Below are 41,993 nucleotides of genomic sequence, written 5' to 3' on the forward strand. Positions count from 1 at the left end.
GATAAGCGCCGCATTCCTGAACAATACATGGCCATCAAGCAGATCGCCGAACAGTCGATGGTAGATGCAGGCGGTACCGTTACGCACCATCACGCGCTCGGACGAGATCATCGCCCCTGGTACGACAAGGAGCGTCCAGAGTTATTCTGCTCAGCGCTGCGCGCGGCAAAGCAAACCCTCGATCCTCGTGCAATCTTGAACCCCGGAATTCTCTTCGATCCGTCGTAAAGGGCCACAACAACGATGCGTCAAAACTGGAGATATCAATGAAAGGAGTGCTTTCCGGTATCCGGGTGCTTGATCTCAGCCGAATTCTTGCCGGACCGTGGTGTACCCAGCTCCTCGCTGATCTCGGCGCCGACGTCGTCAAAGTCGAGCGCCCGGGCAGTGGCGACGATACCCGCGCGTGGGGGCCCCCGTTCGCGCCTGGCCCCGACGGGGCGCCGAGCCGTGAGTCTGCTTATTTCCTTGCAGCGAATCGCGGCAAGCGCTCGATAGCGATCGACTTTAGCGTAGCGGCCGGGCAAGATGTAGTGCGAAAACTCGCAGCCAATGTCGACGTCGTAATAGAGAACTTCAAATTCGGTGACATGCGCCGTTATGGACTGGACTATTCGACGTTGCACGCGGTGAATCCGAAGCTTGTCTATTGCTCGATCACGGGGTTCGGACAGAGCGGCCCGTATCGGGAACGTGCCGGCTATGATTTCGTGATCCAGGCGATGGGCGGCTTAATGAGCGTCACTGGCGAGCGCGACGATCTGCCCGGGGGCGGCCCCCAGAAGTGCGGCGTGCCAATTTCCGATTTGATGACCGGCATGTATGCGACTGTGGCGATCCTTGGAGCGCTTAACGAACGCCACGTGAGCGGGCTCGGCCAGCATATCGACATGAGCCTGCTGGACACGCAGATTGGCTGGCTTGCCAATCACGGGCTCAACTATCTCGTCTCGGGCGACAACCCTAGACGTTGGGGTAACGCTCATCCAAATCTCTGTCCTTATCAGTCGTTCGATGCAAGCAATGGTGCCATGATCGTCGCCGTCGGTAATGACCGGCAATTTCAGTCTCTTTGCCGGGTGCTTGGACTGGACCAGATTGCGTCGTTGCCCGAATTCGCATCGAACAGCGGCCGTCTGGCTAATCGTGAACTTTTGGTCCAGCAGATCCAGCGCGCGCTGGCCAGCGGTACGCGTGAACGATGGCTCGCCGAACTAGAAGCAGCGGGAGTGCCGGCGGGTCCGATCAATTCTGTTGCACAGGCGCTCGCGGATCCACATGTTCTCGAACGGGGCATGACGTTTTCCCTACCGCATGCAATGGGTTCGGAGGTGCCGCAGATTGCCAATCCGATCAAGTTCTCTCGCTCGCCGGTCCAATATGACCGTCCGCCGCCCGCTCTGGGCGAACACACCGACGAGGTGCTGACAGCGGCGGGTCTTTCTGACGCAGCAATCGCGGGCCTCAGAGAATCCGGCGTAATCGGGGCAAGTAATCTGCGGACACCTGTTCCCAGCTGACTTGGGGCCTTGCAAAGCGACGACGAAGGATAGGTTTCAAATCGGCGCAGCACTGACAATGCTTCACCGACGACGCGGCTGCGGAGAATCGGCTCCGGGTCGCGCCAGTAGCAAGTTTGGCCTCGCGCCTTATCCACACGACAACAACTATTTGGATATCGGCTCTGAACAAATTTTGTAGTACTGAGAATGGTGGAGACGAGACATGCATCAGATCGACCCGACTGTAACCTACATTATCATCGGAGCACTCATCGCTTACATTGCGGCAACCGCGTTGCTAACCGTCAAATTGCGAAGCAGGGATTCAAGCGACTTCATGGTCGCCGCGCGTTCCATGCCGGCGATTGTCGTTGGCATTTTGATGATGTCAGAATTTGTGGGCGCGAAATCGACCATCGGTACGGCACAGGCCGCGTTCGAGTCCGGCTCCGCTGCGATGTGGGCAGTACTTAGCGCGGCGATCGGCTTCCCCTTATTTGGCATCTTTTTGGCGAAAAAACTCTATACGTCTGGGGAGTTCACGATTTCGGGCGCCGTCGCGAAGCGCTATGGCAGATCGACGCAGATCACAGTGTCACTCATCATGATATATGCGCTGCTCCTGGTCAACGTCGGCTACTACGTGAGCGGCGCTGCCGCTCTATCGACGATTCTTAACATCCCGCTCGGGCCTGCGGCGATCGTCACCGCGGTGGTCAGTACCTTCTATTGCGCGATTGGCGGGATGAAGAGCGTCGCATACGTATCCGTGGTTCACACGGTCGTGAAGTGTGTGGGCGTTGCCGTTGTGCTGGGCGTCGCGCTGACTTTGTCCGGCGGCATTCGACCAATGCTGGAACACATGCCGCAATTCAACTTCAGCGCCACAGGTAAAATTGGCTTTCCGACCATCTTTGCTTGGTCTATCGCGAACATCGGCGCGATCTTTTCGACGCAGTACATCATTCAGGCTGTGTCGTCGTTGAGAAGTGCGAACAGCGCGCGTACTTCGACATATATCGCGGGTGCATTGTGCATACCCGTCAGTATTGCTCTCGGGCTAATTGGTGTGGCCGCGAAGTATCTGTTTCCCGGAATGAAGAGCCTTTACGCCTTTCCGGTCTTCATGACATATATGTCGCCGTTACTCGCCGCAATAGTTGCAATATCACTGGCCGCATCCGTTTTCGTCGGTGTTTGCAGCGTATGTCTTGCCATCTCGTCATTGATCGTAAAAGATTTTTATAGCCCGATGCGTCACCCTTCGCCTGACCAGGAATTTCGGATGTCTCGATTGCTGGCGATTCCAATTGGTTTCGTACCGCTCGCGTTTGTGTTCTTCTTTCCCGAGGTGCTGCACCTGTCCTTCTTCACGCGCGCGATTCGCTTGTCAATAGCGGTGGTGGCAGTGCTCGGTTTCTACCTGCCGTTATTCAGCAGTAGCCGGGGCGCAACATTGGGGCTGCTGTGCGCAGTCCTTGCGACCACAGCGTGGTACGCGATGGGCGATCCATATGGCATCGACAATATCTACATTGCGTTGGCAGCGCCGCCGATCGTGATGGCGCTTGATCGACTTTTTCCAAAAGCGGCAGACAAACGTCAGGTGGCACCCATTACAAACAACGTCGAATAGGACCCTTTCATATGACTCTCTTTTCTCTCGCCGATGAGCGACCCCGAGTTTCGTCCGATGCTTACATTGCGCCCAATACCGTCCTGATCGGTGACGTGCGCATCGGTAGCGGCAGCAGCGTCTGGCCGCAAGCCGTGCTACGCGGTGATAACGATGCAATCTCGATTGGCGACGGCAGTAATATCCAAGACGGAGCGGTCGTGCATGCCGACCCCGGCCATCCCGTCGACATCGGCAACAATGTAAGCGTGGGCCATGCGTGCGTGTTGCACGGGTGTCGAGTGGGGAGCGGCACCCTGATTGGCATCCACGCGACGATTCTGAACGATGCATATATTCCAGAAGGCTGTATCGTTGGCGCCAACGCGTTGATTACTGAGGGCAAGGTGTTTCCGCCTCGTTCGCTAATCATCGGTTCGCCCGCGAAAGCTGTACGCCAACTTACGGGCGCGGAGATTCAGGCGGTTCTTACCAACGCGAAGGACTACGAGTCCAAGGCTGTGCGTTATAAGGAGGCACTCCAGGAAATTTGAAACGGCCACATTCGAAGATGGGTTGTGGTTAGAAGACTCTTCCCCGACGCTTATGCAGCCGCTTGCCGCCACGGAATGAGCGGGCGGCGAGGTCGATTTTTCTAACGCTAAGCTGGAGGTTCATATCAGGCGACGAAATGTCGCCTGATTAGGAACCTTTTTACGCAGATTGGTCGTGTATCACCGGAGGGGCTCTGATACCGCCCGGCGCGGGGGTGGACTCGCGACTGGCAGAATAATAATGGCACTTCGGACACGCACAGACCGGTGACCGACGGACAACCTGTTTGCACACCGCCATCGGTAACCGTTGCTTCGCATGCGTTTGCCCAATCGTGTCAAGTTCGACATCGTTCGCGTTACCATCGCGAGGGTAACCGCCGGGTCCGGATGCGCAAAAGGATGCCGCATTTGCGCTAGGAGACAATCCAATAGTCTACTCGCGCCGCAATCCTGCCGATTTGAATTACTACCTTAACGGCCTGCCGATGCTTGTCGAGCCGTTGATGCGCTTCATTCGATGCGCACATCGCTTTGAATCCTCGGCAACTGCTGGTGCAGCGATCGAATCGAGGTTATCGACTGCGTTCGGCTGTGGTTTAAGCTACCTGTTGTGACGAGGGAGGCGGCCAATCGATTGCTTGGCAACAAAATGGCATCGCGCAAGGTCGACCTGTTGGCCAGCGTGCTGTATGCGTTCTGCAAAGTCCATATTCGCTTCCTGTAGCCATGTGGTTCCGAGCACAGCATTCCATAACGGACGATCGCAACGCTATGCACCCGCCGGCCGCGACAGTTTCACGCTCTGCAGCAGCGCCTGCAAGTCGTCGATATTGAACGGCTTGGAAAGAATCGTCACGCCGACATGTTTCGCGCGTTCAAGTTCATCGGCATAGCCCGTCATGAGCGCGATGGTCTGTTGTGGCCACTTCCGGCGAACTTTCTCCGCGACGTCGATCCCGCTATTCAAGCCCGGCATCTGCACATCGGAAAGAATCAGGTCGAAGGTCGCGCCATCCTCGAGTAGACTGAGCGCTGCATCGCCGGTCAGTTCGTGCCGCGAGTGCCAGCCGAACACTTCCAGAACCGCCGACAGTCCGGCTGCGACCTCTTCGTTATCCTCGACGAGCAGAATCGAGCCTTTTACCGGCGCTGTCGTGGGCGCGGGTGCAAGAGGCGATGCGACGGGATTTGTGCCGACGCTTTCTGTCGAACGCGGAAGGATGAGCGATACGGTGGTGCCTTCCCCAACGATGCTCTCGATACGCGCCGTCCCGCCTGCCTGCTCGCACATCGCGATGACCTGCGCGAGACCGAGTCCGGTGCCCGCATTCGCGGCTTTCGTCGTGTAGAGCGGCTCGAATGCGCGCTGCACGACCGTGGGCGCCATGCCGACGCCCGTATCGGAACAGGAGACCAGTACATACTCGCCGGGCTTGAGATTGCCGCTGCCCGTTTCGACGATGCTGTTCTCGCAGCGCACGACGAATTTTCCGCCGTGAGGCATCGCATCCTTGGCGTTGACCGCGAGGTTGATCAATGCCGACTGCAGTTCGGACGGATCGACGTAAATCGACCAAGTGCTCTCCGGAGCGTCGATATGCAAGCTGATACGGTCGCTGAGCGACATGCGAATCAGCGATGCGTCCTGTTCGAGCCATGCGCCGACATCGACGACTTCCTGACGCAGGGGCTGCTTGCGCGCCACGCTGAGCAGCCGCCTCGCCAGGCCCTCGGCCGTCACCGAGGCGCGTTCGACCGCTATGACTTCCTTCTCGAGCCCATTGAAGCCCTTGCGCCGCGCCAGTTCCATATTGGCTTTCACGACCATCAACAGATTGTTGAAGTCGTGCGCGACGTTCGCCACGAGATTGCCCAGCGCGCCCATGCGCTTCATCTGACGCGTCGTCTCCTCCGCCGAAAGACGCATGCCAAATTCCGCTTTCCATCTTTCCCATGCCGTTCGCTCGCGTCTGAGGCGTGTCAGGCTGAACGCGACCAGCAGCCAGATGCCGACACAAGGCACCAGCGTTGCGATGGCGATGAGACCGTCGTGCTTCAGCCACCTCGACATCACGACGGAAACGGGAATCCCGCTCGTCACATAGAGCGGATAGTCTCCCACTTGCCGATAGACGAGCAATTTCTGCACGCCATCGAGCGTCGAAAAAATTCTGAGGCGTCCGCTCTTGCCGTTAACGTGCACGGCTTCCATCAGAGGCTGATTGTTCGTGGGCGGTCTTCGTGCGCGCGGAGCGGGAAATCGCACGAGCGTCGTACCGTCGCCCCGAAACAGGCCGACGGTCAGCGCGCTGTCATGGATGGTCAGCCGCTGATAGAAAGACAGGAAATAGTCCCGCCGAAGCGAAATGACCAAAGCGCCGAGATAATGACCTGCGGCGTCGTAACGGGGAAACGTAAGGTTGAAGACGTCGATGACCGGGGCCGGAGTCCGTTCGGGTTGCGAAACGGCCATCTTTGCGCCGCCCACGGGCCTGTCGAAGAAACTGATGAGGCGTTCGTCGATGGATTGCAGTCCGACCGGGTAGGCGCTGCTGCTTGCTAAAAGATTGCGGTTGCGCCCGAATAACGTGATCGCGGCGACCGACGGCAGCCGCTGTGCGGTATCCGCAAGAAAGTCGTGAAGCGACTTTTGTCGCGCGCGTATTTCCGCATCGCCGTCGCCGCCCACCATGGTCAGCACGCGAAGCGACACCTCCTGACTGACATCGAAGACCTTCACCGCCTGTTCTTCGGCCACCCGCGAAAGTCGGTCGATGCCTTCCGACGAGTCGGAAAACCGACTTTGAAAGCCGAAATAGCCATACACAGCCAGAAAAAGCAGGGGCGTGACGATCGAAGCGACCAATGTCGCGATAAGCATGCGGCGCGTCGTGCCGAAGTCGCGTGGCGGCACAGGTATGTCCAGCGCTGAGCCGTCCGGATTGGATGTTTCCGGATGAATGATCATAAATATTGCGTCGGTATCGAGAACGGGAAGTCTATGGACATGTCCCGGCAGCGTCAAATGAGTATCGGCGCTGCATGCGCGGCGGCGAGGACGTGGCCTGAGTTTCCGAGCGATGGCGGGGAGGGCAGCGGCGGCGGACCGTGAGTTTCGTGGATTTGCATCGGCGAGGGGTCTTCGCCGCGCATCACGACTCGCTTTACTTTATAGTACTGACTATTGCCATCGCGCGCGCAACGGAAACCAGGGCTGATAATTGGGCTGTCGTTCGTTTAATGATGCCATCATGGAACAAATCGTTGTCGAAAGACTGACGGGGCTGATTGCTTTCGCGCGTGCCGCATCGCTTGGCAGCTATACGGCTGCCGCGCGTTCGCTGTCCGTTTCGCCATCGGCTATCAGCAAGAGCATCCAGCGGCTGGAGCAGCATTTCGGACTCAGCCTGTTCAGCCGGACCGCTCGCTCACTGACGCTGACGCCGAAGGGACGCGATCTTCTGGAGCGCACGCAACGCTTATTGCACGAGTCGGAAGGTAGAGCAAGGCGTCGCCGCCGCGCGCGCGGAGCGGCCGGAACGTCGCTCAGGCTAACGACGAAATCGCTGATCGAACTGCGGTTCTGCCTCCCCTCGGAGATGCCGCCAACGGCGGTATTTCGTCGGTCTGCGGGCTCAAACTTCGCCTGCTTCAGTTTTACGAACATGCGAGGCGCAGCAATCGAGGAAGTGGACCTCGCTGAGCACGTGGTGCGCGACGCGTCTACCGGGCTCTCCGGTGTGCTGCGTATCAGCGCCGCCGTGACCTTCGCGCGCATGCACGTCATACCCAAGCTGAAGACGTTCCTCGACCGGCACCCGAGCCTGTTGTCGTTCTGGCTTGCCGCGAAACTGACTAGCACATGCACGTTATCTAGGGAGGTGTGCTCAAGCGCCAATGAGGCAACATTGTTGTCTCGGGCTCTTTGTCCGGTGCTGGAACAATCGGCACTCCGAGCGAAAGCGACTGCGGAATAGGGCGTCGTGTTGCGTGTATAAAATTACCCGCCGATGACAATTCGGCGGAGTTGCATTTCCATTACGACCACCTGAAATTCACGGACCGTGAGTGGGGCATTGAATGCGATCATAGCGCTTTCTCAATCCTTTCTGCCACACGAAGCAAGACCGTTAGGAAACGGCCGGTCAATTCATTTGCGCTTACGCGCGCTGACGACACGCTCACACTCAAAGCTGCCTCGATGGTCCCTTCTCGATTCCGAACCGGCACGGCGATCGCTCGCATCCCCAGTTCGAGTTCCTCGTCGCTGATGGCGTAGCCGTCTGAATTAACGCGGCGGATAGAATCGAGCACCTGCTCAGGCTCATTGATCGTCCGGGAAGTGAGCTTTGTCATAGGCAACGCCAAGATGGCGCGCTCAATCTCTTCGTTCGTCTTCTGGGAGAGCAATACTCGACCTGTCGCAGAACAATAAGCAGGGAGGCGGCCGCCAAGCTTCGCCCCGGTCGATACGATGCGGATTGCCTCGGCGCGTCCGACAAACACTGATTGACCGTCATCGAGTACGGCGAGAGATACCGACTCCTGGAGCTCGTCGCGCGCAGCCGCGAGCAGCGGCTGCGCGATCTGCGCAACCGACGACGTACTGAGATATGCGCCGCCCAGCCGCAGCATCCGAGGCAGCGGTGAAAAAAACTTACCGTCGTGGGACAAGTACCCCAGGTCCACAAGTGTGGTTCGGCCTTCAGGGTCGGGAAGTCGGTGTATCCCGCTTCGGGACCCTCGGGCTGGTGTCCGAAATAGACGCTGTGGTCGGCCGTGTTAAGCGGCGCGTTCGCGACGACGCGTTCGATAAAGTCCGGATTGGCGAGCACGTGCGCGCCATAGGATTCAAGGTCGGCAAGGCCCGATGCGATGTCCTTGCCGATATCCGCGCGGGGACGCGCTGGGCGGTTGAGGATGATCGCTCGATGCCAGATCCTGCGGAAGTCGTGCAGGATGTCATCTTCGCCATAATGGACGATGTGAATATAGGCGAGGCTAAGCTTGTCCAGTTTGCCGACAAGGTAACGGAACAAATCAGGCCCCTCGGAACCATGGCTGAGACCCATACCCGTGAACCCGGGCGATAGCCGGATGCCTGTACGCTCGGCGCCGATCGCGGCGACGACGGCCTCGGAAACTTCAATCGCGAAGCGCGCGCGGTTTTCGAGCGACCCGCCATAGCGATCGGTGCGCAGATTGGCACTGACGGCGAGGAACTGATGGATCAGATAGGCGACGCCATGAATTTCAACTCCATCCGCGCCCGACTCAATCGCGCGCTTCGCCGCGTGAGCGTAATCTTCAACAGTGGCCTGAATCTCCCCGATGCTCAAAGCCCGCGGCACGGGAATGTCTTTCATGCCGTGCAGCGTGTAGATCTGCTCGCCAGGGGCGATAGCTGATGGCGCTACGCCTTGCCGGTGATGCGGTGTGTTGTCGGGGTGGGACATTCGCCCGGCATGCATGAGCTGGTAAAAGACATGACCGCCGCGGGCATGGATTGCGTCATTGACTGCGCGCCAGCCTGCAACATGAGCATCGGTGTAGATGCCGGGGGTCATGGGGTAGCCCTGCGCGTCTTCGGACGGCTGCGTGCCTTCCGTAACGGTAAGGCCCACACCGGCACGCTGGCCATAATACGTGGCCGCGAGTGGTCCTGGTGTCCCGTCCGCGTTGGCTCGGGCACGGGTCATCGGAGCCATAACGAAGCGATTTTGCAGGCGGATTCGGCCAAGCGTGAATGGTGAGTGGATGTCGATGGTTTTGGACATGAACAGGCCTCACCCGAATTTCACAAAGTCATGGGCGATCAAGGGTCCGCCGGGCGACTGAAATAGGCGACTGCCGTGTTCAACATCGCCAAGATCCAGCCCGAAAAAACCAAGCTGATCAATCAACTGCGAGACTTCCCGCTTCGCCGCTTCGTCGTCGCCGGCATAAAACAGAACCCGCCTCCCGCCCTCGGCGTCGGGCGCCTTCTCCAAGTTGACGAAATAATGGTGATTGAACGCTTTCACTACGCGCGCGCCCGGCGCCCACTCCTCAACGATCGAAGTGGATGCGCGGCCGCCCACGTCGATGGGAGGCAGGGGCGGCCGCTGCATCGGATTATTTGTGTCTATGAGAATGCGGCCATTCCAATCAGGCAAACCGGCCAGCGCACCTTGAACCTTCGGCCAGTTCACTGACAGGAAAACGATGTCTTTCGAGGCGGCTTCTTCGCGCGTGCCCGCAGTGATAGATAGACCGGCTTTGGCAACGAGGTCGGCAAGAGTGTCGGGCCCGCGGCTGTTTGCAACCGTCGCGGGAATGCCCTTCGCGCCGAGGCGCATGGCGATAGCCCCGCCGATATGGCCGGCTCCGATGATTCCGATTGAAGTCATGTTTTTATCTCCAAACTGTTGATTGATGTGCGCAGAAATAACGCAGTCCTAATTGCAAAGCCCTCGAATTGTCACCCACGGTAAATGGGCGTGGACCCGGACTTCCGCTGGCGGTCGCCAAGCGAGAAAAGTTTTTCCCGCAGCTTCTGAATATTTTGCTCGCCCTTCACCAGGCCCTCGGCCGTTGCGTGCACAGAGTAATAGCCAAGGTGCAGGTCATGCGGATGTGGGATTGCCGAGCCAAGAACGAATGTCGCCCCGTCCGGACCGCCTTCCAGGGAGATAACGCCGTCATCTTCCGAAAAGATGAGCAATTCGCCGTTCGATGCATAGGCCGGCCCGGACAGGCTGCCCTTGGACAAAGCGAGCCAACCAACGGTGTGTCCGACGGGCGGCTCATAATTCCAGTGCTGGCCGGGCGCGAGCGTCACAAGCAGGTAGTTCACACCGGGCGGGGCATTGACAGGACTGGTAACGCCGTCATATGTGCCGACGATGACGTAAGCGGGACCGGCTTGGCGCATTTCCGCAGCCTCGAAATACTGGCTTTGAACCTCCGACAACTCCAAATCCGCCGGAAGGGCCAACCAAAGCTGGAAGCCGTGAATACGTTCCGACCGGCCTGAGGAGAGCTCCTTGCCGTGCCATACGCCGCTGCCAGCTCGCATCCATTCGACCCCGCCGTAGCCGATATAGCCTTGGCCTGCCTCGGGATCGTCGAACTGCACGTCACCGCGGGTGAAGACAGTCACGGTGCCGATGCCCGAATGAGGATGCATCCCACCGGCGGCCGCAAACTCACTCATGACCCCTCCAAAGCTATCGAGGAACACGAAGGGTTTGAGATGCTCCCCGAGGTCGCTCGGGCTTATGAGACGGACCACTTCGCCATGGCCGCGCCCGCGCGTGCGGTGGATGACAGCGCGGCCAGCGAACGACTGGCTTACTGGATTGGTGTTTTGGCTGGACTGAGTGACGTTAGGAATTGACACGATTCTTCTCCATCGAGGTGACATCGTGGCCAACCCCGTCAAAAGTGTGGTTTGGGAATGAAATAGAGCGCTTTTAGGCCGCTTCAGCGCGGGCGGCCATCGTCGCCTTGGCCCACCATACGAGCTCGTCGAGCGATGTTTTGACCGAAGGAAGAAGGTTTTTTTCGATCGTCTCCATCGGCTGATTTCCGACCGCCGGGAAAATTGTGAAAAAATCGCTACCGCCGATGTGTACCGCAGCATGCGTCGAGACCATTTGCAGCTCGATGCCGATCAGGCGCAACTGCTCGATGGCGCGGGCTGCGCCGACGCCTCCATAACCGATGGCGGTGAATGGCTTACGGCCCCACTCCTTATAAGCATGGTCGAGTGCGTTTTTGAGCGCACCGGTCAGTGAGTGGTTGTATTCAGCGACCACGAAGATGAAACCGTCGAAGCGGGCAAGCGTCTGCTGCCAGCGCACAGCTTCGGGACTCTCGCTCGGTACAAAGGCGTTCGATGCGACTTCATCAAAAAACGGAAGGTTGAAATCGCGCAGATCGAGCAGTTCGACTTCCATGTCTTCGCGCGCTTTAGCCTGTTTAAGCATCCACTGGGCAGGAACATCGGCGAAACGCGCAGCGCGTGTCGAACCGATAACGAGTGCGATTTTGGGTTTGGCGGTGATCGTCGGCATATGTTTTTCCTCGCGTTGGTTTGGAGAGAGTCCGGGAGCACTTCCTGGCTTAATTACGAAGTTAGTGGAGTTCCGGCGGTGGCACTAGCCATCCAGATCGTTCCGCGGGGTTGCAAAATGTGGAACACTTAAGCCATTATTGGCGCGAACAAAGAAGCCGGGCGCAGTTGAGCATCCGGCCTACAAAGCAGGTGTATCGGAATGGGTTACTGCGCTGTGGCGAGACCGTCCGATGATCGCTCGCGGCGGCTGTTCACGTACGAATCCAGGCTTAAGGCACCAGCGCCGAAAGCTGCGATTTGAAGGAGACCTCCGGTCATCATCACGTTCTTGAAGAAGTGGACGAACGTGTTTTGGTCCGCCAAATTCCTGTGGAAGTAGACGGCGGTGACCATGCAAAAGATCGCAAGAACGAGGGCAATCGGACGAACTTTATAGCCTGCGACCAGCAGGGTACCGCCGACGATTTCCAAGGTCACCGCGCCGATAAAGGCGAGCGGAGGCAGGGGAAGGCCCACAGCTGCAATCATGGCGACGGTTGCATCATAAGTCGTAGCTTTTCCTAGACCAAAAAGGATGAACGGCAGACCAATCAATAGTCGGCCAATCAATGGGACGTAGCGGGTGCTTGTCATAAGTAATCTCCTGTGCGTCGGGGGGGGGTTATGGGTTGGTTCATTGCCGACAAAGAGTAAGACAAGGGATCGCTCGTCACTAGACAGCGAATGAGCTACCTTGTGTCGCCGATATCGGAACAGTTGGGGCACAGAGGCTTACGTCTGGAGCAGGAGAATAGGTTGGAAATCGAAGATCTGAAGATGTTTGTCGAAGTGGCCGATGCCGGCGGAATCAACTCTGCCGCACGACGGCTTGGGCTCGCAAAGTCGGTCGTCAGCCGTCGGCTGCTTCGGCTGGAACAGGAACTTGGGGCGGAGCTTTTCGCACGCACGACGCGCGGCGCAATTCTGACCGAGGCGGGGATATCGTTCCGCGATCAGGCGGCGGACATTTGCGCCAAGATCGATGCGGTCCGGGAGGAAATGTCTCCCAACGGTGATATCACAGGATTATTGAGGATCGCCGGACCCGCATCGGTCGGAACGCTCTTCGCACCAGCGCTTGCAGACTTTGCCAGGAGGCACCCGGCACTGCAGGTGCATACGCGATTCTCGGATCAGTATGTCGATCTCGCTGCTGAAGGTTTCGATTGTGCGATTCGCGTGGGCTACATGCCCGATTCAAGCTTGATCGCGCGCAAAATCGGCTCTCTGCCGATGCAGCTATACGCCAGCCCGGGCTACATCAAGGAGAACGGGGCGCCGGAGTATCCAGGCGATATCCTCAAGCACTCGGCGATCACGGCCGGAACCAACAGCTGGGTGTTCAGCGACGGGGATCAGAACTTCACGGTGCATCCGCAAGGCCGGTTCAAGGCGGACAACGCCTATGTCCTCGCGGAGGCGGCAGCGGCCGATCTGGGAGTCGTTGCGATGGGCGAGATGATCGCGGGACCTTATGTCGAGGCAGGCAAGCTCGTGCCCATCATGACGCGCTTCAGATTGCCGGACGTCGGTATCTTTGTCGTGCGCCCGCCAAGCCAGCACATCCCCCGAAAGGTCAGACTACTGATCGATCTTCTTGTCGAGAAGTTTGCGACGGTGAGCGGCGACTCATAAAGGCGAATGCGCAAGCTTGGCTTAGCGCGCAGTTGTCTTTTCCGCTCTTACCGATCGGCGCTGCGGGCCGACCGTCTCCTTGAGCTAATCAGCGGAAATAGGTTTCGAAATGGCGCATGACGCGGTAGGCTCACGAGCCCTTCGGGCCAGCAAGGTGCTCTACCGCTGATTCAGGAGCTTTTCGATCTGTTTCGTCTCCTGTTGAAGTTGCAGCCTGAGAAACTTGAGGAACTCCTTTCCGTTCTCGGAGAGGTCAGCGGCGCAAACGATTAGGATAACGAATGATTTGACAATAGGTAACATGATCGTTCGCATTCCAAAACGTAACATGCGGACGCGATCGGATTGGCAGGCTAGTGGTGTTCCGAGAAACCGACAAGCAAACTGGAATGAGAAGAGAGGGGCGTCCTAGATGTTTCCTCTAGCAACAGCCAATTGGTGCATCTTCGGGTTCGGCGACCACAGAGGAGCCTCACGGACGGTCACGATCGTTTGATGACCCAAACTGCGTCGCGCATAGGCCGTTCGGTTGCATGGGATAGTTCAATCAGCGAGCATGCGGACTGTACTCGCGCGGCGAGCGCCGCGCGACCCCTTTGACTCAATCAATGGGTGAGCGAGGGCCCTCACCGAAATAATTGTTTCGACGCGCCTGCACTGCCGATCAACAGACCTAGCAAAAAGCTCGAGACCGCAACGATGCCCAGCACGGCCAGCGGATTTTCGCCGGTCTGATCTCGAACCATGTCCACCGTGCGGCCCGCGAACTCTTGAGTGGTCCCGGCGACTTGCCCGACCCTACCTTTGATTTGACTCATCGCGTCGCCGGCACCGCTGCCGAAGGCCTCCTGTACCTTGCCTGTCGCCTCCTTCAACATTCCTTTCGCCTCGGTCGTGTCCATTTCCAGTCTCCCAAAAGTTGTCGGCTCAGCGAGGGCTGCCACGCAACCGCCATACCTACGGATTGCACGCGGCCTCGGTCAACTCGTTCTGAGCGGCGAAAGTACGCCAGCGGCCGGCGCTGCCAATTTGGTGTAATATAGATGCCAAATGGCAGGAGGTGCTATGACCGTCATCGACAAAATTTCGGCGGATTCGTTGTTGGGCGGACGCTCGGTCTTGCGCCGCGCACCGCGGTCGGCCCTCGAATGGGTGGATATCGTTCGTCACGGCATCTCCTCCCAGGCGCTCGACTCAATGCTCAAATCCATCGCGATTTCGCAGTCAGAACTGGCGCAGGCGCTCGATATTCCTGAGCGCACCTTGGCGCGGCGCAAGCGAGAAGGCGTTTTCAGCCGCGAGGAGTCTGCCAAGTTGCTACGACTCGCGCGTGTCGCGGCGCGCGCGGCGGAAGTATTTGAAGATCTCGATCTCGCGGTCGGGTGGCTCAAGGCACCGGCAGCGGCACTAGGCGATGCTACTCCGCTCAGTCTTCTCGATACGGACATTGGTGCCGATAGCGTGATGGATACGCTCGGGCGCATCGAGCATGGTGTTTTTGCATGACCTTGATGGCATGGCGGGTAGTGACAGAGCGGTATGCCGATAGCGCCTTTTCCGGCGAAGGTGCGCGCCTCTATGGCGGGCGGTGGAACCCGAAAGGGGTCGCGCTCGTATATACAGCGCAGACACAGTCGCTTGCGCTCCTCGAGATGCTCGTACAGGACTCACCGCTGCGGGCTCGGTATGTGATGATCCCGGCGCGAATTCCTGAGACCCTGATCGAGCGCGTCGACGCTGCGAATTTGCCGCCCGACTGGAGAGAGCTCAGTGCACGGACCGAGCTGCAACAGATTGGTGCTACGTGGGCGCAGAAGCGAACGAGCGCGGTGCTTGCGGTGCCGAGCGCGGTCGTCCCTGCCGAAACTAACTATCTGCTCAACCCCAGTCACCCAGACTTCGCGCAAATCGCGCTTGGGGCGCGCGATGAATGGGAAACTGACCCGCGGTTGTTGCGACGCGCCGCTCGAAGCGACGCGTGACAACGTGTCGTCGCCGCGCGACCGGCATTCATTTTGTTTTTCGCAAACGGGCTTGAGCTAGAGTTGCGGCCGCGTTCGGCACTGCCGCCTTGGAGAATCGTCACGGGCGCTGAACGGCGACGTTTGAAGGCGACTGGTAAAATGTGGCGACTGATTGCAGGCATGCACCATGGGATTCGAACAGCTCGTTGCGCTTAAGGCGCAGCTGAACCAGGACGCGAAGGGCAAAAAGGCCGCATCGCGCCGGACGTCGGCGCCAGTAGGCGTCGAAAGGGAAATTAAGCAGCCACCGAAGCGTCCGCGAACATCTGCTGACGCGGCCACGCGCGCAGTCACTACGCTGCAACGACATTTTCCGCACGCCTTTCCGCACAGTCCCGCACCAAAGGTTCCTCTCAAGGTTGGGATTCTCAAGGATGTGCTTGCCCGAGCGGCGTGGCTTGGGCTTAGCGAGCGAGACGCTCGTAATGGCGTCAAGCTCTGGTGTCGCGGCCAACGCTATTGGACCTGTCTCGTCGAAGGCAATATACGCGTGGATCTTACCGGCGCAATCACTGGCGTTGTCTCCGCTGCCGAAGCGGAGTACGGCGCAAGTCAGGAGAAGGCTCGGCTCGCGCGCAGGCGAGAACAGATTGCGAACAATCGACATGGTCAACTGCGTTGACCGGCGAAAACACGCTTTAACTGCAGACTATATTGACATAAATAGTATTATCGGTTTTTTAGTAAATGACTAACTCGTACCTTGCTTCGCTAGCCTTTCCCATTCTAAAGTGTCGGCGTGACGGTGGCGCCCATCTCGGCCAGCAACTCGACGATCAGATGCTCGTAGTGCTCGATGTGCCGGGTCCGCTTCAAATCGACGATCGGCGCTGACACCCGGTCGCCGAATAGCATCACAGCCATTGACTGGTTGTCCTGCTTTGACATCCACATCAGCCCTTGCGCATCGGGCATGTTCTGCCATACCCATAGCGCCCATTCACGCGTGCGTGGATAGTCGGTCTTGTCGCCATCGAACAGATCCGATGGCGCCAGGCCCGGTCCACGCAATCCCGTCGCGGTCAGATTGGCCAGTTTCAGGTCGGCTAACCCGATCTGGCTTAGATGCAAAGACGAAGCAAGATCCCGCTCGAGGTCGTGCTGATAGCCGGCAGACGGCGTTGGCACGTCATGCAGAACCACTTCCATGATCGCCCCTCGCTCAGATGCGGCGGCGTAGATTGTCGGGATGACTTGCCCGTTGTCCGGTCGATGTAGAGGACTGAAACGAGCGTTGCCCAGACCGGAATCGTTGAAAGCGTCCGGCGCGTAGTTGCCTGTCGCAGAGTCGAGCGGATGAACACGGAACCACGTACCAGAAGAAACCTTGCCGAGCGTGAGCGCAGACGCAGGCGGCGGAAACACCAGACTACCCATGCACCGCCCCCACAACGTGGTCCTTCGCCGCTTCGATCACCGCTTGCGGATTCGTTGCGAGCACCTCACGCGGGCGCTTGCCGCGCAGCATACTGTTCGTCGACTCGAACCAAGAAGCGATTCGAAACGGCCGGTAGCCCGCGAAAATTCTGAGGATCTCCGCAACTTCGGGGATCGGGTTGCCGAGCTCGTCAAAGGCATACTTGGGATAAAGCGTCTGGCCTGCGCGTTCAATCGAAAAAATCTTGCCCTCCCGCTTCCACCTGCTCGTCACTGCATGCTGATTCGTCGCGTCAGGATTTTGCCGCTCGCCGACCCTTTGTGCAGTCAACCACGTCGTCCCGTTGAGTACCGCTTTCACCGACTTCGCTTCCAATTCTGCCCGCGAGTCAGTCAACAGCGTGACCGGAGACGCGTCGATAAGCCCCTGCAACACAAGCCCTTCCTGCTCACTGACGCTTAGGCGGACCTGGCGTGTCATCTCAACCTTCGCTGCCGGCGTGAAATCCGCTGTCTGGATCTTGTCGATTAGCATTGTCGCAGCCGCTCGAGTGGCGTCGAGCGCCATCACGTAGCGACCGACATCGCTGGCGACCGCCTGGGTGGTATTCCCCAGCGGCGATACTGACGCAATGTGCGCGGCGGCCGCACCCTTCCGATCCGCCGATTGCGCTTTGGCCATGTTCGTCCTCAAATTAGGATTGTGATGATTTCTATATGTATCACACTTCTCACATTGCAAGTGATCGCGGCATGAAGCGCTGGAATCTTTCCGATCGTTCGTCGCCGAAGCAAACGTTTCCCGTGAAACTAATGACGTTTCGACCCTAAATCGCGAATGGCGGCGTAACGCGGGGCATGGGTAAGAGACCGGCTCGGGCATTCTTCAATTGTAACTACAAGCATTTACGTCCACTGCCTTGACATGCTCGGCCAGCAGTACCTTAACGAATATCAGCAGCACATCGACCGACTTATTGCGAACGAGGAATCGTGACTGTGGGCAAGGACTACCGCATGGCCGTGGCGGTATCGCAGACGGCCCTACCTACGCCGGCTAACAAGAACTCGTGGACCGTATCTGTCGACGGCACGACCTTGGACTGCCCGGATAAGATCGCCAGCGTTTGAAGTTGTAATTCATACAAAACGCGATCGCCTCCTGAGATCGATGGCAGCCTCGCTGCGCCAGCTAACATTCACCCTCGCCCCGAACACCATCGTTTGGATATTTCGCACTCTGCAGAATTGGTTTTCCTACCTGGATACGAGCGCGCCAGCGCCGATTCCGATTAACCGACTAGAAGATATCAGTCAGGAAATCCTCGAAGGTTACGTCTCATGGCTGCTGACGCGGACTGCGAAAACGAAAACGGGAAAGGCGAAATACTCAACTGCGCGGACTGCCTTTAGCGCTTTGCGTACTGTGCTGATGCAGTCTGCCGTCGAGGGTAAGATCAGCGTCGGCGTCTTCCCAAAGAAGCCGTTCCCTACGACAGCCGCTCTACCTCCGAGCGCCCGGGCATCGTCGGGGCAATGATCGTTAACGGAGGGTCGCATTCTTTGGCGCCGGCTGGCATGATCATCGCCGAAATGGGCGTCGAATAAGTAGGTGTACCAACTGTGGCGCATCGAAATACGCATGGCGGCTAGTCCGATACCGAGATTGTGCGGACCCCAGAGCTACCAAACAATATCGTCATCGTCGACGATGGGCGTTGTGTCCTGACCAACAAGCAACGAAGTATGAAATCCCGCCAAAGGGGAATCCAGTCTCTCAGGGGCTCTCCAGAGCCTTTTCGCCGACGCGAAAGTGTCGCCTTTTTTTTGGGGGCTCACCGTGCTGGACGAAGGAACTTGGATTTCAGCGCGACGAATTTGCCGTCGGCGGCATTGAGCGAGGTGCGCAAGCATACTCGACGGACGTGGACACCGTCTCGCGATGCCCAACGTACCATCTGCATCATCACCTGTGTACCGGCCACGAAGGACTCGAGTCGGTCCCGATAGAGCCGCACCCATCAAGTTCTGGTCGGCCTCGCTCAGACGCTCCAATTAGAAATTCTCAAAAACTGTCCGAACTACCGAGGCCACCTCGGTCGGGCCGGCTCATGCATTTTTTTCTGATGGAAAAATGGTCCGCATGAACTAGACCGATTGTTTGATACTCCAAAGATCGAGTAAAAGATCTTGCAGCATGGGTACGACCTGGTTCAACAACGGTCCACGGGGCCGTTGAGCCGACGTGGCGATCCATAGCATTGTTTCCAAAGTCGGCGACCGAATTGGACGAACTGTGAAGTCGTCTATCCGCCCGCTCAAGTGAACCGCTTTCAACGAAAGGATCGCATGCAGTTCCTCGCTACATACAAGCGTTAGGATCGCGGGAATGCTCTCAATCTCAAGTTCGATTTGTGGTTTAAGCGATGCTTGGGCCATTGTTCCTTCGACTAGCATGCGAATGGAATGCGGTCTGCTTGGCATCACAAGAGTCTTTCTGGCCACTTCCGCCAGGCTAATGTCGTTGGAAACAGAGCGCTCTGGACAGTCTCGGTCACTCCGCCGAGATACCAAATGCAGCTGCTCATTGAGTACAGGCACAAGGTCCACGCCCACTGATGTAGGGACCGTGTAGACCACCGCGCAGTCAACGCGTCCGATAGTCAGCCACTCCAGGATGTTCGTAGACAAACCCTCTAGCACACAAACCGTCGCGCCTGGAAAGCGAGAGCGGAAAGCCCGAACCAACGGCGCCGTGAGCGCATGACTGACGCTTGGCGGAAGCGCCACCACAAGCCGGCCGGTGAATGCCCCGCGGCCTTCCTCCATGTCTAGACGCGCTCGTTCGATCTGGGCGAGGACGCTGCGGCCGTGCTCCAAAAACCGCTTGCCGGCCTCGGTCAAGGTCACTCCCCGCCCATTGCGCTCAAGCAGCACCTGCCTGAATTCCACCTCTAGCGCCCGTACGTTCCGGCTGAGTACTGGCTGCGCAACCGACAGGAAGTTCGAAGCACGAGTGAAACTGCCCAACTCTGCTACATGGACAAAAAATTCAAGCTGTCGCAGTTCCATATCTTCCCCGCCTAGAATTGCGTTTCGTGCATATCTGATATGCCGGCGTTGTCATTGAAGAATGGCAGATAATGCCAAAGAATACAAGCCAGATGACATGACGAGGCGACAATGAGCGACCATTTCACGAAGACTCCTGGGTGGCTAGACTGGCATGCCAACCCGTCCCGGCCCCAATTTCGGTTGCCCGAGGGCGCGGTCGATGCCCACTGTCATGTATTCGGTCCGCCAGATCGCTTCCCATACGCTCCGCAGCGCAAATACACCCCTTGCGAGGCGACTGCGGATCAACTCTTCGCTTTGCGTGATCACTTGGGCTTTGCGCGCAATGTGATTGTCCAAGCGACCTGTCATGGGTCAGATAATCGTGCGCTCGTTGACGCCTGCGTCGCTGCGGAAGGCAAGGCACGCGGAGTCGCAACGGTCGAACGGCACATCAGCGACGAAGAACTCGCAAAGCTACACGCCGCAGGGATACGCGGCGTCCGATTCAACTTCGTCAAGCGCCTGGTTGACTTCACGCCTAGAGACGACTTGATGGCAATCGCGGAGCGCGTTGCCAAGCTGAACTGGCACATCGTTGTCTACTTCGAGGCGGTGGATCTACCTGAGTTATGGGATTTCTTCACCGGGTTACCAACCGATGTGGTGGTCGACCACATGGGGCGTCCGAACGTTTCAAAAGCCGTCGATGGGGAAGAGTTCGAGTTATTCGTAAAGTTTATGCACGAACGTCCCAATGTGTGGACGAAGGTCAGCTGCCCGGAAAGGCTTTCTGTGTCTGGAAAGCCGGCATTGGGCCGGGAACGGCATCCCTATTCGGATGTGGTTCCATTTGCTAAGCGTCTCGTCGAGACGTTCCCTGACCGCGTTCTCTGGGGCACCGACTGGCCCCACCCAAATCTCAAAGATCACATGCCTGATGATGGCCTGCTTGTGGACTACATCCCACAGATTGCTACCACAGCAGAGCTACAGCGTAAGTTGCTCGTCGACAATCCCACCCGTCTTTACTGGGGCAACGAATGAACCCAGACACCGCTCGCGATTACCAGTTAATCCCCGGCACCTACGTGTTTGACGGGGCGCGTTGCCGCGCAGGATACGCACTGAACATGTTCTGCAAGTCGCTCGACCAAGAATCAAATCGAGCAGCGTTCCGCGCCGACGAGTCGGGGTATCTCGACACCTATAAATTGACCGACGACCAACGCCGCGCTGTGCTTGATAGAAATTGGCTAGAAATGTTGCGCTTAGGCGGGAACATTTATTACACGTTTAAGCTCGCGATTTTTGATGGGCTGACTATGCAGCATGTAGGGGCCGCCATGTCAGCCGATGGAATGTCGGTGGAAGATTTCCGCGCAATGATGACTGCCGGTGGCCGTCAGATCCAGGGCAATCGCAGTGTGGAGGAATGGAAGCATGGCTAAATTCGTCGGCGGTATCGCGACTTCACACGTGCCCTCGATCGGCGCCGCAATTGATCATCGAAAAACACAGGAACCGTACTGGAAGCCGTTATTCGATGGTGTGGAGCCGGCACGCGAATGGATCCGTACTGTCCAACCTGATGTCGTTATTGTGGTCTATAACGATCACGCGTCGCGATTCGGGCTCGACCTGACTCCTACGTTTGCCATTGGTGTAGCAGAACAGTTCCCGCCGCATGACGAAGGGTACGGGCCGCGGCCAGTACCTTCCTGCGACGGGGATCCCGACCTCGCATGGCACATAACCGAGTCCCTCGTACTGAACGATGAGTTCGATGTGGCGATGGTTGGCGACATGACAGTGGATCACGGTCTTACTGTGCCGCTATCGCTGATGTTCGGCCAAACCGAGCGATGGCCCTGCAAAGTAATTCCGTTATGTGTAAATGTAATTCAGTATCCTCAACCCACGGCACTACGTTGTCTGAAGCTTGGACAGGCGCTGCGGCGGGCGATCGATTCCTACGGGCCGGATCTTAAGGTTGCCATTTTTGGAACGGGCGGAATGTCCCATCAGCTTCAAGGCGAACGCGCCGGCCTGATCAATCGCGCCTACGACGAAAAGTGGCTCGATGGGATGTACAACGACCCTTCAACCCTCGCGAAGATTGGGCATACCGAACTGTTACGCGAAGCCGGATCGGAAGGCCTAGAGATTATCATGTGGCTTGTCATGCGCGGTGCACTCAGTGAGCAGGTCCGTCAAGTCTATCGCTTCTATCATGTGCCGGCGTCAAATACCGCTTTTGGCCTGCTAGTGTTCGAGGACGCCTGATGAAACCGCTAAAGGTCGCAGTGGTGGGCGCGGGTGCTATCGGAATTCAGCACCTCGATTCGCTTTCAAAATCCACAGATGTCGAAATAATATCATTGGTGGACAGCGAGAGTGAAAAGACGCGCGCTATTGCCAGCCGTTATCCAATCAAACAAATTGACCGGGAGTTAGATGACGTTTTAAAACTTCCGGAGTTGGAAGCGGTGATACTGTGTACACCAACGCCGCGACATGCAGAGCAAGCGGTCGCATGCTTGCAAGCGGGAAAACATGTCCTGGTCGAAATTCCCTTGGCACAATCTCTAGCCGACGCTGAAACAGTGGCGTTATGGCAGCAGCGCACTGGACTGATCGCCATGTGTGCACATACCAGGCGGTTCAATGCGGGCCACAACTGGTTGCATGACCGCATCGTTGCCGGGCAATTCTCGCTCCGTCAGTTGGACGTGCAAACGCATTTCCTGCGTCGCTCGAATACGAATATATTCGGGGAGCCGCGAAGCTGGACAGATCATCTACTCTGGCATCACGCCGCTCACACCGTTGACCTGTTTCAATACCAGACAGGTGAGGACGTGATTGAAGCGAACCTGCTGCAAGGACCGATCGATCCAGCGCTAAAGATCGCGCTCGATATGTCGATTCAGCTGAAAAGCACGAGTGGGGCGTTGTGTACTTTGTCCCTGAGTTTTAACAACGCTGGGCCGCAAGGGTCCGTGTTTCGTTATATTGGCGATGGCGTTACATTCATCGCGCGCAATGACGCTTTGACCGACGGAGACGGGAACAACATCGAGCTCGGTCATGAGGATTCGGATCTAAGTGGGATTGCGCGGCAAGATCGTGAGTTTTTCAGTGCGATTCGAGAATCTCGAATGCCAAACGCAAGCGCTGCGGGCGTGCTGCCATGTTATCGAGTGCTACAGAGGCTCGAAAAGACGCTTACATGAGGCCGGCAAATCGAGATGGCAGTATAACTAAAATATTTATCTCGTTGACAACGCAGTGCGTCCAAAATTTAGACTTTCGTTCCCCGGAGTCAGTAAGCGACGTGAATCTGACAAATTAAAATTATGGAGACAACATTGTGCAACGTTCTATTACCCGCACCCGCCACTTCGCTATCGACGCCCCACGGCCCACTGCCTCTGCGAGTGAAAATGGCAGAAAACGGCGTGCGTCAGTGCAATTGAGGTCTGACATGCGCGTAGTCTTTTCAAAGGCCCACGGCTGAATCAGGTTCGGCCGGTCTACGCGGTCGCCTGCGCGCCACGTTCAGATAAGTTTGCTTGGGTCATACGCAGAATGATGACCCGGAAAGACGGCTCCTCTCTAAAGGATTCAGGAAATGAACAGTACTGTAAGAGCGACGCTAGCTGTCGCCATGCTACTAGTGTCGCTCTGCGCCCGCGCGGAAGGCTCGGTGACCCTCTATGGCGTTTTTGACGTTGGCGTGGACTGGGAAAATAAAGCCGCGACTTCGCCTGGGCAAACTGCGGCGTCTGGTTCTGCCGTTCGGATGACATCAATCTCGGCTGCATTGCCGTCACGTTGGGGATTGCGCGGCAAAGAAGAGCTTGGCGGAGGATTTAACGCGATTTTCGAATTGGAAAATGGCTTCTCGCCAAATACCGGTGGCCTCCAACAAGGAAATCGCCTGTTTGGACGATCCGCATGGGTGGGACTCGAAACGCCCTATGGGACCCTTCGTGCGGGTCGGCAAATTAACATGACGTACATTGCCTTGTTAAGGTCGACAGTTATCGGGCCGGCTCTATATTCTTTGGCGTCGCTAGACCCGTATCTCCCGAGCGCGCGTTCAGATAACGCTCTGAGTTATCTGGCTGAATTCCGCCATTTCGTGTTAGGGGGCACGTATAGTTCGGGGCGTGATGCGGCGGTAGCCGCAGGAAGTGCGGCGGTCAACGGAGGCGCGGCGTATAACCCCGGAGCAACGAATTGTCCGGGTAACATTGCAGGTAGTCCGACGTCCTGCAGGCAAATAACGGCGCTCGCTGGTTACTGGGGCCCGCAGTTTGGTTTGCAGTTCGTATATGACGACCTGCGCGGTGGACCTGGTTTGTTGCCCGGAAGCGTTTCATTCGACCCATCAATGCCGCTACTCCTCGCTAATTCGCATCAGAAGACAACTCGTTACATGGTCAGTGGGTACGTGCAACTCGCGGCTGTCGCGTTGCGTGGAGGCATGATTCACCGGATGACTACGACTGCGACCGACTATCAGACAAACATTTTCTACGGAGGCGCATCGTATATGCCGGCACCTGACATTGAGTTGGCCGGTGAAGTGTCCAGAATCACAACGACGGATCAAAAGAACGCTAACTTCTACGTCATGCGCGCGACTTACCTCTTATCAAAACGAACGTCGGTCTATACCATGCTCGGCTTTATGCAGAACAACAGCCGCGCGTCTTATTCCGTTGGTGCGGGCTACTTCACGGTCGCCGGAGCCAAACAAACCGGCGTGCTTTTGGGCCTACAAGAGAAATTTTAGGTTCAAGCAAACCCGAGGGCGCAAGAGATATGAAGCAATTTTTCTGTCCATTCGCCTACAGGTGCTTATTTGGCGGCTCTCGACGCCTCCTTTTTTTGCGCGCGCGCCCTTGGAGTTCGGCGGCCTGGGGGAGATGAAGACCCTCGGAACATACACGTGCCGCTTGGAGGAACAGCATGAATAATGCAGCCACCGTGACGACAGGGGCGCAACGCCAGAAGAAGCCATTTTATCGCGCACTCTATTTTCATGTGCTCGTGGCCATTGTGCTAGGCATCTTACTCGGTCATTTTGCGCCGTCGATCGCGGTAAAAATGAAGCCGCTCGGCGATGCCTTCATTAAGCTGGTCAAGATGGTGATCGGACCTATCATCTTCTGTACGGTCGTGGTCGGCATAGCCGGCATGGGCGATATGAAGAAAGTTGGGCGCGTCGGCGGCAAGGCATTGCTGTATTTCGAGATCGTATCGACGTTCTCGCTTGTTGTCGGACTTGTCGCAGGTCATCTGTTTAAGCCGGGCAGCGGCTTCAACCTGAAGCCGGCGATGATCGATAGCAAGGAGTTGAGCGCTTATACGACAGCCGCGCAAGCGCAGAGCACGGTTGACTTCCTGCTACATCTGGTTCCCGACACTTTCATCAGCGCGTTTGTAACCGGCAACGTGCTGCAGATCCTGCTGATCTCCGTGCTATTCGGGGCATCGCTGGCAGCGCTCGGGGAACGAGGTAAGCCGTTGATTGAGCTAATCGACAAGACTGCGCATACCTTCTTCGGCGTCGTGCACATCATTATGAAGGTGGCCGCGATTGGGGCGTTCGGCTCGATCGCCTTTACCATCGGCACGTTCGGGGTCGACGCCGTGATCCCCTTGCTCAAGCTTATCGGTGCGTTCTATATGACGCTCGCCGCGTTCGTGCTTGTCGTGCTGGGCGCGATCTCGCGCATGCTCGGTGTCAATATCTTGCGGTTTATGGGCTATATCCGCGAGGAAATTCTCATCGTGCTCGGCACGAGTTCGTCTGAAGCGGCGCTGCCACAAATGCTGAATAAACTGGAACGCATCGGCTGCTCGAAGTCAGTCGTCGGTCTCGTGATTCCGGCAGGTTACTCGTTCAACCTTGACGGTACCAATATCTACCTCTCGATGGCCGTGCTGTTCATCGCGCAGGCGTTCAACGTACAACTAACTCTGGCGCAGCAACTCACGCTCGTCGGCGTCGCGATGCTCACGTCGAAGGGTGCGAGCGGCATCGCGGGCGCGGCGTTCGTCATGTTGACCTCTACCCTGCTCGTGTTTCCGGTGATTCCCGTGTCGGGAATGGTGCTGATCCTCGGCATTCATCGCTTCATGGGTACGGGCTTGGCAATTGTGAACACGATTGGCAACGGCGTGGCCACGCTCGTGATCGCTGCCTGGGAGAAAGAACTCGACCGCTCGATGTTGGAAGCGGTGATGTCGCGGCAGCGCGCCGTGTAGTTCCCACTTTCTTGTCTAGGTTCGTGCTTCTCTCCCACCGCGCTGCCCGGCGGACCGGTTTGCCGCTTGGACTTCGGGACTGCAAATACGGTCAATGATCTACGGATGAGTGGCAGGAAGGGGCATAGGCGACGCGACCAAGTCGGCATGCCACCCAGGCGGAACGGCAAACCCGTAACTCCGCCCGCCTCAGAGCAGCGTGCACAGCCCCGGTCATATGTCGATCAAATCCGGAGAAACGGAGCATCTCGGCCGCGGCCTACAACGCCACTCTCAAGATCCGTGGCGCCAACGAAAACAGCCAACAAGCACGGCGAGAACAGGATCGCATAAAGATGCGCTACGGTTATCGACCGCTTTAGGTCAAGCATCGATGCTTCTTTCAACGTTAGCGTGGAACACAGCAAGCTGCTGACGGACAACCTCGCTTATAAGCGAGGTGCCTTGTTCGATAAGCGCGTCGTCGAGCGTACGAACGGGTCTTACGACTGAGAGGCTGCACCGCAGGGATGAGGGTTTGCCTATGCGATGCAGTGTCAGTTCGGGATTTCCAATGCACGAGTGAACTCCGCTTAAAGGAATTACTGAGCTTCCGTAGCCTCTTTGAACTAGATCGAGAATTGCGGAGAGATTTTCGATCTCGTGCGCGACTTGCGGCTCCAGGCCAACTGCTGCCATTGCAGTCGCTAGCGCCACGTGTATAACATTCGTGTTTCCTGCAGTTACGAGCGGCAAGCCGGCAATGTCCGCAAGGGCAAGCGTGCGGGGCGGCGCCTTTCCGTTATCGCCCGCCGCCGGTCCCGACACGAGGTAGAGATCCTCCTCGCAAATCAGACGCATTTCGACCAGATCGCTGGGAGGCTGATTGTATACGACCGAGCAGTCGAGTTTTCCAGTTTCCACCATCTCAACCAGATTGGCCGACAGGCCGTCAACAGTACGCAGGGTTACCGCGGGGAGCCGCTCTCGGAAGGCGTCGATAAGTGGAACAACCGACGTGCGCGCCAAGCTCGGCGGCAGTCCAAGCACCAGCGTCCCCTGAACCGGACCTTCGTCCCCCCTAACGGCGCGAGTTGCTGCAGCAATTTGCCGAAGAATGATCGGCACATGCGCCAAGAGCCGCTGGCCAGCATCAGTCAGCACAAGGCCGCGGCCGTTGCGTTTGAATAGCACAGTCCCGAGCTCGGCCTCGAGTTGCGCAACCTGACGGCTCAACGCTGCCTGGGTGAGCCCTAGGAGCGAGGCCGCCCGCGTCAAATTTCCGACTTCTGCGATGCGCGAGAAGTTGTGGAGTTGCCTGATTTCCATGCCCATGTACCCCCGCTATATGCATAACAGCTATGCCGAATTCCCGGTTTTAAACCGTCTGGTATCGATATATCTTAACACTCATGAACTTAGGGCGGTAACGACATGCGACGTTTAGTTGAGGTGTGGCAGGACAGCGACGCTGTCATCGGGAGAGGTCTTCTTGGTTCGTTTTTAACCTGCCTAGTCGGCACTTTTTTAAACGCGATCTTTGATACCGACGTGAACGCCCTTGAGGCCGCCACGTTTGTAAAGCGACTTTCACTCGGTTACCTCGGCGCAGCAGCTGTCGTTGTCGTTGCCTTCCCCTTCTTGGCAAACCGTCGACGGCTAGTTTCCGACGACAGCCAATACTGACGCATTCGTCCGCCTATACGGACTGAAGTGCAAACCCACATAGGAGACACTGCATGGAAACCCCGACGCAGCCGATCGTAGTAAAACCGCGCCCCCGAGGCGCTGATCGTTATCAGTATCTGACACAGACCAATGCCGGGACTCCCGCAGGTGAACTGCTTAGGCGTTATTGGCAGCCGGTGGCGACCAGCGACTCATTGCCTAAAGACGGAGCGCCACAACCGATCCGCATCATGGGCGAAGATCTCGTACTGTTCCGTGACGACAAAGGGAAAGTTGGTCTGATTGACCGAAAGTGTGCTCACCGTTGCACAGATCTCGCGTTAGGGCGCATTGAAGACGGCGGGATCCGCTGCCCCTATCATGGCTGGCTGTTCGATGTCAACGGGCGGTGCCTCGATCAACCGGCCGAAGCGTCGCCGACAGCCAAAGACCGCATCCGAATGAAGTCGTATCCGATTCATGAGGCCGGAGGAGCGTTCTGGGCATATATGGGTCCCGGCGAGGCGCCGCTTTTCCCAAACTATCCGGCGCTCGCAGGTGGCGACGAATTTCGCTACACGACGCGCTGGTTTGGCGACTGCAACTGGATGCAAGCCAGCGAGGGCAACATCGACCCGGTCCACACATCCTATTTGCACCAGTTGGAGTTAACTAGCTCCGACATGCAAGCGCGTTGGGGCGTATTCGCCAACCAGGCTCGGCCCGAACTTGCCGTCGAAGATACACGCTTCGGAGTGAGGCTCTACACGCTCCGCAAGATTGATGGAACCGATCGCTCATCAATTCGCATTACAAACTTTGTAATGCCTAATGCTTGCGCTGTGGGCGGCTTTGAGGGCTACCTCGGCGAGGGCGGACTCACGATGCTCTGGGATGTGCCAATCGACGACGAACATCACTGGCGCTGGGAATTTATCTTTCATCGAAGCGGCCAACTTGACAAGGCAGCGCTTGCTAAACAATACGCATCCGAGAAAGCTGAAGGCGACCGCATGCGGAGGGACAAACGCGATTTGTATTCGCAAGATCGTGATTCGATGAAGAAGGAGGCCTATCTGGGCCTGGGTGAGTGCTTTTCTGTCCACGATATTGCGATCACTCAATCGCAAGGAACGATTCACGATCAGACGGGGGAGCACCTTTCTTCCTCTGATATCGCCATCATGCGAGCCCGACGCATGCTCGACGAAGGTGCAAAAGATGTGGCGGAGGGTCGGGATCCGAGAGGCGTCGTGCGCGCTGAATCCGAGAATCAGTTCTCCGACCTGGTCGTGGTCACAGGCGAGATTGAGTCGACTGAAACAAAAGAGATGTTCTGCGCACGTTATGCAAGTGATGCAACGCTCTTTGCTTTGAACAACAAGGGTGTCACCGAATAGCGCGCCATAGGTGCCCGCTCGCTCACTGACCTCTCGTGATTGCGCGGGCCATCCGCGCAGCTTCGCGCCAGGGATCGATATCCCGAATGTAAATAGCAGATAGCATCGTTTCTAACGGACCCTAATGCGATGGCCAATACAATCCTCGTGCGTGTGACTTCCGTGTCGCCGATCGCGCAAGACATCCGTCTAGTCACGCTGAGCGCGGTTGATGGATCTCAGCTTCCCACGTACCAACCCGGCTCGCATATCGATCTGCATATTGGGCCGGGCTTGATTCGCCAATATTCGCTTTGTGGACCGCATGACGATCCTGCCAGCTATTCGGTTGCTGTAAAGCGGGAGCCGGAATCGCGTGGCGGCTCCAAGTGGGTGCACGAAGACCTAGATGTCGGCACCGAACTAGAGATTTCTCTACCGCGCAACAATTTTCCGATGGCTGAGCACGCGAGACACAGCATTCTTGTGGCCGGCGGCATAGGCATAACCCCTTTGATAAGTATGGCGCGTGTGCTAAACGCACAGGGGCAGTCTTTCGAACTGCTTTATTTCTGCCGTTCGTCGGAGCACGTAGCGTTTCGCGATGAACTCGAGAGTGGCGCGCTGTCTACGTCATGCCGCATGTTTCTTGGACTAAACCGGGAGGCGGTAGCCGAAGCGCTGCGGGACGCGCTTACCGTCCGGTCCGGGGACACGCACCTCTATCTTTGTGGACCGCGCCCGTTCATGGATACCGTCCAAGAGGTTGCCGCGCAATCAGGCTGGCCAGTCGACGCAGTGCACCTTGAGTACTTTGGCGCGTCTGAGCAGGCGATAGCGATGGTCGGAAATCGCAGCTTTCAAGTGACGCTGGCACAAAGCGGTATGACGGTCGACGTCGGGGCCGATGAAACGATCATCGACGCACTCCGCGCGCGAGGAATTGAAGTGGAAACCTCGTGCGAACAGGGTGTATGCGGTACTTGCGTCACGACGGTACTGGACGGCGTGCCTGACCACCGCGATTGCTTTTTGACGTCTGCCGAGAAAGCGCAAGGCGACTGCATGGCAATCTGCATCTCACGTTCGAAATCGCCTGGCATAACTCTCGACATTTAAGGCAACGCAATCGACGATGTTGTCTTTTGCTTCGATGCCTGTTGCCCGAGCACGAGGGTTCGAAACTTAATAAGTTAGTGGGATTGGCCAAGGCAAGCCGCTTCGTCGACGAAGCGGCACCGTCGCCCATGCCGTCGCCCTACTGGGGAGTCGAACGGGCACCTTATGTATGGGTCGATCCACTTCAAGCGGAGTAGCGATGATTATCGACATTCACGGGCACTACACGACCGCGCCCAAAGCGTTAGAGTTGTGGCGCACTCGGCAAATTGCCGGCATCAAAAACCCGGCAGAAATGCCAAAAGTATCTGAGTTGAGAATCAGCGACGACGAACTGCGTGAGTCAATCGAGACCAACCAGCTACGGTTGATGAAAGAGCGCGGCCTCGATATGATCGTTTTTAGTCCTCGAGCAAGCTTCATGGCACATCACATTGGAGACTTCGACGTCTCCAGTACGTGGGCTGCGATTTGCAATGAGCTCTGCTATCGCGTCTGTCAACTGTTTCCGGAAAACTTTACGCCGGCGGCAATGCTTCCCCAGAGTCCGGGCGTCGACGTCGACACAAGCATCCCCGAACTGGTGAAGTGTGTCGAGCAATACGGGAACGTCGCTGTTAATTTGAACCCGGACCCGTCTGGAGGTCACTGGACAAGCCCTCCGTTATCCGATCGTTATTGGTATCCGATCTACGAGAAGATGGTTGAATATGACATACCGGCGATGATCCATGTAAGTACTAGTTGCAATGCATGCTTTCATACGACCGGCGCTCATTATTTGAACGCAGATACGACTGCATTCATGCAGTGTCTGACATCGGTACTTTTTAAGGATTTCCCGACACTTCGCTTTGTCATTCCACACGGAGGCGGTGCAGTACCTTATCACTGGGGCCGATTCCGCGGACTTACGCAAGAATTGAAAAAACCTTTGCTGAAGGATTATTTGCTCAATAACGTTTTCTTTGACACTTGCGTTTATCACCAGCCCGGCATCGATCTGCTGACACGCGTGATCCCGGTCGACAACATTCTATTCGCGAGCGAGATGATCGGCGCGGTGCGGGGCATCGATCCTGAAACGGGACATTATTTCGACGATACGAAGCGGTATATCGAGGCGGCAAGCATCGAGCCGCAAGCGCGCTACAAGATCTACGAAGGCAACGCCCGTCGTGTCTATCCGCGTCTGGATGCCGCGCTTAAAGCAAAGGGGCGTTGATATGTACGAGCTTGGAGTGGTGTATCGCAACATCGATCGCGCGGATGCACATGCCGCGCAGAGGCTCGGGGCGCTCGGATCGGCGACTGTGCATGAAGCAATGGGCCGCGTGGGCCTGATGAAGACGTATATGCGGCCGATCTTTAGCGGGGCGCAGGCGGCGGCACCGCCGTCACGGTGCTGCTGCAACCGGGCGACAACTGGATGCTGCATGTTGCGGCCGAACAGATTCGCCCGGGCGATATCGTCGTGGCCGCCTGCACGACCGAGAACACCGATGGCTTCTTCGGCGACCTCCTCGCGACGAGCTTCAAGGCGCGCGGCGCGCGGGCGCTCGTCATCGATGGCGGCGTGCGCGACGTGCGGGTTCTGACGGAGATGAACTTTCCCGTTTGGAGCCGTGCCGTCTCCGCGAAGGGAACGGTGAAAGCCACGCTCGGCTCGGTGAACATTCCGGTGGTGTGCGCGGGCGCGATGATCACGCCGGGCGATGTGATCGTCGCCGATGACGATGGCGTCGTCGTGGTGCCGTCGGCGATGGCGAAGCAAGTACTCGACAACGCGATCGCGCGCGAGGCGCTCGAAGAAGAGAAGCGGGCGAAGCTATTGAGCGGCGTGCTTGGCCTCGATATGTACAAGATGCGGGAGCCGCTGCAAAAGGCTGGCTTGCGTTATATCGACTGATGGCGGAAAGATAATGACACTCACCTGCATCTCATCGATGGCGACGCGCAATCTACTTAATGCTCTCGCCGCCGAATATCGGGCAAGTTCTGCATCGCGCGTCGAGATCGAATCGGTGGGCGGGATAGAAGCGGCGAAGCGCGTGCTGAACGGCGAACCATTCGACATCGTCATTCTGGCATCGGACGCTATGTCGCCTCTCGCAGATGCCGGGCGAATCGACCACGCTAGCCTTGTTGAAGTGGTCCGCTCGTCGTTGGCGGTTGCCGTGAAGGCCGGTGCTTCCGCACCTGACGTAAGCAGCGAAGCCGGGCTTCGCGATGCGGTGCGGTGCGCTAATTCCGTTGGGTATTCAACCGGGCCCAGCGGTGCACATGTGCTGCGATTACTCCACCGCTGGGGCGTGGCCGACGGGGCAGCCGAAGTGCGCCGGCCACGGCTCGTGCAGGCGAAGCCAGGAACGCCGGTCGGCTCATTGGTCGGAAGCGGTGAGGTTGATATCGGGTTTCAGCAGTTCAGTGAATTGAAGGACATTGAGGGTATCGATCTTCTTTGGCCGCTGCCGTCACCGGTCGGTTTGACCACCGTTTTTAGTGCCGCCATCACATCCGGCTGCACAACACCGGAAGCAGCAAAAGCATTTCTCACGTACATTGCGTCGCCTAAAAGTGCGAGCACGAAGCGGATCCACGGGATGGAACCAGCTTAGCGATCTAGCTATGTCGGCTTCTTCATCGCCGCCACACCCAAGCTCCCTTTCAACTATATGCCCAGCTCCAACGGTGGCGCTCTCTTGCTTGAGCAGCCACTACGCCACGGCTGACTTCGTGACGCCGACGTTGGTCGGCGCAGGGAAGTGACCATGCCTCGATTTCATGTACAGCAGAAATTTGCTAATTTCTGTTTGTACGGAGGTTCTAATGTCAGAGAAGCTAGTGCCAAAGCGGCAGTACACGGACGAGTTCAAGGTCGAGGCCATTAGGCTCGCCGAATCAGTCGGGCAGCACGAAGCCGCGCGTCGGCTTGGAGTGCCCGTGGCAACCTTGGGCAATTGGAGTCGACGCAGTCGCAATGCTAAAAGTGTCGGCGAACTCGACGGTCACGAAGTGAAGAGCACGCGATCGACGCGCCCGCTCAACGAACTGGAGGCGGAGAACAGCCGACTTCGGAAAGAACTCGCCAGTGCGAGACTCGATATCTAGATCCTTCGAAACCGCCCACGGGCATCTTGCCCGACCCTCATGGGCAGAAACACGGAGTGAGTCTAAACTGCCAGAGCGCTGGTCAGCGGCCGCTCGCTTTTTGGAGGCACCGTCCCCGATTTGAAACCTGGCTCAGGGGAAGTGCGGACTCCGCTGTGGTGGCACGTATTTTGTGACCCCGTTTAGGAAATTGATCTCATCCGTATCCCTGGCCAGCGCCCATTGACTCATGGAGGTGGCAATGTCAGGGAAGCTCATCAAAGCAGCGGGCCTGCCGGTAATTCATGACCGGGCCGCAGGCATTGACATCGGATCACGCTTCCATGTGGTCAGCGTGCCTTCGTCTTTGAGTGACGATCCAGTGCAGACATTCCAGGCGTTCACCGGCGATATTCAACGGATGGCATGCTGGCTCGTCTCGGTTGGCATAGATACCGTTGCAATGGAATCGACGTAAGCGGTAATTCCCCCGCATCTGGCAAGCCTCGCTGAGGAGGGTCAAGCTTGTGTCCGCAATCACAACTTGCGGACGCAAACATGACCCCAGACGAACTTGATTTCCTCCCTCTTAAAGTCACGCATATCGATGAAGGCGGCCGGCGCTGCTTTGATCCAGAGGACAAGCGCCGGCTGATCGAGGCATGCCGAAGACCAGGGGCGTCGGTGTCCGGGCTGGCCCTCAAGGCTGGCGTGAACGCCAACCAGTTGCGCAAATGGGTCCAGCGCGAGCGCGGACCAGAGTGCCACCGCACGGAGAAGCCTCTTGACGTCCACGTGCCGCCGTTCGTGCCGGTCGTAGAGCTCGCACCTTCCGGGGCAGCGACGTCCGAAGCCTTGCCAGCGTCAACGCGACGTGAAGCAATGCGGCCCTCGCACCGCCCGCCGTTGCCCTCACGCCTGGTGGCGCAGTTGCCCAACGGAGTGAGTCTTGAACTTGAATGTGGCCAACAGGATACGGCGCTGCTCACGGCGATGATCGGCGCGTTGAGGAGTCGCTGATGCTGCGCTTCGCCGATGACCTGAGGGTCTACCTCTACCGCGAGCCGATCGACTTCCGTTGTGGCATCAATACCCTTGCCGCCCTGGTTGAGGACTCGATGCAGATGGACCCGCTGGCCCGCGCCGTGTATGCATTCCACAACCGCAAATGCGATCGCATCAAGCTCCTGCTGTACGAGCGCACCGGATTCTGGCTGCTGCTGCGTCGGCTTGAGGAAGACCGTTTCGTGTGGCCGCGACGGCATCAGGAGGTGATCGAACTGACGACCCAGCAGCTTCACTGGCTGCTCGATGGCATCGACATCGACGCGCTTTGCCGCCATCCTGTGCGCCATTACCAGCACGCCAGCTAGCCCGGTGCGTTGCACGTAAACAACGGGAGGTGCGCCTTTTACGAATTTAGGTAAACCTACGACGCGCCGCGCTTCGCTACCCTGGAGCGCATGAAGAATGCACCCGACCTCAAGCACGTACCTACGGGCGTTCAGGGCTATATCCACGCCCTCGAGGCGCGTGTAACCGACTTGCTCAACGGGCTCGCGAAGATGCGTCTTCGCCAGCAGCAACACATGCACCTGCGAAGCGTCCCTCTTTCGTCTTACAGGCTTGACTTCAAACACCATTGGATAGGCTTACACGTCGGAAGGCGAAAGCACACAGGACTAGAAACCGTGCAGCGATGCCGTTATCCACCGGTTGGGTCGGCATCAGCCATTAATCGACCCACTATTAACGCGCACCACACAAAACAATCACGGGAAAACCAAGGGCATGTTGAAGCCAAAAGTAAATGTTTTTATCGCTGGCGAAGCCTTATTGGCGGCCAAGAAGAAAGTGATCAACCAGTGCGTTGAGAACGCTAAGTCTGAAGGGTCGAGCTTGGCCGCAGCTGAGAAGAAAGGGGCGAGGCTGTTTTTCGCCTTCTCCAGAACGTGCTACGGTTTCTCTGAGGCGACCACAGCCCAATACCTGCGCGTCTACGAGCGCTTCGTCGACTCCCGCCACCGAGCCGAGATGGAGGGGCTTTTCAGTGCGAGCGAACTCGCGGTTCTCGCTGCCTACTCGGACGACGAACTGACGGAGATCGTGTCGGCGAAGGCAGCAAACCTTAGTCTTACTCGCGACGGGATCAAACAGCTACTGAAGACCCGTCAAGCAGCTTGAACGAGCACTTCGGCACCGACATCGCGCAGGGCGATCAACCACTAGCAGTTCCGACAATCGCTAACCGATGCGTTCGCAGTCTGTCCCAGTGGCGAACGTCCTGGCTGACGTCTGTGGCGCGACGATCTTTCGCTTTTTTATACAGAGGAACATATGTCCGAACTTGATGACGCAACGATTTATGTCGAACTAGAACGTGCCGGAATTGGCCGCGTTGAACTTTAGTCGCGTGAAGCGACGAAGGAAGAGGCGCTGCGGATGTTTGAATCCGCGAGCAACGACAGGCGAGCAATCGAGGACGATCTTGCCTCGCGCGTCGCAGCGGAGGTTAAGGGCGACCTGCTCTGCGCCGGCTACTTCTTCGTTGAGGGCGGTAAAGAGGCGCACGAGGATGTGGCATTCCCGATTGTGCACGCGGTCGCTGCTGTCAGCGAGCATTTCGGCGTCGACGCCGAGACGTTGGACCGCGCGCTAGAACCCGGGAACGTGGCCGCGCTCAGTTCCGCGAGAGACGCGGAACTGGCGTCGTTTCTTAAAGACCATCCGGAAATTCTAGCCGGGGCCAAAGCCTTGCGCGAGAAACACGGAAACGTGCAGGCTGCGTTGGCTGCGGAACTGGCTAACGAGTTGAAAGGCGAAGTAAGGCACTAGCACGGTGTCGCCCAGCCCTCTTCCAAAGCCGTTGCCCTCACGCCGATTCGGGAAAAAGCGATGCGCTCGTCGAGGCCTGGGCGACAAGACCCGACGAAGAGGAATATCATCCGCAATTGATAGAGCAACGGCAGCTAGCAGGATGAACGAGTACGCGATCGCTGATATTGAGAACGCCATCAACTACTGGCGATCGCGGCAGGCGGCAACAGATGACTTCGCTGTCTGCCCACGAGGAAGAGTACTGGCGGACGTGTACGGAACGATGATCTATCATCAACGAGAGCGCATCGAAGCGAGAAACCTGACGCCAGAACAAAATGAAGCGATAGGCCTTGCACTCGCCCAGAAAGAACTGTTTTGATCCCAACGAGAGAGGGCGAGATGCCGAACGATGACAGAGCCTTGGTATGGGTCGACGCGATTGCCGGCGGCGGCCGCGTTGAAATCTATTCGCGAGAGGTACCGAAGGCGGAAGCCCTGCGGATGTTTGCCTCAGCCAGCAGCGACACGCGAGCGTTCGAAGAAGACCTCACAGACTGGGTGGCAACGGAGACAATCGGCGACGTTTTGTATGCCGGCTACTTCTGCTCCAAGACAAAAGGCTGGGACGAGGAAAAACAAGTGTCGTTCGCGCTCGTACATGCTTGCGACGCTATCGGCAAACATTTCGGCATCGATGCGGGAGTCCTCGAACGCGCATTGCGGCCAGAGAATCTGGCAGAGTTGGCCGCGGCACGGGATGCAGAGATCGCATCTCTGGTCCATGATCTTCCAGAACTTACTAAGGACGCCGAGACCGTGCGAGAAAAGCATGCGTCGGTGCAAGCGGCCCTGGCCGACGAACTGGCGAAGGCCATCGCCGCCGGAAAAATCACCTCCCACTGATCATCCAAGACGCGTCAGGCGCTGCCTTGACAATGCTGTCGCGTCGGTACCCTAGGTAGTGAGCCAAGCATCCTGCTCGGCCGCTACCGATGGAGAATTTGGATGGCTTTTCGTATCGATCCCTCGTCCGTAGCGTTCCTCGAAACCCGCCGTGGCATCAACGCGACCGCGACGATCGTGTCTGATGAAGGCGTCAAAATCGGCGAAGTCGACGACATTGCAGAGCGGATCGTTGCGGATGTCACGTTTGTATCGGCCGCCGCCCGCTCGGTGTTTGTTGGTGAGGCGCGGCGTGTACATCCAGTAGTTCTCGGTCGCACCGACCACAACGACGATATATTCGCATCCGAGTACGCGCGAGCGCTTCTTGCGGAAGCGGAGAAAATCCTGCTATCCAGCATGTGACGGACGGGTCGTCCTCGCACCACGAGCCCGAGTTAGTGTGCCCTCTCGCCCATGCGTTTCCGTGATTGACACGCGTCGGACCGACGTTACATCGTCCTATCGAAGATTGCGCCGAATACGGATGCGCCGTGATTTGTTGGTGCGGCGCTTGCCGAGAGCGGCGCAATTTGAGCGAGCTTGTCTCCGAGGGCAGCCTCAGAGAACGGCTTTACGATATAGCCGCTGGCACCGGCGCTGATCGCCGCGAGCACGTTTTCACGCCTCTTTTCGGCGGTCACCATCAATACCGGTAGTTCCGCCAGATCCGACTTGCGAATCTCCTGCAGGAGGGTCAGCCCGTCCATGTTCGGCATGTTCCAGTCAGTTATGACGAGATCGAACTGTTGCGCGCGCAGCTTCTCGAGCGCTGAAACTCTGTCCTCTGCCTCGTCGATGGTCGTATAACCGATAGCCCTCAGCATTTTTCGGATCAGATTACGCATGGTGGCCATGTCATCGACCACCAACAAACGCGTATTCGCATTTACCATCTGTGAACTCTTCCTTTTTCCACCGTGCCTCTCGAGGAAGCTTAGAACGTCGACCAGTCGCCGTCAGCCGCTGCCACAACAGCTGCCGGCTTCGGTGCACTCGACGGCTTCAGCACTCGCGTCGTCGTGCCGCTCTTCTTCGCGTGTGCGGCGCGCGGCGTCTGAGCAGCACTGTTACTGAGTGGCTGAACGGCAAGCGTCTGACCGGTGCGGAACACTCCTACGGCGGTGGTGAGTTGCTTCGCTTGGTCCTCCATCGAACCTGCCGCGGCCGCTGCCTCCTCAACGAGCGCTGCGTTCTGCTGCGTCACCTCGTCCATCTGTGAGATGGCTTGGTTCACTTGCTCAATGCCACGGCTTTGCTCGTTCGAAGCCGAGGCGATCTCGCCCATGATGTCGGTGACGCGTTGGATGGCAGTGCCGACCCGCTGCATGGTTTCCCCTGCCCGCGCGACAAGTTCCGTACCGGCTTGCACTCGGTTGCCGGACCTCTCGATTAGATCTTTGATCTCCTTCGCAGCGGCTGATGAGCGCTGTGCGAGACTTCGAACCTCGCTTGCCACTACCGCAAATCCACGGCCTTGCTCGCCTGCGCGCGCCGCTTCAACTGCCGCGTTCAGCGCCAAGATGTTCGTCTGGAAGGCGATGCCTTCGATCATCCCGATGATCTCAGCGATCTTCGCGGAACTCTCCTCAATGCCCGCCATCGTGTCGACGACTTGACCGACGATCGCGCTGCCCTCGTTGGCGACGACGTTGGCGGTGTCCGCCAGCCCGCTCGCCTGCTTGGCGTTCTCAGAATTCTGCTTGACCGTGGAGGTTAGCTCTTCCATGCTCGCGGCCGTTTCTTGAAGAGAAGCGGCTTGCTCCTCTGTGCGCGATGACAGGTCCGTGTTGCCAGCAGCAATCTGTTTGCTAGCGCTGGCTATCGCCTCACTGCTCAGCCGAACAGTGCTGACAGTGGCGGCCAATTTCTCTTTCATGGCGGCGACGCCGGCAAGCAATTGGCCCATCTCGTTGTGCGTCTTGATCGCCACCTCGTGCGTCAGGTCGCCGTCCGATATGTGCTCGAAGTGCTTCAGCGCCTCGGCAAGTGGCGTCATGATGGCCCGGCGCAAGAAGAACCAGCCGAGCGCTGCGGTAGCTACGCCAACGAGCAAGGCCAACACGCCAAGGGTGCGCAGCCCTTTCACGCGGGCGTCGCTCTCGGCCGTCTGACGCTTCGCATCGGCAATCTGGAAATCCTGCAGCTTTTCGAAGGCTTCAATACAACGGGTGTACGACGTCGGCATATCCTGGAACGCAATGCGGCCGACCGCCTCGTTGTCGCCCGCTTCTATCGCAGCGCCGAATCTGTCGAGTGCCTGTCGCATCTCGGCGCGAGACTCGGCAACGCTCTTTGCGAGTTGGTCCTCATCGGCTCCGCGCGGCAGGGAGTCATACTTGCTGTACCACTCGTCTGATTGACGCATGAATCCATTGGCGCGTGCGATCAGTCCGCCAGCGTCTTTGTCCGCCGGATTTATCGCATAGCGGTCAAGCGCAAGCCGCGCACGAGCGATGTAGTTGTTTGATATGCCGAGGGCGTTGACCGCCGGTAGCGAGTTGTCAGAGATGTCTTTGGCCGATGAATAGGTAGCACTGACGCCGTACAACCCGAAGCCGACTGACAGCGCCAGCAGAAAGCCGAGGAAAGCCATGGTGAGCGCAAGCCGCGCCCGAATCGTCAGGTTGTTCATTGTTCTTGCTTCTAGCGCTCAACAGTAAAGGCAGTGCGATTGCGCGGTCGCGGTGCCTTGCGCTTCTGGGATAAAAGCGATCAGTGTCTATCGGCACCAAACCCCACGCGCTCCAGTGAAATTTTCTACGGCGGCACTGACGGGGACGGACCGGTAACGATGACCGCACACGTGCCCTACGCCTCTCGCATGGCTGACTTGACTTAAGGGCGTTATTGGTAAGCTCCTAGGCATCCAATAGCCGCACAGCGACGCCACGAAGCGATGCAAAAAAGAAATCCGACCAAGTCACAGCGCGCCGTGATGGACTTGCTCGACCAGGGCTTACCGGTCGAGCAGATCGCAAACAGTCTCGGCAAGAGCGCCTTGGCTGTGAAGAAGCAGCTCAACCGGATAAAACGACGGGTCCGAGAAGGAAGGATCGACCCCTCACCTCTGCCGATCGAGCGCGCCGCGAGCGAGCCCCGCATCTACCTCGCGGGCTTCGACGTCTTCCGCCGCGACGCGAAGGAACACGGCGAGCGTCTCAAGCAGCTCTGCCGCGATCGCGGCTTCGTTGGTCTTTATCCACTCGACGGGCAAGTGCCCTCCTCGCTTCAACGGCAAGACGCTGCCCGATGGATATACGCCGCGAACATCGAACTGATCCGGTCGGCCGATATCGTGATGGCGAACCTCGATGACTTTCGCGGGGCCGGTGAACCAGACAGCGGGACGGCTTTTGAAGTTGGTTTCGCGACAGCTCTCGGCAAGCCGGTGTGGGCCTATCGGTCCAGCGAAGAGTCGCTTGTCGAGCGCGTCACGGCCGCGGCGATCGGGACCGAAGGCGGTTTTTGTGCCGGAGGCTACTTCATAGAGGACTTTGGCCTGAGCGTCAATCTGATGCTGGCGTGCTCCGCGCAAGTTGTTGTCGGCGGACCGGCTGCTTGCCTCGACGCCATGCGACGCGATGTCGACGGAGGTACCGCAGGCGTTGGTGGCTCGGGGTTGGCGAAGCGTTAGCTTCGCTGTAGGGTTTGGGTTGAGCGAATTTCAGTATATCGACTTCTATGCCTGATGATGCTTGGCTTGTTGCACCCGAAGACGCCTATGCCCAATGGCAGCGTGAAGAAGCGACGGGCGCCGATCGCCGCGCGTTCGCCGACCAGTCGATCGTCCAGCACCGTTCGATGTTCTCGCGCTTCAACGACTATCTGATCGCACACCGTGCGACGGTCGCGAGCTTCGGCGCGGACCACATCGATGGATTCTTCGCCGAACTGGCGCAGGACTGCGCCCCCGGCACGACCACACGCCTGCGCTATCTGAAACTCATCGACCGGGTCACGCGTCACCTCGTGAACATCGAACTGCGCGGTGACAATCCGGCGGCACAGATGTTGGTCAATGAGAGCTGGCCACAAGACGAGCCGACGCCGATCTATCTCTCATCGGAAGACGATGCACGGCTACAAGCGGTGTGCGTTGCAACCGAGGGCGCGGCGTTCAAGGAATTGCGAAACACGGCGATCGTGGCGCTCTTCCTGGCGTCAGGGGTCACGGCCACCGAACTTAGGCAGTTGCGCGTCGACGACCTCGATGTGCATGGCGAGCGCCCCACTGTCTTCGTTGACAAGCATGGACCTCGCATTGCACGGCGGGTGCCAATCGAATCTTTCGCGGTCGACGTGCTGCGCGAATATCACAAGGCGCGCAGCCGCATCCAGGCCCCGACGCAATGGCTTTTCATAGCCACTGCGGGCGGCAAGCCGATGCTGCCGGATACGATGCTTAAATGTGTCCGCGTAGCGCTACGCCGCGCTGACCTGTCGGCGGCCGACGAGAGTCCACGCTTGCTCAGAAACACGTTCGGTCGTCGGCTGATCATCGCCGGCAAAACCAATGAGCAAGTGAGCAATCTTATGGGCCTGTCGAGCCATCGCACTGCGACTCGCCTTCGCCAAACTCTCATACTGAGCGAGGCGTCCGACGCACAAGCCTAGTGCCTTGCGGGCCGGCCTCGGCCACAATCGGGGATCGGACGCCGCGACGCGCTTGCCCCCTGTCACCTGGTCCGAGCAGGACCAGTACGTTGATCGGAATACCGTCGTCGCGTCATCGCTTGCCAGATGCTTTGTCACGGTCTTCCTGCGAGCCTAAACGACCGTTCGACTCCGCGCGTCGAGCCGGCGCACGCGTCACGCTGGAACCACCCTTGAGCCATCTATCAACGGCTAT

43 protein-coding genes and 3 pseudogenes are annotated in these 41,993 nt (G+C 57.9%); 32 read left to right on the forward strand and 14 right to left on the reverse strand.

What is annotated here, in order from left to right:
• The 4 genes from NCT32_RS30855 to NCT32_RS30870 all read left to right on the forward strand — a co-directional run.
• A partial coding sequence (locus NCT32_RS30855) for an FAD-binding oxidoreductase (RefSeq protein ID WP_284508595.1) occupies window positions 1-228 on the forward strand: 228 nt, incomplete at its 5' end.
• 38 nt (window positions 229-266) lie between these two features.
• Window positions 267-1,520: a CaiB/BaiF CoA-transferase family protein gene (locus NCT32_RS30860; protein ID WP_250491051.1), complete on the forward strand. Its 1,254-nt coding sequence runs from the start codon at window positions 267-269 to the stop codon at window positions 1,518-1,520.
• A 205-nt stretch (window positions 1,521-1,725) separates the two neighbouring features.
• Entirely contained in the window at window positions 1,726-3,138 is a 1,413-nt protein-coding gene (locus tag NCT32_RS30865) for a sodium:solute symporter family protein (protein ID WP_250491052.1), read from the forward strand.
• An 11-nt stretch (window positions 3,139-3,149) separates the two neighbouring features.
• Window positions 3,150-3,671 (forward strand): gamma carbonic anhydrase family protein, encoded by a 522-nt coding sequence (locus NCT32_RS30870; protein WP_061121993.1) that lies wholly within the window; start codon window positions 3,150-3,152, stop codon window positions 3,669-3,671.
• Between the two features lie 772 nt (window positions 3,672-4,443).
• On the opposite strand, the gene NCT32_RS30875 is transcribed toward NCT32_RS30870, so the two are convergent.
• Window positions 4,444-6,642: a hybrid sensor histidine kinase/response regulator gene (locus NCT32_RS30875; protein WP_250491053.1), complete on the reverse strand. Its 2,199-nt coding sequence runs from the start codon at window positions 6,640-6,642 to the stop codon at window positions 4,444-4,446.
• Between the two features lie 283 nt (window positions 6,643-6,925).
• Between NCT32_RS30875 and NCT32_RS30880 the strand changes: the two genes are divergently transcribed.
• Complete coding sequence (locus tag NCT32_RS30880; protein ID WP_250491054.1) at window positions 6,926-7,651, forward strand: LysR family transcriptional regulator; 726 nt, start codon at window positions 6,926-6,928, stop codon at window positions 7,649-7,651.
• A gap of 109 nt (window positions 7,652-7,760) precedes the next feature.
• Here NCT32_RS30880 and NCT32_RS30885 read toward each other — a convergent pair whose 3' ends face one another.
• From NCT32_RS30885 to NCT32_RS30910, 6 genes and pseudogenes are all read right to left on the reverse strand, one after another.
• Window positions 7,761-8,309, reverse strand: coding sequence for an IclR family transcriptional regulator C-terminal domain-containing protein (locus NCT32_RS30885; RefSeq protein WP_086961710.1), 549 nt, complete (start codon window positions 8,307-8,309; stop codon window positions 7,761-7,763).
• A 71-nt stretch (window positions 8,310-8,380) separates the two neighbouring features.
• Window positions 8,381-9,451, reverse strand: a pseudogene (locus tag NCT32_RS30890) (alkene reductase); the annotation flags it as partial.
• 9 nt (window positions 9,452-9,460) lie between these two features.
• Complete coding sequence (locus NCT32_RS30895; RefSeq protein WP_061120647.1) at window positions 9,461-10,063, reverse strand: NADPH-dependent F420 reductase; 603 nt, start codon at window positions 10,061-10,063, stop codon at window positions 9,461-9,463.
• Window positions 10,064-10,134: 71 nt separating this feature from the next.
• The gene (locus NCT32_RS30900) at window positions 10,135-11,055 is read right to left on the reverse strand and encodes a pirin family protein (protein WP_250491055.1); all 921 of its coding nucleotides are present in this window, start codon (window positions 11,053-11,055) and stop codon (window positions 10,135-10,137) included.
• A gap of 73 nt (window positions 11,056-11,128) precedes the next feature.
• Window positions 11,129-11,731: an NADPH-dependent FMN reductase gene (locus tag NCT32_RS30905; RefSeq protein ID WP_250491056.1), complete on the reverse strand. Its 603-nt coding sequence runs from the start codon at window positions 11,729-11,731 to the stop codon at window positions 11,129-11,131.
• Window positions 11,732-11,937: 206 nt separating this feature from the next.
• Window positions 11,938-12,366: a DoxX family protein gene (locus NCT32_RS30910; RefSeq protein ID WP_061120649.1), complete on the reverse strand. Its 429-nt coding sequence runs from the start codon at window positions 12,364-12,366 to the stop codon at window positions 11,938-11,940.
• Window positions 12,367-12,528: 162 nt separating this feature from the next.
• Here NCT32_RS30910 and NCT32_RS30915 point away from each other — a divergent pair, with 162 nt between their 5' ends.
• Window positions 12,529-13,407: a LysR family transcriptional regulator gene (locus NCT32_RS30915; protein WP_250491057.1), complete on the forward strand. Its 879-nt coding sequence runs from the start codon at window positions 12,529-12,531 to the stop codon at window positions 13,405-13,407.
• A 626-nt stretch (window positions 13,408-14,033) separates the two neighbouring features.
• On the opposite strand, the gene NCT32_RS30920 is transcribed toward NCT32_RS30915, so the two are convergent.
• Window positions 14,034-14,309, reverse strand: coding sequence for a hypothetical protein (locus tag NCT32_RS30920; RefSeq protein ID WP_061120650.1), 276 nt, complete (start codon window positions 14,307-14,309; stop codon window positions 14,034-14,036).
• Window positions 14,310-14,472: 163 nt separating this feature from the next.
• On the opposite strand from NCT32_RS30920, the gene NCT32_RS30925 reads away from it, so the two are divergent.
• The 3 genes from NCT32_RS30925 to NCT32_RS30935 all read left to right on the forward strand — a co-directional run bounded on the left by NCT32_RS30925 (window position 14,473) and on the right by NCT32_RS30935 (window position 16,053).
• On the forward strand, window positions 14,473-14,913 hold the full coding sequence (locus tag NCT32_RS30925; RefSeq protein WP_061120651.1) for an antitoxin Xre/MbcA/ParS toxin-binding domain-containing protein: 441 nt from the start codon (window positions 14,473-14,475) through the stop codon (window positions 14,911-14,913).
• Window positions 14,910-15,389, forward strand: coding sequence for an RES family NAD+ phosphorylase (locus NCT32_RS30930; RefSeq protein WP_250491058.1), 480 nt, complete (start codon window positions 14,910-14,912; stop codon window positions 15,387-15,389). Before NCT32_RS30925 ends, NCT32_RS30930 begins: the two co-directional genes overlap by 4 nt.
• Window positions 15,390-15,558: 169 nt before the next feature.
• A complete protein-coding gene (locus NCT32_RS30935; protein ID WP_086961442.1) occupies window positions 15,559-16,053 on the forward strand; it encodes a ProQ/FinO family protein in 495 nt (164 codons plus the stop codon).
• A 104-nt stretch (window positions 16,054-16,157) separates the two neighbouring features.
• Here NCT32_RS30935 and NCT32_RS30940 read toward each other — a convergent pair whose 3' ends face one another.
• Together NCT32_RS30940 and NCT32_RS30945 are read right to left on the reverse strand one after the other, a co-directional pair.
• Window positions 16,158-16,808, reverse strand: a complete 651-nt coding sequence (locus NCT32_RS30940; protein WP_250491059.1) for an RES family NAD+ phosphorylase — start codon at window positions 16,806-16,808, stop codon at window positions 16,158-16,160.
• Complete coding sequence (locus tag NCT32_RS30945) at window positions 16,801-17,490, reverse strand: hypothetical protein (protein ID WP_061119817.1); 690 nt, start codon at window positions 17,488-17,490, stop codon at window positions 16,801-16,803. Before NCT32_RS30945 ends, NCT32_RS30940 begins: the two co-directional genes overlap by 8 nt.
• 489 nt (window positions 17,491-17,979) lie before the next feature.
• Here NCT32_RS30945 and NCT32_RS30950 point away from each other — a divergent pair, with 489 nt between their 5' ends.
• Window positions 17,980-18,348, forward strand: coding sequence for a phage integrase SAM-like domain-containing protein (locus tag NCT32_RS30950; RefSeq protein WP_250491060.1), 369 nt, complete (start codon window positions 17,980-17,982; stop codon window positions 18,346-18,348).
• Window positions 18,349-18,956: 608 nt separating this feature from the next.
• Here the strand turns inward: NCT32_RS30950 and NCT32_RS30955 are convergent.
• Entirely contained in the window at window positions 18,957-19,880 is a 924-nt protein-coding gene (locus tag NCT32_RS30955) for a LysR substrate-binding domain-containing protein (RefSeq protein WP_250491061.1), read from the reverse strand.
• A 111-nt stretch (window positions 19,881-19,991) separates the two neighbouring features.
• Here NCT32_RS30955 and NCT32_RS30960 point away from each other — a divergent pair, with 111 nt between their 5' ends.
• The 6 genes from NCT32_RS30960 to NCT32_RS30985 all read left to right on the forward strand — a co-directional run bounded on the left by NCT32_RS30960 (window position 19,992) and on the right by NCT32_RS30985 (window position 26,144).
• A complete protein-coding gene (locus tag NCT32_RS30960; RefSeq protein ID WP_250491062.1) occupies window positions 19,992-20,909 on the forward strand; it encodes an amidohydrolase family protein in 918 nt (305 codons plus the stop codon).
• On the forward strand, window positions 20,906-21,313 hold the full coding sequence (ligA, locus tag NCT32_RS30965) for a protocatechuate 4,5-dioxygenase subunit alpha (protein ID WP_250491063.1): 408 nt from the start codon (window positions 20,906-20,908) through the stop codon (window positions 21,311-21,313). Before NCT32_RS30960 ends, ligA begins: the two co-directional genes overlap by 4 nt.
• The gene (locus NCT32_RS30970) at window positions 21,306-22,148 is read left to right on the forward strand and encodes a class III extradiol dioxygenase subunit beta (RefSeq protein ID WP_250491064.1); all 843 of its coding nucleotides are present in this window, start codon (window positions 21,306-21,308) and stop codon (window positions 22,146-22,148) included. The genes ligA and NCT32_RS30970 overlap by 8 nt, the downstream gene beginning before the upstream one ends.
• Complete coding sequence (locus NCT32_RS30975; protein WP_250491065.1) at window positions 22,148-23,098, forward strand: Gfo/Idh/MocA family oxidoreductase; 951 nt, start codon at window positions 22,148-22,150, stop codon at window positions 23,096-23,098. Before NCT32_RS30970 ends, NCT32_RS30975 begins: the two co-directional genes overlap by 1 nt.
• 398 nt (window positions 23,099-23,496) lie before the next feature.
• The gene (locus NCT32_RS30980) at window positions 23,497-24,666 is read left to right on the forward strand and encodes a porin (RefSeq protein WP_250491066.1); all 1,170 of its coding nucleotides are present in this window, start codon (window positions 23,497-23,499) and stop codon (window positions 24,664-24,666) included.
• 176 nt (window positions 24,667-24,842) lie between these two features.
• Window positions 24,843-26,144: a dicarboxylate/amino acid:cation symporter gene (locus tag NCT32_RS30985; RefSeq protein ID WP_250491067.1), complete on the forward strand. Its 1,302-nt coding sequence runs from the start codon at window positions 24,843-24,845 to the stop codon at window positions 26,142-26,144.
• A gap of 363 nt (window positions 26,145-26,507) precedes the next feature.
• Here NCT32_RS30985 and NCT32_RS30990 read toward each other — a convergent pair whose 3' ends face one another.
• Window positions 26,508-27,458, reverse strand: coding sequence for a LysR family transcriptional regulator (locus NCT32_RS30990; RefSeq protein ID WP_250491068.1), 951 nt, complete (start codon window positions 27,456-27,458; stop codon window positions 26,508-26,510).
• 404 nt (window positions 27,459-27,862) lie between these two features.
• Here NCT32_RS30990 and NCT32_RS30995 point away from each other — a divergent pair, with 404 nt between their 5' ends.
• The 14 genes and pseudogenes from NCT32_RS30995 to NCT32_RS31060 all read left to right on the forward strand — a co-directional run bounded on the left by NCT32_RS30995 (window position 27,863) and on the right by NCT32_RS31060 (window position 37,507).
• Entirely contained in the window at window positions 27,863-29,191 is a 1,329-nt protein-coding gene (locus tag NCT32_RS30995) for a Rieske 2Fe-2S domain-containing protein (protein ID WP_250491069.1), read from the forward strand.
• A 129-nt stretch (window positions 29,192-29,320) separates the two neighbouring features.
• On the forward strand, window positions 29,321-30,289 hold the full coding sequence (locus tag NCT32_RS31000; protein ID WP_250491070.1) for a PDR/VanB family oxidoreductase: 969 nt from the start codon (window positions 29,321-29,323) through the stop codon (window positions 30,287-30,289).
• A gap of 199 nt (window positions 30,290-30,488) precedes the next feature.
• Window positions 30,489-31,514, forward strand: coding sequence for an amidohydrolase family protein (locus NCT32_RS31005; protein WP_250491071.1), 1,026 nt, complete (start codon window positions 30,489-30,491; stop codon window positions 31,512-31,514).
• Window position 31,515: 1 nt separating this feature from the next.
• Window positions 31,516-32,198, forward strand: a pseudogene (gene ligK / locus NCT32_RS31010) (4-carboxy-4-hydroxy-2-oxoadipate aldolase/oxaloacetate decarboxylase).
• A gap of 13 nt (window positions 32,199-32,211) precedes the next feature.
• Window positions 32,212-32,907: a substrate-binding domain-containing protein gene (locus tag NCT32_RS31015; protein ID WP_250491072.1), complete on the forward strand. Its 696-nt coding sequence runs from the start codon at window positions 32,212-32,214 to the stop codon at window positions 32,905-32,907.
• Window positions 32,908-33,118: 211 nt separating this feature from the next.
• Window positions 33,119-33,397, forward strand: a pseudogene (locus tag NCT32_RS31020) (transposase); the annotation flags it as partial.
• 244 nt (window positions 33,398-33,641) lie between these two features.
• Window positions 33,642-33,857 (forward strand): hypothetical protein, encoded by a 216-nt coding sequence (locus NCT32_RS31025; RefSeq protein WP_250491073.1) that lies wholly within the window; start codon window positions 33,642-33,644, stop codon window positions 33,855-33,857.
• Window positions 33,858-33,937: 80 nt separating this feature from the next.
• Window positions 33,938-34,399, forward strand: a complete 462-nt coding sequence (gene tnpA / locus NCT32_RS31030) for an IS66-like element accessory protein TnpA (protein ID WP_250491074.1) — start codon at window positions 33,938-33,940, stop codon at window positions 34,397-34,399.
• Window positions 34,399-34,752 carry an IS66 family insertion sequence element accessory protein TnpB gene (gene tnpB, locus NCT32_RS31035; protein ID WP_250491075.1) on the forward strand — a complete coding sequence of 118 codons (354 nt, stop codon included), beginning with the start codon at window positions 34,399-34,401 and terminating at the stop codon, window positions 34,750-34,752. Before tnpA ends, tnpB begins: the two co-directional genes overlap by 1 nt.
• A 418-nt stretch (window positions 34,753-35,170) precedes the next feature.
• On the forward strand, window positions 35,171-35,563 hold the full coding sequence (locus NCT32_RS31040; RefSeq protein WP_061119841.1) for a hypothetical protein: 393 nt from the start codon (window positions 35,171-35,173) through the stop codon (window positions 35,561-35,563).
• A 258-nt stretch (window positions 35,564-35,821) separates the two neighbouring features.
• Window positions 35,822-36,214, forward strand: coding sequence for a hypothetical protein (locus NCT32_RS31045; RefSeq protein ID WP_250491076.1), 393 nt, complete (start codon window positions 35,822-35,824; stop codon window positions 36,212-36,214).
• 142 nt (window positions 36,215-36,356) lie between these two features.
• Window positions 36,357-36,578, forward strand: coding sequence for a DUF3717 domain-containing protein (locus tag NCT32_RS31050; protein ID WP_250491077.1), 222 nt, complete (start codon window positions 36,357-36,359; stop codon window positions 36,576-36,578).
• A gap of 20 nt (window positions 36,579-36,598) precedes the next feature.
• Window positions 36,599-37,102, forward strand: coding sequence for a hypothetical protein (locus tag NCT32_RS31055; protein WP_250491078.1), 504 nt, complete (start codon window positions 36,599-36,601; stop codon window positions 37,100-37,102).
• A 102-nt stretch (window positions 37,103-37,204) separates the two neighbouring features.
• Window positions 37,205-37,507, forward strand: coding sequence for a hypothetical protein (locus NCT32_RS31060; RefSeq protein ID WP_250491079.1), 303 nt, complete (start codon window positions 37,205-37,207; stop codon window positions 37,505-37,507).
• 86 nt (window positions 37,508-37,593) lie between these two features.
• On the opposite strand, the gene NCT32_RS31065 is transcribed toward NCT32_RS31060, so the two are convergent.
• Entirely contained in the window at window positions 37,594-38,037 is a 444-nt protein-coding gene (locus NCT32_RS31065) for a response regulator (protein WP_250491080.1), read from the reverse strand.
• 41 nt (window positions 38,038-38,078) lie between these two features.
• Window positions 38,079-39,776: a methyl-accepting chemotaxis protein gene (locus NCT32_RS31070; RefSeq protein WP_250491081.1), complete on the reverse strand. Its 1,698-nt coding sequence runs from the start codon at window positions 39,774-39,776 to the stop codon at window positions 38,079-38,081.
• Between the two features lie 264 nt (window positions 39,777-40,040).
• On the opposite strand from NCT32_RS31070, the gene NCT32_RS31075 reads away from it, so the two are divergent.
• Together NCT32_RS31075 and NCT32_RS31080 are read left to right on the forward strand one after the other, a co-directional pair.
• Complete coding sequence (locus tag NCT32_RS31075) at window positions 40,041-40,778, forward strand: nucleoside 2-deoxyribosyltransferase (RefSeq protein ID WP_311768208.1); 738 nt, start codon at window positions 40,041-40,043, stop codon at window positions 40,776-40,778.
• A 47-nt stretch (window positions 40,779-40,825) separates the two neighbouring features.
• The gene (locus tag NCT32_RS31080; protein ID WP_250491082.1) at window positions 40,826-41,758 is read left to right on the forward strand and encodes a site-specific integrase; all 933 of its coding nucleotides are present in this window, start codon (window positions 40,826-40,828) and stop codon (window positions 41,756-41,758) included.
• Window positions 41,759-41,993 lie beyond the last annotated feature (235 nt).

The sequence above is a fragment of the Caballeronia sp. INML2 genome (assembly GCF_023631365.1).
Taxonomy (GTDB): domain Bacteria; phylum Pseudomonadota; class Gammaproteobacteria; order Burkholderiales; family Burkholderiaceae; genus Caballeronia; species Caballeronia turbans.

Coding starts and splice junctions, on each gene's coding strand:
- NCT32_RS31060 (WP_250491079.1), top strand. CDS start 37,205: ATGGCTTTTCGTATCGATCCCTCGTCCGTAGCGTTCCTCGAAACCCGC.
- NCT32_RS30875 (WP_250491053.1), bottom strand. CDS start 6,642: ATGATCATTCATCCGGAAACATCCAATCCGGACGGCTCAGCGCTGGAC.
- NCT32_RS30895 (WP_061120647.1), bottom strand. CDS start 10,063: ATGACTTCAATCGGAATCATCGGAGCCGGCCATATCGGCGGGGCTATC.
- ligA (WP_250491063.1), top strand. CDS start 20,906: ATGAACCCAGACACCGCTCGCGATTACCAGTTAATCCCCGGCACCTAC.
- NCT32_RS30930 (WP_250491058.1), top strand. CDS start 14,910: ATGACCTTGATGGCATGGCGGGTAGTGACAGAGCGGTATGCCGATAGC.
- NCT32_RS30950 (WP_250491060.1), top strand. CDS start 17,980: ATGGCAGCCTCGCTGCGCCAGCTAACATTCACCCTCGCCCCGAACACC.
- NCT32_RS30865 (WP_250491052.1), top strand. CDS start 1,726: ATGCATCAGATCGACCCGACTGTAACCTACATTATCATCGGAGCACTC.
- NCT32_RS30990 (WP_250491068.1), bottom strand. CDS start 27,458: ATGGGCATGGAAATCAGGCAACTCCACAACTTCTCGCGCATCGCAGAA.
- NCT32_RS30905 (WP_250491056.1), bottom strand. CDS start 11,731: ATGCCGACGATCACCGCCAAACCCAAAATCGCACTCGTTATCGGTTCG.
- NCT32_RS31000 (WP_250491070.1), top strand. CDS start 29,321: ATGGCCAATACAATCCTCGTGCGTGTGACTTCCGTGTCGCCGATCGCG.
- NCT32_RS30940 (WP_250491059.1), bottom strand. CDS start 16,808: ATGGGTAGTCTGGTGTTTCCGCCGCCTGCGTCTGCGCTCACGCTCGGC.
- NCT32_RS30870 (WP_061121993.1), top strand. CDS start 3,150: ATGACTCTCTTTTCTCTCGCCGATGAGCGACCCCGAGTTTCGTCCGAT.
- NCT32_RS30945 (WP_061119817.1), bottom strand. CDS start 17,490: ATGGCCAAAGCGCAATCGGCGGATCGGAAGGGTGCGGCCGCCGCGCAC.
- NCT32_RS31025 (WP_250491073.1), top strand. CDS start 33,642: ATGTCAGGGAAGCTCATCAAAGCAGCGGGCCTGCCGGTAATTCATGAC.
- NCT32_RS31040 (WP_061119841.1), top strand. CDS start 35,171: ATGTTGAAGCCAAAAGTAAATGTTTTTATCGCTGGCGAAGCCTTATTG.
- NCT32_RS30910 (WP_061120649.1), bottom strand. CDS start 12,366: ATGACAAGCACCCGCTACGTCCCATTGATTGGCCGACTATTGATTGGT.
- tnpB (WP_250491075.1), top strand. CDS start 34,399: ATGCTGCGCTTCGCCGATGACCTGAGGGTCTACCTCTACCGCGAGCCG.
- NCT32_RS31045 (WP_250491076.1), top strand. CDS start 35,822: ATGTTTGAATCCGCGAGCAACGACAGGCGAGCAATCGAGGACGATCTT.
- NCT32_RS30980 (WP_250491066.1), top strand. CDS start 23,497: ATGAACAGTACTGTAAGAGCGACGCTAGCTGTCGCCATGCTACTAGTG.
- NCT32_RS30970 (WP_250491064.1), top strand. CDS start 21,306: ATGGCTAAATTCGTCGGCGGTATCGCGACTTCACACGTGCCCTCGATC.
- NCT32_RS31015 (WP_250491072.1), top strand. CDS start 32,212: ATGACACTCACCTGCATCTCATCGATGGCGACGCGCAATCTACTTAAT.
- tnpA (WP_250491074.1), top strand. CDS start 33,938: ATGACCCCAGACGAACTTGATTTCCTCCCTCTTAAAGTCACGCATATC.
- NCT32_RS30920 (WP_061120650.1), bottom strand. CDS start 14,309: ATGGACACGACCGAGGCGAAAGGAATGTTGAAGGAGGCGACAGGCAAG.
- NCT32_RS30995 (WP_250491069.1), top strand. CDS start 27,863: ATGGAAACCCCGACGCAGCCGATCGTAGTAAAACCGCGCCCCCGAGGC.
- NCT32_RS31070 (WP_250491081.1), bottom strand. CDS start 39,776: ATGAACAACCTGACGATTCGGGCGCGGCTTGCGCTCACCATGGCTTTC.
- NCT32_RS30975 (WP_250491065.1), top strand. CDS start 22,148: ATGAAACCGCTAAAGGTCGCAGTGGTGGGCGCGGGTGCTATCGGAATT.
- NCT32_RS30860 (WP_250491051.1), top strand. CDS start 267: ATGAAAGGAGTGCTTTCCGGTATCCGGGTGCTTGATCTCAGCCGAATT.
- NCT32_RS30935 (WP_086961442.1), top strand. CDS start 15,559: ATGGGATTCGAACAGCTCGTTGCGCTTAAGGCGCAGCTGAACCAGGAC.
- NCT32_RS30880 (WP_250491054.1), top strand. CDS start 6,926: ATGGAACAAATCGTTGTCGAAAGACTGACGGGGCTGATTGCTTTCGCG.
- NCT32_RS31050 (WP_250491077.1), top strand. CDS start 36,357: ATGAACGAGTACGCGATCGCTGATATTGAGAACGCCATCAACTACTGG.
- NCT32_RS30985 (WP_250491067.1), top strand. CDS start 24,843: ATGAATAATGCAGCCACCGTGACGACAGGGGCGCAACGCCAGAAGAAG.
- NCT32_RS30885 (WP_086961710.1), bottom strand. CDS start 8,309: ATGCTGCGGCTGGGCGGCGCATATCTCAGTACGTCGTCGGTTGCGCAG.
- NCT32_RS30955 (WP_250491061.1), bottom strand. CDS start 19,880: ATGGAACTGCGACAGCTTGAATTTTTTGTCCATGTAGCAGAGTTGGGC.
- NCT32_RS30925 (WP_061120651.1), top strand. CDS start 14,473: ATGACCGTCATCGACAAAATTTCGGCGGATTCGTTGTTGGGCGGACGC.
- NCT32_RS31065 (WP_250491080.1), bottom strand. CDS start 38,037: ATGGTAAATGCGAATACGCGTTTGTTGGTGGTCGATGACATGGCCACC.
- NCT32_RS31080 (WP_250491082.1), top strand. CDS start 40,826: ATGCCTGATGATGCTTGGCTTGTTGCACCCGAAGACGCCTATGCCCAA.
- NCT32_RS31075 (WP_311768208.1), top strand. CDS start 40,041: ATGCAAAAAAGAAATCCGACCAAGTCACAGCGCGCCGTGATGGACTTG.
- NCT32_RS30960 (WP_250491062.1), top strand. CDS start 19,992: ATGAGCGACCATTTCACGAAGACTCCTGGGTGGCTAGACTGGCATGCC.
- NCT32_RS31005 (WP_250491071.1), top strand. CDS start 30,489: ATGATTATCGACATTCACGGGCACTACACGACCGCGCCCAAAGCGTTA.
- NCT32_RS31055 (WP_250491078.1), top strand. CDS start 36,599: ATGCCGAACGATGACAGAGCCTTGGTATGGGTCGACGCGATTGCCGGC.